Here is a 55,098-nt window from a genome sequence, read left to right on the forward strand (position 1 = left end):
AAGGCCAAGACCCACCGGTCATCCCCCAGCCCACACCCGTCCAACTCCATCTCCTGGACCTGCTGGACATCGACCCGCGACAACTCCGCTGACGATCACTCATGTGCGGAAAACGGGGCTAGCCGCAATGCCGGGTAGTTAGGCCTGTGGGTTGGTTGTCCAGGGGTTTGGTGGATGTTGGAGACGTGAGGACGGAGATCCAGTAGAACGGGTGATCTTCTACCATCGTCCGTCTGACCTACTGGATCTCCGTTGGGTGTTGAGTCTGCCAGGTCTGTTGTGGCCTGTGCCATTGGTTCGGTTCACCGTTGCGCGGCCGGGGTGTTCGCGCCGGGGCATCTGGGGGAGCTGACCCAGATCGTGCCGTTCGAGATGGTTGATGAGGTGCTGGCCGGGACGCGCTCGGTGCAGCGGCGGGTGAGGCGGTTGCCGTCGCGGGTGGTGGTGTATCTGCTGCTGGCGGCGGGGTTGTTCGAGGGGCAGGGGTTCGGGCAGGTGTGGGCGCGGCTGGTGTCGGGACTGGACGGGCCGGGGTGGGTGCCGTCGTCGTCGGTGCTGGCCCAGGCCCGCCGCCGGGTGGGGGTCGCGCCGCTGCGGGCGTTGTTCGCCCTGCTGGCCGGTCCGCCCGCGGGGGCGGTGCGCTGGCGGGGTCTGCTGGTGTGCGCGATGGACGGCACCACGATGAGCGTCCCCGACACCCCGGCCAATCTGGCGGCCTACGGTCATCAGACCGGCAGTCATGGCGGGTCGGGCTATCCCCTGGTCCGGATGGTCGCGGTGGTGGCCTGCGGCACCCGCACCCTGATGGGGGCGGCGTTCGGGCCCTTCAGGACGGGTGAGACGACCTACGCGCCCGAGTTGTTGGGCTGCCTGAGGGCGGGGATGCTGCTGCTGGCCGACCGCAACTTCGCCGTCAAGGCCCTGGTGACGGCGATCGCCGGTCCGCAGGGCACCGGCGCGGACCTGCTGATCCGCTGCAAGAGCACCCGGCCGCTGCCCCGTCTTGAGAACCTGGCTGACCGGTCGTGGCGTTCGGTGCTGGGCGGGGTGCCGATCCGGGTGATCGACGCCCAGATCACTGCCGCCCTGTCCGGCGGCGGGCACCGCACCGGCCACTACCGGCTGATCACCACCCTGCTCGATCCCCGCCGCCACCCCGCTGCGGAGATCGTGAAGCTCTACCACCGGCGGTGGGAGATCGAGACGGCCTACCTGGAGTTGAAGTCCACCACGCTGGGCGGCCGTGTCCTGCGTTCTCGCACCCCGCAGGGCGTCGACCAGGAGATCTATGCCCTGCTGACCGTCTACCAGGCGCTGCGGCTGGCGATGGCCGACGCCACCACCAGCGGCGGCCTCCCCGCCGACCGGGCCGGCTTCACCATCGCCCTGCTCGCCGCCCGCGACCAGGTCGTCCACGCCGCCGGCATCATCGCCGGCACCACCATCGACCTGGTCGGACGAATCGGCCGAGCGGTCCTGGACAGCCCGCTGCCCGAACGCCGTGACCGCAGCCGCCCCCGCATCGTCAAACGAGCGATCTCCAAACACCGGGCCAAAGGCCAGGTCGACCGCACCAACCACCAGGCGACCCTCACCATCGACGTCCTCACCGAACCCGAGTTGACAACCGCCCAAGCCCCTTAACTTCCTGGCATTGCGGCTAGCCGTTCTGTCCCGTGAGGCCGGGGACGCGGCCGGCGGGTGGCCGGCCGCCGCCCGCAGCCCGGCCGCCGTGCGGGGCGGGCGGGCGCAGGAGGAGGGCGCCGACCGCCAGCAGGGCGAGCACCACGACCCCGTCCAGCCAGTAGTGGTTGGCGGTCCCGACCACGACCGCGATCGTCACGGCCGGGTGCAGGACCCACAGCCAGCGCCACCGCGTCCGGGACGTGGCGACGAGGCCGAGCGCGATGACGGCCGCCCAGCCGATGTGCAGGGACGGCATGGCCGCGTACTGGTTGGCGATCGTGTCGGTCTGCGGCGGCCCGTACACGGCCGGGCCGAACAGCGCCGCGGTGTCGATGAGCCCGGTCGCGGGCAGCATCCGCGGCGGCGCCAGCGGGACGAGCAGATGCAGCACGAGTGCGGCGCCGGTCAGCGCGACCATGACCCGGCGGACCCACCGGTAGTGGGCGGGCCGCCGCAGGTAGATCCAGAGCAGGAAGGCGACCGCCGCCGGGAAGTGCACGTACGCGTAGTAGCAGTTGGCCGCGCCCACCAGCAGGTCGCTGTGCAGCAGCCCCTGCTGGACGCCCGTCTCGCTCGGCAGGTCGAGGAGCCGTTCCAGGCGCCACACGCGGTGGGCGTTGTCGAACGCCTCCGCGACCCGCCCGCCGGCCAGCAGCCGGCCGAGCTTGTAGACAGTGAACAGCGCGATGATCAGCAGCAGCTCGCGGACGGCCCGGGGCCGCCCGCCGTGCCGCCCGCCGCCGGCGGCGTCCCGCCGTCCCGGCCGGTGCGGGAGCCGGCGCGGGCGGGCCCGCGCGCCGTCCGGCCGGGACGGTCGGTCGAGAAGGCTCACATGCTGTCCTTCGGTCTGGGGCCGGGCGGGGTCCGGTCCGGTCGGGGGACGGTCCGGGCCGTCAGGTCCGGGCGGGGGCGGGTTCCCGCCGGGCGGCGGTGCCCTCGGCGTCGCCGAGCAGATGCCGAAGCCTCTCACCTTCCACGTCCACGTTGGGAACGGCGCGCGCCGGCGGGCCCGGCGGCCACCACGCGGCGCGGCCGGACAGGGCCGTGACCGCGGGGACGATCGTCATCCGGACCGCGAGGCGCCGAAGGCGGCCTCGGCCGCCGGCGCGACCCCGTCCAGGCTAGACCGAACTTGCCCAAGCAGCAAAATTTCAGGGGCTGCCAATTCGCGTGATGTGCATCTCACCGCCCCGCCGGGCGGGGGCGCTCCTAGAAGACGGGGAGTCCCGCGTAGTTCTCCGCCAGGGACGTCTTGGCCGCCTCCGACGAGGCCACGTAGTCCAGGTGGGAGCGCTGGAGCCGCCGCTCGAACTCGGTCGCGGCCGGGTCGACGTGCAGCAGCGCCGTCATCCAGTACGAGAAGTGCTCCGCCCGCCACACCCTCCGCAGGCACATGTCGGAGTACCCGTCGAGCAGCGTCCGCGACCCCGAGGCGTACCGCTCGGTCAGCGCCCGCGCCAGGACGATCACGTCCGACACCGCCAGGTTGAGGCCCTTCGCGCCGGTCGGCGGGACGATGTGCCCCGCGTCCCCGGCGAGGAACAGCCGGTCGTGCCGCAGCGGCTCGGCCACGAAGCTGCGCATCGGCGTGATGGACCTGTCGGTGATCGGACCCTCGTGCAGCTTCCAGCCGTCGTCGGTGGCGAACCGCGCCGCCAGCTCGTCCCAGATCCGGGCGTCGGACCACGCGGCGAGGTCCTCGTCCGGCGAGACCTGCAGGTACAGCCGGCTGACGTGCGGCGAGCGCAGGCTGTGCAGCGCGAAACCGCGGTCGTGGTGGGCGTAGATCAGCTCCTCGGTGGACGGCGGGACGTCGGCGAGGATGCCGAGCCACGCGAACGGGTACTCGCGCGAGAACGTCCGCAGGCCGGGCACCGCCGGGCGGCTCACCCCGTGGAACCCGTCGCAGCCCGCGATGTAGTCGCAGTCGAGGGTGCGCGTCCCGGCGCCGTCGCGGAAGGTGACGCTCGGCGCGGACGCGTCCAGGCCCACTACCTCGGTCTCGAAGCGGACGTCGCCGCCGTCGGCCAGCCGCTTGGCGACCAGGTCCTTGACGATCTCGGTCTGCGCGTAGACCGTGACCGTCCGGCCCGTCAGGTCGGTCAGCGGCACACGGTGCCCCGCCCCGCCGAAGCGCAGCTCCAGCCCGTGGTGGACCAGGCCCTCCCGGTCGAGGCGCTCGCCGGCGCCGCTCTCGCGCAGCACGTCGGTCGTGCCCTGCTCCAGCATCCCGGCCCGCTGCCGGTGCTCCACATAGTCGCGGTCCCGGCTCTCCAGGACCACCGAGTCGATCCCCTGCACGTGCAGCAGATGCGACAGCAGCAGTCCCGCGGGGCCCCCGCCGATGATCGCGACCTGGGTACGCATCGAGCCTCCTCCACATCGGTTACGCGGCGATGCTGGCGCGCATCGCCGCAGGTTCAGGCACCGGCCTTCCGCTCACCGGAAAAGAGGTCGGGATCGCCGCGCCAGTGCGCCGCCACGTCCCGGGACAGGGCCCGCACCGCCGTCGTGAGCGGCGGCAGCAGCCGCCGCAGGTCGGCGGCGCGGGTGCCCGCCACCAGCGACATGGCCGCGACCACGGCGCCCTCGCCGTCCCGCACCGGGGCGCCGACGGACGCGGCGCCGAGCGTCATCTCGTCCCGGGTGAGCGCGTAGCCGGAGCGGCGGACCTGCTCCAGGTTGCGGCGCAGCCTGGCCGGGTCGGTGATGGACCGCGCCGCGTGCCGGGCCAGGTCGCCGGACAGGACCTTCTCCCGCACCTCCGGCGGCGCGTACGCCAGCAGCACCTTGCCCACGCCGGTGGTGTGCAGCGGCAGCATCGCGCCGACCTGCGTCACGACCGGCACCGACCGGGTGCCGCGCAGCCGCTCGACGATCAGCACGCGGTCCTCGCGGAGGACGCCGAGCTGGACGTTGTCGTGGGTGGCCTCGTACAGGTCCTCCATGTGCGGGAGGGCCAGCTCGCGCAGCCCGGTCACGGCGGGGGCCTGGCTGCCGATGCGCCACAGCCGGGTGCCGATGCGGTACGTCCCGTCCGGGACCCGCTCCAGGAACCCGCCGCCGACCAGCTCGCCGACGAGCCGGTGGCCGGTCGCCAGGGGCAGCCCGGAGCGGCGGCAGATCTCGCTGAGGTTCAGGCGGACGCCGCCCTGCGCGAAGGCGTTCAGGATGGCCATCACCTTGCCCGCCACGCTCACCGGCCGCGCGCGTTCCGCCATCTCACTCCACCCCGGTCACTCCGGCCGGTCGCTCCAGCTCGCCGAGTACCCGCTGGGCGACGGCGAAGGCCGAGTTCGCGGCGGGCACTCCACAATAGATCGCCGTCTGCAGGAGCACCTCTTTTATCTCCTCGTGCGTCAGCCCGTTGCGGACGGCGGCGCGCACGTGCATCGCCAGCTCGTCCAGGTGCCCGCCGGCGACCATGGCGGTGAGCGTGATGCAGCTGCGGGTCCTGCGGTCCAGGCCGGGCCGGCTCCAGATCTCGCCCCAGGCGTACCGGGTGATCATGTCCTGGAAGTCGGCGGTGAAGTCGTCCTTGCGGGCCTCGGCGCGGTCGACGTGCGCGTCGCCGAGCACCTCGCGGCGCGTCCGCATGCCCTGCGCGTGCCGCTCCGCATCGCTCATGGGCCCCTTCACGGGCCCGCTGTCCGTGGGCCGGTCGGCCGGGCGTTCCCCGCTCATCGGTCGTGTCCCCTCCAGGTGCGGTCGAGGTGCGCGGTGATCTCCCGGGTGACCGCGTCCGGGCGCTCGGCGTTCGCCAGGTGCCCGGCGCCCTCGACGACGGCCAGCCGGGCGTCCGGGATGCCGGCGGCGAGCCGGTCGGCGTGCCCGCGCGGCGGCGTCGGGACGTCCCGCTCCCCGGCGATGACCAGGGTCGGCGCGGAGATCCCGCCGAGCCGTGCGGTGGCGTCGAACCCGGCCAGGGCGTCGCAGCAGGCCGCGTAGCCCTCGGGGTCGGTGGCGCGGAGCATCGCCACGTACGCCTCCGCGTCCTCGAACGCGGGGGTGAACCAGCGGCCGGCCGCCGAGCCGGCCACCGGGCCGACGCCCTCGCGGCGGACGAGCGCGGCCCGGTCCCGCCAGGCCGCGGGGTCGCCGAAGCGCGGGGACGTGCAGACGAGGACCAGGCTGGCGACGCGGTGCGGGGCCGCCAGCGCGAGCGCGGTGCCGACCGCGCCGCCGAGCGACACGCCGGCGTAGGCGGCGCGTTCGACGCCGAGGCCGTCCAGCAGGTCGGTGATGCCGCCGGCGAGCTCCTCGACGGTGAGCGGGCCGTCCGGCGCGGGGGCGCCGCCGTGGCCGGGCAGGTCGTAGCGCAGGACGCGCCAGGAGCGGGCCAGCGCGGGCAGCTGCGGCAGCCACAGGTCCATGGACGTGCCGAGGGACGGGCCGAGGACGACGACCGGCGCGTCCTCGGGGCCGTCCAGCCGGTGCCGCGGCTTCCAGGGGCGGTGCGGCGCGGTCATCCGCGGCTCCTCCGGTAGGCGTCGAGGGCCTGGCCGACGAGGGCGGCGGCGGCGCCGGGCCCGGGGTCGCCGCCGAGCACGTCCAGCAGGCCGTCGAGGTCGGCGCGCATCCGCCCGGTGGACACCTCCAGGCCGTCCAGCAGGTCGGCGGCCGTCTCGGCGGCGCCGCCGGTGAGGCGCAGGCATTCGCGGAGCGGCTGCCACTCGGCGTGCCACTCCCCCGCCGGGCGCTCGTGCGGCGCGGCCTGCGCGGCGAGGATCACCTGGACCTGGGCCGGGACCTGCAGCGCGGCGGAGCGGATCAGGGTGGACAGCGCCGGGTTGCGCTTGTGCGGCATCGACGACGAGCCGCCGCGGCCGGCGCCCGCCGCCTCGGCGACCTCGCCGACCTCGCTCTGCGACAGCAGCCACACGTCGGTGGCGATCTTGCCGAGGGCGCCGGCGGTCACCGCCAGCGCCGCCGCCAGCCCGGCGACGGGCGTGCGGCGGGTGTGCCACGGCAGGACGGGCCGCGCCAGCCCGGTCTCCTCGGCGTAGGCGGCGACGAGGTCGAGGGCGCGGTCGCCGAAGGCGTCGAGGGTCCCGGCGGGGCCGCCGAGCTGGACGGGCAGCGGCACGGAGGCGAGCCCCTCGCGGGCCTCCAGGCAGCCCATCAGCCAGTTCGCGGCCTTCGCGCCGAACGTCGTCGGCAGCGCCTGCCGGCCGAGCGTACGCGCCGCCATCGGGGTGTCGCGGTACCGCGCCGCGAGCCCGGCCAGCGCGTCCAGCGCCCGGTCGAGGCAGGCGAGCACGGCGCGCCTGGTCCGGGCGGCGACGAGCATGGCGCCGGTGTCGGCGATGTCCTGGCTGGTGGCGCCCCTGTGGACGTGCGGTCCGGCCGCGCCGGCGAGCTCGCGCAGGTCGGCGACCAGCGGCACCACCGGGTTGCCGGACCCGCGGGCCCGGCGGGCGATCGCGGCGACGTCGAACCGGTCCACGTCGGCGGCGGCCGTGATCGCCTCGGCCGCCTCCGCCGGGATGATCCCCAGGCGGGCCTGCGCGCGGGCGAGCGCCGCCTCGGCGTCCAGCATCGCGGCCAGGTAGGCGAGGTCGCTCGTGGCGGCCTCGGCCCGCGTGCCCGCCCGGACGGGCGACAGCAGCCCCGCGTCCGGTGGCGGCCCGTGCTCGTCAGAAGGCAAGGAAGACCGTCTCTCCTTCCCCTTGCAGCCTGATGTCGAAACGGTACCGGCGCTCGCCCTCGCGGTCGGCGATCAGGGTCGCGCGGCGCTCGTCCGGGACGATGCCGAGCAGCGGGTCGGCGGCGTGCGCGGCCTCGTCCTCGGGGAAGTACAACCGGGTGCAGACGGGCTTGAGCAGGCCGCGCGCGAAGACCAGGACGGCGATGTAGGGGGCGCCGTCGCCGGCCGCGCCGGGCTTGACGGTGCTGAACCGGTAGCCGCCGTCGGCGTCGGTGCCGCACCGGCCGAACCCCGAGAAGTCGTGCCCGGCCCGGACCCGGGCGCCGGGGCGGCGCGCGATCTCGCCGTCGGCGTCGGGCTGCCAGATCTCCAGCAGGGCGTCCGGCACCGGCTCGCCCGCGCCGTCCAGGACCCGGCCGCGCACCTGGATCGCGTCCGGCCGCCAGGGCGGCACGACCTCGGGGCCGTCCGGGTAGGGCAGCGCGAAGCCGAAGAACGGGCCGACCGTCTGGGACGGCGTGGCGGATGCGGGGGTGCCCATCAGGTCTCCATCGGGGTGTCGCCGAGGACGATGTCCCAGGTGAAGCCGAGCGCCCACTCCGGCGTGGTGAGGTCCATGTCGAACCGGGAGATCAGCTTCTCGCGGTCCCGCTCGTCCGGGATCGACTGGAAGATCGGGTCGAAGGCGAACAGCGGGTCGTCGGGGAAGTACATCTGCGTGACGAGCCGCTGCGTGAACGCGGTGCCGAACACCGAGAAGTGGATGTGCGCGGGCCGCCAGGCGTTGTGGTGGTTGCCCCACGGGTAGGCGCCGGGCTTGATCGTGACGAACCGGTAGCGGCCGTCGCCGTCGGTGAGGCAGCGCCCGGCGCCGGTGAAGTTGGGGTCGAGCGGCGCCGGGTGGATGTCGCCGAGGTGGTCGTACCGGCCGGCCGCGTTGGCCTGCCAGATCTCCACCAGCGCGCCGCGCACCGGGCGGCCGGCGCCGTCGAGGACCCGGCCGGTCACGGTGATCCGCTGGCCGAGCGGCTCCCCGGAGTGCTGGACGGTGAGGTCCTCGTCCAGCCGGCCGAGCTCCTGGTGGCCGAAGACGGGCGAGGTCAGCTCGACGCTGTCCGGGCCGAGCTTCGGCATGATCAGGTCCTGCGACGGGGCGCGGAGCACGGTGCTCTTGTAGCCCGGGTACAGGTACGGGGGATGCGTCATGCCCTCTTTCCCTCCTTCGTGCGGCGCCCGCGCCCCGATGGGCCGTACCTCTCCCATTCCCACGTGGCGGGCACCGTCCCACCACCCTGGCAGCCCATGCCGGGAGCACTGGAGGCGGGTTTCCGTCCAGTGGAAGAGCGGGCGGCCGGTCAGAGGTGTTCGGCCAGCCCGAACAGGGGGAACAGGGTCGTGTCGAAGAACGCCGAGACATGCGCGACGCCGTCGCCGGTGACGCTCAGCACCTGCAACTGGTACGCGCTGTGCACGCCCTCCTCGTCGCGCTTGTAGAGCCCGAACGCGGGCTGCGCGTTGGCGGCCGCCGGGACCATCCGGATGTCGCCCGGACCGGGTGCGCACTGGGCGGCGATGAGCCGCATGACGACGTCGGCGCCGACGAACCATTCGGGGAACGGCGGCATCTCCCAGACGACGTCCTTCTTGAACAGCTCGATGAGGCCGGCGATGTCGGCGTCCTCGAACGCCTTGGCGTACCGCTCCAGCAGCTCGCGCTGGGCGGGGTCGGTGGGCTCGACGAGCTCGTCCCGGAGCGGCGCGTCCTGCTCCAGCTGGGCCCGCGCCCGCTGCAGCGCGCTGTTGACCGCCGCCGTCGAGGTGTCGAGCAGCTCCGCGACCTCGGCGGCCCGCCACTTCAGGACGTCCCGCAGGATCAGCACCACCCGCTGCTTGGCGGGCAGGTGCTGCAGCGCCGCGATGAACGCCAGCCGGGTGCTCTCCCGGGCCGCGACGATCGTGGCGGGGTCGGCGGCGTCGGCGCCGGCGACGGTGTCGGGGGCCGGCTCCAGCCACGGCACCTCCGGGGAGGCCACCACGGGCCGCTCCGGCTCGTCGCCGGGCGCGCCCAGCCCCGACGGCATCGGCCGCCGGCCGCGCTGGTCGATCGCGGTGAGGCACACGTTGGTGGCGATCCGGTACAGCCACGTCCGCAGCGACGAGCGCCCCTCGAAGTCGCCGTACGAGCGCCACGCCCGCAGGAAGGTCTCCTGCACCAGGTCCTCGGCGTCGTGGATGGAACCGAGCATCCGGTAGCAGTGCGCCAGCAGCTCCCGCCGGTACGGATCGGCGAGCTCCTGGAAGTCGCGGTCTGATTCGATGGTGCTGTTCGCCATGGTGGTGGTCACCTCTGCTCGGCGGCATCGCCCCGTCGGCATGGCCGGCGGGCCCCGTCGCCCCCGACCGTAGGAGACCCCACCGACAGAACGCGTGCACTCCGGATCCTACGCGGCGCCGCTACCCCCCGTCCGCCCCGTCCTCCCCGTTCCCGCCGGTCCCGCCGCCCTGCCGGTGAGGTTCGATCATGGTGATGCCGGGGCCGGGCGGTCCGGTGAGGGCGGCCGGGGCGTCGTCGAGGGTCAGGACGCGGCCGACGAGCACGTCGGGGCGCAGGGCGCCGGCCCGGACCAGCTCCATCATCGGGCCGTAGGCGTGCGCGGCCATCCCGTGGCTGCCGGCGATCTCCAGTTCCCACGCGATGACCCGGTCCATCGGAAGGTCGGCGCGTCCCGCGCCGGGCGGGAGGAGGCCGACCTGGACGTGCCGGCCGCGGCGGCGCAGCGACTCGATCGAGGCGCGGGCGGTCGCCGGGCTGCCGAGGGCGTCCAGGGAGACGTGGGCCCCGCCGCCGGAGGCGTCGCGGACGGCCTCGGCGACGTCGTCGTGTGCTGACGCGTCGACGACCGCGGACGCGCCGCAGCGGCGGGCCAGTTCCAGGGCCTGCGGCGAGACGTCGACCGCGACGACGCGGGCGCCGGCCGCCGCGGCGATCATCACGGCGGACAGGCCGACGCCGCCGCAGCCGTGCACGGCGACCCACCGGCCGGCGGTGGCGCCGCCCTGCGCGGTGACGGCGCGGAAGGCGGTGGCGAACCGGCAGCCGAGCCCGGCGGCGGTCGTATAGGACATCTCGTCCGGAAGGCCGACCAGGTTGACGTCGGCGTTCTCGACCGCGACGTAGTGGGCGAACGAGCCCCAGTGCGTGAAGCCCGGCTGGGTCTGGGACTCGCACACCTGCTGGTCGCCGGCGGCGCAGGACGGGCAGCGGCCGCAGGCGCAGACGAACGGGACGGTCACCCGGTCGCCGGGGCGGTGGCGGGCGACGCCGGCGCCCGTCTCCTCGACCGTGCCGGCCAGCTCGTGGCCGGGGACGTGCGGGAAGGCCCGGATGTCGGGGTCGTGGCCCTGCCAGCCGTGCCAGTCGCTGCGGCAGACGCCGGTCGCCTCGACCCTGATCACCGCGCCGCCCCCGGGGACCCGCGGGTCCGGCAGGTCGCGGACGGACGGCGGCGCCGCGAAGGCGTCGTAGGCGACGGCCCGCACTAGAACTCGAAGCCGCCGGGCCGGCCGTTGCGGTCGGCGATCAGGCCCGCGAGGGTGGCGATGGCGATCTCCGCCGGGGACTTGGAGCCGATGTTCAGTCCGATCGGGCGGTGCACCCGGGCGATGTCGCCGGCGGGGACGCCGAGTTCGGTGAGCGCCGGGATGTGCGGGGCGGGGTGCCGGGGGTTGCCCATGACGCCGACCCACCGCACGGGCTGCGTCAGCACGTCGCGCAGCACCGGCCCGAGTTCGGGGCGGTGGTGGTCGGTGACGACGACGTCGGCGGTGCCGTCGAGGGGCGGCAGGTCGGTGGCGCCCTCACGGTCCTTGTCGGGGTCGACGAGGAACGTCCGGTAGCCGAGGTCGGCGCCGTAGCGCAGCAGGTGGTCGGCGACCGCGCCCCCGAACACCGCCACCAGGGTCCGCTCCGGCGCGGCGGGCGGAGCGTCGCCGTGCGCGACGGCGCAGGACGGGTCGGTCTCGTGCGGTGTGCCCATACCCGCAGTCTGCCGCGCCCGGCGGCGGCGGGTCCAGCGGCCACGCCTTTCATGGGAAACCGGTGTTTCCGTAATGTGGAACTCCCGCTGCCGGGAGGGTATGCCTAAACTGCTGGCACCCGGCCCACTGCCGACACCCGGCGCACAGGAGGGACTGTGATCGCGAGACCGGAGGGCGGCCCCCGCGTGGTGGTGGGGGTGGACGACTCCGCGGGCGCCCGCTGCGCCCTCTCCTGGGCGATCGGCGCGGCGCGGCTGCGCCGGCTGCCGCTGCTCGTCGCGCACGCGGCGCCGCTGCCGCCGCACGTGTCGGCGGCCGGGCAGCTCGGCTGCGGCATCACCGAGGCCCTGCGCGGCTCCGGCGCCGAGCTGATCGCGCGGCTGCTCGCCGAGGTGTCCGGCGGTCCGCCCGACGGGGTGGAGATGACCGCGCTCGCGCTGGTCGGCGAGCCCGGCGCCACGCTGGTGCGGCTGGCGGGCGACGACGACATCCTGGTGGTCGGGCACGGGACGCGCGGCCCGTTCTCCCGGCTGCTGCGGCCGTCGGTGCGGCTGCACTGCGCCCGGCGGGCCCGCGCGACGCTGGTGTGCGTCCGGCAGCCCTCGTTCGAGACGCTGCTTGCGGGCCTGACCGAGCGGGACGACTCGCCCGAGCACGTCCCCGGTTCACGCTTCCGCAGGCTGGGGCGGCGGCTGCGGCTCCCGCTCTGACCGTCCGCCTAGGCTGGCCGCATGCGCAAGTACGTCATCATCGGTGCCATCGGCAGCGGCAAGGGCACGCAGTCCGGACTGCTCGCGCGGGACCTGGACATCGTCCACATCAGCGTCGGGGACATCTTCCGCTGGCACGTCAAGAACCACACGAAGCTGGGCGCGCAGGTGCGGCGGATCATGGCGGCCGGTGAGCTGGTCGGCGACGACCTGGCGGAGAACGTCGTCCGGGAGCGCCTCGACCAGCACGACTGGAACTACGGTTTCATCGTCGACGGGTTCCCGCGCAGCCGGCGGCAGACCGAGTTCTTCCTGGAGAGCTACGACATCGACGGCGTGATCCATCTCGACCTGCCGGACGCGGAGGTCCGCCGCCGGGTGCTGGGCCGGCGGCTCTGCTCGCGGTGCGGCATGGACTACAACCTCATCGCGGACCGCCCCACGGAGGAGGGCCGCTGCGACGTGTGCGGCGGCGAGCTGGTGACCCGGGAGGACGACACGGAGGAGGCGCTCGCCGAGCGGCTGCGCGACTACCACGAGAAGACCGACCCGATCCTGGAGCTGTTCGCCCGCAAGGAGTACGTGGTCACCGTGGACGCGCGGCCGGGCATCGACGAGGTGCAGCGCACGCTGCGCGAGAGGCTCCGGCTGCCGATGCCGCGATGACGTCGCCGGTGGTGGAGCTGTCCGACGACCGGGCGGCGCGGCGGGGACTGCGGCTGTTCCTGAAGCGGGACGACCTGATCCACCCGGAGATCCCCGGCAACAAGTGGCGCAAGCTCAAGCACAACCTCGGGCCGGCCCGCGCGCACGGGACGGTCCTGACGTTCGGCGGCGCCTACTCCAACCACATCCGCGCCGCGGCCGCGGCCGGGCGGATCTTCGGTTTCGCGACGATCGGGGTGATCCGGGGCGAGGAGCATCTCCCGCTGAACGACTCCCTGGCGTACGCCGAGCGGATGGGCATGCGCCTCACCTACCTGGACCGCGCCTCCTACCGGCGCAAGCACGACCCGGACGTCGTGGACGCCCTGCGCGAGCGGTTCGGCGACTTCTACCTGCTGCCGGAGGGCGGCAGCAACGCCCTGGCCGTCGAGGGCTGCGCGGAGCTCGGCGCGGAGGTGCCGGGCTTCGACGTGGTCTGCTGCCCGTGCGGGACGGGCGGGACGCTCGCCGGCCTGGCGGCGGGCCTGGCCCCGCGCCAGCGGGCCCTCGGCTTCTCCGTGCTGAAGGGCGGCTTCCTGAGCGGCGAGGTCGAGCGGCTCCAGCGCGAGACCTACGGCGGACGCAGGGGGAACTGGCGCGTCGAGGACGGCTTCCACTTCGGCGGCTACGCCCGGAGGACCCCGGAGCTGGACGCGTTCACCGACGATTTCGCCGAGCGGCACGGGATCGTCCTCGACCGGGTCTACACGGCGAAGATGATGTTCGGCGTCCTCGCGCTGGCCGGGCGCGGCGCGTTCCCGGAGGGCGCGCGGATCCTGGCCGTCGTCACCGGCTGACCGGACGGCCCCGCGGCGCGGGCGGGGCCGTCCGGCCGCGCGTCACGCCGGGGGCAGGTCGACCAGGGCCGCCAGGGCGGCGCGGTGGTGGCCGGGCGTGCCGAGCGCGATGGAGTCGGCCTTGGCGCGCTTCAGGTAGAGGTGCGCCGGGTGCTCCCAGGTGAACCCGATGCCGCCGTGCATCTGCACGCACTCCTCGGCGGCCTTGAGCGCGACCGCCGAGCAGTGCGCCTGCGCGACGGCGACCGCGATCGGCGTGTCGCCGTCGCCGGCGGCCGCGCAGGACGCCGCGTGGCGGGCGACCGCGCGGGCCTGGGTGACCGACGTCCACAGGTCGGCGAGCCGGTGCTTGAGGCCCTGGTAGGAGCCGACCGGGCGGCCGAACTGGTAGCGCGTCTTCACGTAGGCGACGGTGTCGTCCAGGCAGCGTTCGGCGAGCCCGAGCTGCTCGGACGCCAGCATCGCCGCGCCGGTCAGCAGGGCGGCCCGGACGGCGCCGTCCCCCTCGGCGACGCGCCGGGCGGGCGCGCCGGACAAGGCGATGTCGGCGAGCCGGCGGGTCATGTCGAGCGAGGTCACGGGGGTGCGGCGGGCCTCGGCGGCGTCCACCGCGTAGAGGCCCCCGGCGGCCGGGACGAGGAGGACGTCGGCGGCCATGCCGTCGGCGACGCTGGCGACCTCGCCGCTGAGCGTCCCGTCCGCGGCCCGCACGGCGGCGGTCGCCCCGTCCGCCCCGGCGCTGAACGGCCCGGTGCTGAAGGGGACGGCCAGGACGGCGATCCCGTCCCCCGCGGCCAGCCGGGCGAGCAGGTCGCGCTCCCCGGCGGCCAGCAGCGCGGCCGTCGCGATCACCGCGCTGGTCAGGAAGGGGACGGGCGCGGCGGACCGGCCCAGCTCCTCCATGACCACGGCGGTCTCCCGCCAGGTGGCGCCGGCGCCGCCGAGGTCCTCGGGGACGGGCAGCCCCGCGCAGCCCAGCTGGACGGCGACGGCGCGCCACAGCTCCGCGTCGTAGGGCTCGTCCTTCTCGGTCCCGGCGAGGACGGACGTCCAGGGCGCCTTGTCGTCGAGCAGCTCGCGGACGCCGGCGCGCAGGTCGGTCTCGATCTCGGAGTAGAGCAGGTCACTCACTTGGGCAGGTCCTTCCACGCCACGTCCTTGTCGACGCGGATCTCACCGGGCAGGCCGAGGACGCGCTCGGCGATGATGTTGCGCAGGATCTCCGAGGTGCCGCCCTCGATGGAGTTGCCCTTGGCGCGCAGGTAGCGGTAGCCGGGCGAGCGGCGGGTGAAGTCGACCTCGGCGGGGCGGCGCATCGTCCAGTCGTCGTAGCGCAGGCCGTCCTCGCCGAGCAGTTCCAGCTCCAGGCCGGAGACCTCCTGGTTGAGCTTGGCGAAGGCGAGCTTGGCGCCCGACCCCTCGGGGCCGGGCTGCCCGGCGGTGAGCTGCTGGCGCAGCCGCGCCCCGGTCAGCCGGGCGGCCTCGGTCTCCACCCACGCCCGCAGGACGGCGTCGTGCAGGCCGGGGGTGCGCAGCTCGGGCCGGTCGCGCCACAGCGCGGCGACGACGCCGATCATGCCGCTCTCGCGCGGCGCGGCGCTGCCGCCGATCGCGACCCGCTCGTTCATGAGCGTCGTGGTGGAGACCTGCCAGCCCTGCCCGACCTCGCCGAGCCGGTGCTCGTCGGGGATCCGCACGTCGGTGAGGAACACCTCGTTGAACTCGGCCTCGCCGGTGATCTGCCGCAGCGGCCGGACCTCGACGCCGGGCGCGGTCATGTCGCACACGAAGTAGGTCATTCCGCGGTGCTTGGGGACGTCCGGGTCGGTGCGGGTGACGAGGATCGCCCAGCGCGCCTCGTGCGCCATGGACGTCCAGACCTTCTGGCCGTTGACCGTCCAGGCGTCGCCGTCGCGGACGGCGCGGGTGGCGAGCGCGGCGAGGTCGGAGCCGGCGCCGGGCTCGCTGAACAGCTGGCACCACACCTCCTCGCCGGTCCACAGCGGGCGCAGGAAGCGGCGCTTCTGCTCCTCGGTGCCGAACGCGAGGATCGTCGGCGCGGCCATGCCGAGGCCGATGCCGTTGCGCTCGGGGTGGTTGGTCGGCGCGCCGGCCTCGGCGAACGCCCGGTCGACGGCGGGCTGCAGGTGCCGGGGGGCGCCGAGCCCGCCGAGCCCCTCGGGGTAGTGGACCCAGGCGAGGCCGGCGTCGAACCGGGCGCGCAGGAAGTCCAGCGGCTCCAGGGCCGAGGGGTCGTGTGCGGCGAGGAACTCGCCGACCCGCCTGCTCAGCTCGTCGGCGTCGGGCGGTGCTGTGCTCACAGGGCGAACCTCCGCGCGGGGCGGCGGGTGGCGGCCGCGCCACCCGCGAACGGACATACCAACCGGTCGGTATGATCCGTCCAGCCTAGGAACCGCCGGGACGGCGAGTCAACCGGACGCGCCCCGGCCCGCCCCCCGGCTCACTCCCCGCGCCCCCGGCTCACTCCCCGCGCAGCGCCCGGGCCAGGCCGGGGTGGTCGTGGTAGTCGCGCGTCTCCACGATCAGGCCGTCCCGGACCCGCAGGACCTGGAGGTTGGCGACGCGGAACGTGCGCCCGGTCGCGGTGACGCGGCCGTCGTAGTCGAACTCGGCGACGATCACCTCCGGATCGGCCGTGTCGTGCACCACCGCGTTCCAGGCCCGGAGTTCGAGCGGCCCGGCCGCGGGAGCCGTCACGCCATCGCCTCGTCGAACGCGCGGTGGTGGGCGTAGTCGCGGGACTCCACGATGTGCCCGTTGCGGACGCGCATGACGAAGACGTTGGGCACGACGAACTCGCGCCCGGTCTCGGTGTTGCGCCCCTCGTACTCGAACTCCGCGATGATCACCTCCGGGTCGGCGGTCTGGTGGACGACGACGTTGCGCGCCTTGATCTCCATGGGCAGGGTCTCCAGCCGCGCGAAGTGCGCGCGGAGCGCCTCGCGGCCCTCCAGGCGGGAGGCGGGGTGGGCGAACGGGTGCACGACCACCGCGTCCTGCGCGTACAGCCGCGGCAGCTCCTCGGGCCGCAGCGCGGTGATCCCCTCGATCAGCCGCTGGAAGACGGCCCGGGGGCTGGCGAACTCGGACATCTCTCTCCCCTACAATCGGAGTTCGTGCTCCGCATGAGAAAATACGGAGCAAAGACTCCACTTGTCAACGGAAGGCCGCGATGACATCACCCGCGTCCGGCAGGCCGCTGCGCGCCGATGCCCTGCGCAACCGCGCCAAGGTCCTCGCCGCGGCCGAGGAGGTCTTCGCCGTCCAGGGCACCTCCGCCTCCACCGAGGAGGTCGCGCGCAAGGCGGGCGTCGGCATCGGCACGGTGTTCCGGCACTTCCCGACCAAGGAGTCGCTGCTGGAGGCCGTCCTGGTCGCGCTGCTGGAGCGGCTGGCCGGCGAGGCGGAGGAGCTGCGCTCGGCCGCCGACCCGGGCGAGGCGTTCTTCGGGTTCTTCTCCCGGGTGGTCTCCCGGGCGGCGACCAAGCAGGCCGTCACCGAGGCGCTGGCCGAGGCCGGCGTCGACGCGCGCGCGGCCACGGGACGCGCCGGTCCCGGCCTCAGGGCCGCTCTCGGCGCCCTCCTCGAACGGGCGCAGGAGGCGGGGGCCGTCCGCGCGGACGTCGGAGCGGCCGAGGTCATGGCGCTGCTGGCCGGCATGTCCTACGCGGCCGGACGCGCCGGAGCCCGCGAGGACGTCCTGCGCATCGCCTTCGACGGCCTGCGCCCATGCCCGGACCGGGCCGCCGCGCGCGGATAGTGCGCCCGGTCCCCCCGCCGGGCCCGTAGCGCCCGCCGGCTACGGCATCGCGGGCTCGGCAGGGAGATCGTCGCCGCGGGACCCGGCCAGGTGGGCGCGTTCGGCGGCGAGAGGGCGGCAAGGGGAAACCCGCGACCTTACCCGCCTGTGCGGGGCCCGGCGGCGGTTCGCCTTGCCCGGCCGGGCGGGGGTGTGTGACGTTGTGCGGCATGGTGACTCTGACGGGACGGTCCGCGTTGGTCACGGGAGCCTCGTCCGGCATCGGCGCCGTGGTCGCGGAGGCGCTCGCCGCCGCCGGGGCCCGCGTCGGGCTGGTCGCGCGCCGCAAGGACAGGCTCGAACAGGTCCTCGCCCGGTGCCGCGAGCACTCCCCCGACTCGGCGATGTGGACGGCCGACCTCGCCGACCTCGACGGGATCGGCGAGCTGGCGGCGGCCGTGGAGCGCGCGTTCGGCGGCGTGGACGTGCTGGTCAACAACGCCGGGATGCCGAAGCGCCGCCGCGTGCAGGACCTGACCGCCGAAGAGGCCGACGACGTGATGCGGCTGAACTACGCCTCCCCGGTGCGGCTCACGCTGGCGCTGCTGCCCGGCATGATCGAGCGCGGGTCCGGGCACCTGGTCGCGGTGGGGTCGGTCGCGGCGCGGCTCGGGCCGCCGCACGAGGGCGCCTACGGCGCGTCCAAGGCCGCGCTGACCGCGTTCTGGGAGAGCATGGCGGTCGACCTGGACGGCACGGGCGTGCAGGCCCACGTGATCCAGCCCGCGCTCATCGCCGGCACGGAGCTGTTCACGCTGCCCGGCAACGAGCCGCCGCTGAGCGACGTCTCCGACGCGCTGCCGCCTCAGGAGGTCGCCGGCGCGGTCCTCGCCGTCCTGGAGAGCGGGAAGTTCGAGGAGTACGTGCCGGGCTGGTTCACCGAGATGGCGTCCGGCAAGGCCGCCGACGTCGACGCGTTCGTCGACGGCGTCAAGGAGTGGACCCGCGACCAGCTCGCGCCCCCGACGGCTTGAGCGCGGGCGTTGCCAGCCGCCCGCGCTCGTCAGTAGGGTGTGGATCCCCCAGTGATCCACATCACAGTGAGCCGCGAGGTGCGCACGGCATGCCTCCTCCAGCAGGTCTCGAGGTCCGCGACGTGACGGTCCGGTTCGGCCGGCTGACGGCCGTGGACGGCGCCGGGCTCACCGCGCCTCCCGGCACCGTGACCGGCCTCGTCGGCCCGGACGGCGCGGGCAAGACGACGCTGTGCGACGTGATCGCCGGGCTGCGCCGCCCGGCGGCGGGCACGGTCCGCCTGGACGACGCCGACCTGACCGGCAGGCCCGCGCGGGAGCGGGCGCGGCGCGGCATCGCCCGCACGTCCCCGGCGGCGGCCGGCTCCCGCACCGTCCGGGAGACCGTGCGGGCCGCCGCCGCCCGGCACGCGATGACGCGGGAGTACGAGGGGCGGGCGGCGCGCGACCGGTGGCGGCGCCGCCTCGACGGCCGGCGGGACGCGGGCGCCCGCGCCGACGAGATCCTCGCCCGCGTCGGCATCGAGGAGCACGCGGAACGGCCTGCGCGCGGCGCGCCGCCCGGCATCGCGCTGCTGGCCGGACTGGCGCGGGCCCTCACCGCCGAGCCGGCCGTGCTGCTGCTGGACGAGCCGTGGGCGGGCCTGCCCGTCCGGTACGCGCGCGCCCTGGAGGTGCTGCTGCGCGACCTGGCCGCCGAGGGCCTGGCGGTGCTGGTGGCCGAGCGGGAGCTGGAGCCGGTGCTCGGCGTCTGCGACGTCCTGCACGTCCTGGACGGCGGCCGGGTGATCGCGGCCGGGGCGCCCGCCGAGGTCCGCGCCGATCCCCTGGTCCGGGACGCCTACCTCGGCGTCACCACGTGTCGATCCACGGCCGGGGACGGTCCTCGGCGGGCGGGGCGCCGGCGAGCACCGCGGTGACCCAGCGGCGCGTGTCCGCGGGGTCGATGACGTCGTCCAACTCGAACACCGTCGCCGCGTGCAGGGCCTTGCCGTACTCGTAGGCGGCGGCGACCATCTGCTCGAACAGGGCCCGCGGGTCCTCGGCGGCCTCCAGCTCCTTGCGGAACCCCAGCCGGACGGCGCCCTCCAGCCCCATGCCGCCGATCTCGCCGGTCGGCCAGGCGACGGTCGCGAGCGGCGCCTTGAACCCGCCGCCCGCCATCGCCTGCGCGCCGAGCCCGTAGCCCTTGCGCAGCACGATCGTGACGATCGGGACGCGGAGGTTGGCGCCGATGACGAACAGCCGGCTGAAGTGCCGGACGGTCGCGGTGCGCTCGGCGTCCGGGCCGACCATGAACCCGGGGGTGTCGCACAGGGACACGACGGGCAGCCCGTGGGCGTCGCACAGCTGCAGGAACCGCGCGGCCTTGTCGGCGGCGTCGCGGTCGACGGCGCCGCCGAGGTGCGCCGGGTTGCTGGCGATGAGGCCCATCGGGCGGCCCTCGATCCGCACCAGCGCGGTGATGATTCCGATCCCGAACGCGCGGCGCAGTTCCAGCACCGACCCGGTGTCGGCGAGGTGGGCGACGGCGCGGCGGACGTCGTAGGCCCGCATCCGGTTCTCCGGGACGACGTGCCGCAGGACGCGCTGGTCGTCGCACTCCCACTCGTCCCGCGGGCCCTGGAAGTAGGACAGGTAGCGGCGGGCGGCGCCGACGGCCTCCGCCTCGTCGTCCACGACGATGTCGACGACGCCGTTGGGCTCCTGGTCGCCGATCGGGCCGATCTCCTCGGGGGCGAACACGCCGAGGCCGCCGCCCTCGATCATGGCGGGGCCGCCCATCCCGATGTTGGCGTCGCGGGTGGCGATGATGACGTCGCAGCAGCCGAGCAGGGCCGCGTTCCCCGCGAAGCAGCGCCCCGACGCGATGCCGACGGACGGGACGACGCCGCTGAGCCGGCCCATGGCGTGGAAGGTCGTCACGTCCAGGCCGGAGACGGAGGAGGTGTCGGTGTCGCCGGGCCGTCCCCCGCCGCCCTCGGCGAACAGGACGAGAGGGAGGCGGCGGCGGTGGGCGATGTCGAGCATCCGGTCGGTCTTGCGGTGGTTCTGGTGGCCCTGCGTCCCCGCGAGGACCATGTAGTCGTAGGACATGACGACGGCCTTCGCGCCGTTCACGTCCCCGATGCCGCAGACCATGCCGTCGGCCGGGGTGCGCTCGATGAGGTCCTCCACGGACCGCCGCTGCCGCTGCGCCGCGATGGCGAGGGCGCCGTACTCGACGAACGTGCCGGGGTCGCACAGGTCGCCGATGTTCTCGCGGGCGGTGCGGTGGCCGCGCGCGCGCCGCTTCGCGACGGCCTCGGGACGGGCCGCGTCGAGCCCGATCTCGTGCCGCCGCAGCGTCTCGGCGAGGTCGGCGCGGATCGCGTCGAGGTCGGCCTCGTCCTCCTCGGCCGCGTGGTCGCCGCCGGCGTCGGCGGGCTCGACGAACATCAGCGGCGCGCCCTCGGCGACGGTGTCCCCGGGCGCGGCGGCCAGGGCCCGCACGACGCCCGCCTCGCCCGCCCGGACGACGTGCTCCATCTTCATCGCCTCGAGGATCAGCACCGGCGCGCCGGCCCTCACCAGGTCCCCCTCGGCCGCCTCGACGCTGACGACCGTGCCCTGCATGGGCGCGGGGACGGCGACCGCGCCCGGCGGCGCGTCCGGCACGGCGACGGCCTCCGGCTCGGGCTCGTGCGCGGTCCCGGGGTAGTAGCGCCGGTGCTCGCTCTCCAGCAGTTCGGGCAGGTGGTCGGCGATGAAGGAGGTGTCCGCGCCGCCGGAGGTGAAGTCCGGGTGCCGCAGGACGCCCTGGAGCAGCGGGATGCTGGTGGCCACGCCCGCGATCTCGAACTCGCCGAGCGCGCCGTGCGCCCGGGCGGCGGCGGACGGCAGGTCCTCCGCGCGGGCGACGACCTTGGCGAGCAGCGGGTCGTAGCGCAGGCTGGTGCGGTATCCGGCGTACCCGTAGGTGTCGACGCGGACGCCGGGGCCGGACGGCGGCGCGAAGGCCGTCAGCGTCCCGGCCCTCGGGCGGGGCGCGCCGTCCGCGTCGATCGTCTCGGTGTTGACGCGCACCTGGACGGCGCAGCCCGCCGCGTTCGGCGGCCCGGCGAGGCCCGCGCCCGCGAGGTCCTCCCCCAGCGCGAGCCTGATCTGGGTCTTCACCAGGTCGACGCCCGTGATCTCCTCGGTCACGGTGTGCTCGACCTGGAGCCGGGGGTTGGCCTCCAGGAACCAGGACTCGGCGCCCGCGACGAGGAACTCGAACGTGCCGAGGCCGTCGTAGCGGACGCGGGCGGCCATGCGCAGCGCGGCCTCCAGCAGCGCGTCGCGGACGCCGGCGGGCAGGGCGGGCGCGGGCGCGATCTCGATCAGCTTCTGGTGGCGCCGCTGGACGCTGCAGTCGCGCTCCCACAGGTGGGTGACCGCGCCGGTCCCGTCCCCGGCGACCTGCACCTCGATGTGGCGGGCGCGCGGCACGTACCTCTCGGCGTACAGGTCGCCCCGGCCGAAGGAGGCGAGCGCCTCCGACCGGCACCGCTCGTAGGCGGCGGCCATCTCGTCCGGGCCGGCGACGACGCGCATGCCGCGCCCGCCGCCGCCCGCGACGGCCTTCAGCATCACGGGGCCGTGCTCGCGCGCGAACGCCTCGGCGCCGGCGAGGCTCACCGCGCCGGCCGTCCCGGGCATGACGGGCACGCCCGCCTCGCGCGCCAGTTCCCGCGACCGCGCCTTGTCGCCGAACAGCTCCAGCAGATCGGGGCGCGGGCCGATGAACGTCAGCCCGGCGGCGGCGCAGCGCGCGGCGAAGTCCGCGTTCTCGCTCAGGAAGCCGTAGCCGGGGTGGACGGCGGTGGCGCCGGCGTCCTTCGCGGCGGAGAGCAGCGCGTCCGCGTCCAGGTAGCCGGCGACGCCCTCGCCGGGCAGGTCGCGCACCTCGTCGGCGCGCCGGGTGTGCGCCGAGGCCGCGTCGTCGCGGGTGCGGACGGCGACCGTCCGCAGCCCCAGCTCGGCCGCGGCCCGCACGATCCGCAGCGCGATCTCTCCCCGGTTGGCCACCAGGATCCCGCCCACCCCGGCCCTCCTCGCCCTCGGGTCCGCCGATGGGCCCTCACTCTAGGTCCCGGCCGCCGCGCGCCCGCCGGGAGGTCCCGGCGGGTGCGGGCGATCCGGGACGGCCCCGGGATCCAGAGCCGACGGGACCCTTATTTCACGGCGTGATCTAAGGGGTGAGATGATGGTCGGCCGAGACGCTTGACGAGGGGATCGCGGGGGGCGCGGCCGGACGCCGGCCGAGGGGGAAGGGGGCCCGATGGCGGAACGGCGCCGGCGGACCGTGCGCGACCTGCGCCGCGCCAACCGGTCGGTGCTGCTGCGGCGGCTGTACTTCGACGGCCCGCTCAGCCGCCAGGACCTGGCCCGGGAGACCGGCCTCAGCCCCGCCTCCGTCAGCAACGTCGTCACCGAGCTGATCGAGGCCGGGCTCGTCGTCGAGGCGGGCAGCGTGGAGTCCGACGGGGGCCGCCCGCGGGTGCTGCTGAAGACGGCGGCCGGCTACGGGCACCTCATCGGGGTGGACGTCGGCGAGACGCGGGTCGTGGTCGAGCTGTTCGACCTGGGGCTGACCCAGCTCGCCAAGGCCGACCACCCGCTCGCGGACGGCGGCCGCGACGAGCGCGCGGTCGTCCGGCACGTCCTGGACGGGCTGTCCGCGGTCGTCGAGGGCGCCTCGGTCGACCCGGCGTCCGTCATCGGCGTCGGCGTGGGCGTCCCCGGCATCGTCGAGCACGGCATCGTCGAGCACGGCGCCGACGGGCACGGCGCGACCGGGCGGGGCCCCGGGGCGGTCGTGCACTGCCAGACCATCGGCTGGGACGCCGTCCCGCTGGAGCGGATGCTGCGGGAGGGCACCGCGCTGCCGCTGTTCGTCGACAACGGCGCCGCGGCGCTCGGGCAGGCCGAGATGTGGTTCGGCGCGGGGCGCGGGCACCGCAGCGCCGTCGTCGCCCTCATCGGGTCCGGCGTCGGCGCCGCCGTGGTGATCGACGGCTCGCCGTACCGGGGCGCAGCCGGCGGCGCCGGCGAGTGGGGGCACACCACCTCCCGGGTCGGCGGCGCGCGCTGCCGCTGCGGGTCGCGCGGCTGCCTGGAGTCCTACGTGGGCGCCGCGGCGCTGCTGGAGCGCTACCGGGCGGCGGGCGGACCGGCCGGGACCGGCGAGGAGGCGGCCCTCGCCGGGCTGCTCGCCGACCCGTCCCGGGCGGCGGCGGAGCTGCGCGAGGAGACCGCCGAGTACCTCGGCGCCGGCATCGCCGACCTGGTCAACCTGTTCAGCCCCGAGAAGGTCGTCATCGGCGGCTGGGCGGGGCTGCTGATCGGCGGCCGGATGCTGGACCGGATCGTGGACGCCGCCGCCGCGTACGCGCTGCGGCGGCCGTTCGCGCGGACCTCCGTCGAGCTGTGCCGCCTCGGCCCGGAGGCCGCCGCCGTCGGCGCGGCGACCCTCCCGCTCGCGCACCTCCTCGACGGCGGCGGACCGGCCGCGTGATGGCCGCGCCCCGGATCGCGGGCGATAATGGGGGCCCGACCAGACCCGGAGGAACGACGACACATGGCCACCGCCGGACGTCCCGTGCGCGAGTCCCTGCTCGACGCGGCCGCGGAGCTGCTCGTGGAGCGCGGCTACCGCGCCGTCCGCATGCGCGACGTCGCGGAGGCCGCCGGGGTGAGCCGGCAGACCGTCTACAACGAGTTCGGCGACAAGTGGGGCCTGGCCCAGGCGGTCGTGGTCCGCGACAACGAGCGCTACCTCGACGGCATCGACACGGCGCTGTCCGAGCACGACGACGTGTACTCGGCGGTCGTCGCCGCGGTGACGTACACGCTGGAGACATCCGCGGACGACCAGCTGAAGAAGGCGGTGCTGACCGGCGCGGGCGGCGACGAGATGCTCCCGCTGCTCACCACGCAGGCCGAGCCGGTGCTGTTCACCGCCAGCGCCCGCATCGCCGAGCACGCGCTGCGGCACTGGCCGCACCTGGACCGCGACGCGCTCACCGAGGTCGCCGACGCCGCGGTCCGGCTGACGATGAGCCACCTCATGCTGCCGTCCGGCCCGCCGGAGACGTTCGCGCACTTCGTCGCCCGCCTGGTGACCCGCTACCTCGCCGTCCCCGCGAAGGCCGCCGGCCCGGACGCCCGCCCCCGCGCTGGCCTGTGACCCGCCTCGCGGCTGCTGACGCCGACGGTCAGGGGATGACGGTCTGGATGTGCACGGCCTTCACGGCCGTCATCTCGTCCAGCAGCTCGGGGCCGTAGCCGAAGCCGTGCCCGCTGGCGCGGCGGGGCGTGGCGGCGCCGCCGGGGGCGCCGCCGAACACCGCGTTGATCTTCACGGTGCCCGCGGCGAGGGTGCGCCAGGCCGCCCGCGCGTGCGCCATGTCGCGGGTGAGGACGGTCGCGGCGAGACCGTAGCGGGAGCGGCGCGCGGCGTCCAGGGCCTGGTCGAACGACGCCACGGTGCGGACCGGCGCGACCGGCCCGAACACCTCCTCCGACATGATCGGCATGTGGTCGGCGCAGCCGGCGAGGACGGTCGCCGGGTAGAACGAGCCGGGGCCGCCGGGGATCTCCGCGCCGGTCAGGGCGCGGGCGCCGTCCGCGATCGCCTTCTCGACGTGCTGGTGGACGTGGGTGCGGTGCCGCTCGTCGACGAGCGGCCCGAGTTCGGTCGACATGTCGGCGCCCGGCCCCATCCGCAGGGTGCGGGCACGCTCGGCGAGCGCTTCGAGGAACGCCTCGGACACGGCCTCGTGGACGTAGACGCGTTCGACGGAGGTGCAGATCTGGCCGGCGTTGGCGAAGCACCCGAGGGCGGCCTGCCCGGCGGCCCAGGACGGATCGACGCCGGCGTCCACGACCAGGGGGTCGCAGCCGCCGTTCTCCAGCAGGGTCTTGGCGCCCGTGCGCAGGGCCAGCTCGGCGACGCGGCGCCCGGCGCAGGTCGAGCCGACGTGCGCGACGACGTCCACGTCCGCGTGGCCGGCCAGGGCCTCTCCCGTCTCGCCGTCGCCGGTGACCATGTTCAGGACGCCGTCGGGCAGGCTGCCGGCGAGCAGCTCGGCGAGCATCGCGCCGGTGTGCGGGGTCCGCTCGGACGGCTTGTGCACGACGGTGTTGCCGGTGGCCAGGGCGGCGCCGAGCAGGCCGCAGGCGATGGCGACCGGGTCGTTCCACGGGGTGATCACGGCGACGACGCCGCGCGGCTCGCGGACCGTGAAGTCGGCGGCGTCCCAGCCGCCCTGCAGGCTGCGCCCGCCGTGCAGCGGGCCCAGCTCGGCGTACTGGCGCAGCGTGGCGATCCCGGCCTCGACGCCGGAGAGCGCGTCGCCGGACGGCTTGCCCATCTCGGCGGTCACCAGCGCGGCCAGCTCGTCCATGCGCTCCTCGGCGGCGCGCGCGGCGGCGTGCAGGGCCGCGCCCCGGGCGGCGGGCGCGGTGGCCGCCCAGCCGGGGGCGGCGTCGCAGGCCGCGGCCACGGCCGTGCCGACGTCCGCCGGCGTGGACGCGGCCACCACCCCCAGCGGCTCGCCGGTGGCCGGGTCGGTCACCGCGAAGACGTCCTCCCCGGTACCCTGGCTCCACCGTCCGCCGGCCAGCATCCACCTGTCGCGCGGCCGCATGGCTGCCTCCTCCCGTGTCGTGCTCCGTTCGGTCGCCTACCCGGTGAGGCGGCCTTCAATGACCGCGCCCGGCGACCGGCCACCCCGCGTCAGTGACCACTTACTGAAATCGGCTACCGTGGTGCGGACGCGAGATGAGGGAGGCGCGGTGGACTTCGACCTGCCGGAGAGCGCGGCCGCGGTGCGCGAGGGCGTGCTGGCGATCGCCGGGAAGTACGACCAGGAGTACTGGAGCCGGTGCGACGCGGAGAAGCGGTGGCCGGAGGAGGTCTGGCGGGAGCTGGTGCGGGGCGGCTGGCACGCCCTGGCGATCCCGGAGGAGTACGGCGGCGGGGGCCAGGGGCTGCTGGAGCTGGCGGTCGCCCTGGAGGCGCTGGCCGAGGGCGGCGCGGGCGGCGCCGCGTCGTTCATGTACCTGCTGACGCCGGCGTTCGGCGCGCTCACGATCAACCGGCACGGGACCGCGGAGCAGAAGCGCGAGTTCCTGCCGAAGATCGCCTCCGGGGAGATCGAGACCTGCTTCGCGATCACCGAGCCGGACGCGGGCAGCAACGCCATCAACATCTCCACCCAGGCGCGGCTCGACGGCGACCACTTCGTGGTCAGCGGCCAGAAGATCTGGATCTCCGGCGTGGAGCGGGCCGACTTCCTCGTCCTCGTCACCCGGACGATCCCGGCCTCCGAGGCGCGTCCCCGCACGTCCGGGTTCACCGTCCTGCTGGTGGACGTCAAGCAGGCCGTCGCCGACGGGACGCTCACGTACCGGCCGATCCCCAAGCTCGGCACCAACACCGTCGCGTCCAGCATGGTGTTCCTGGACGACGTGCGCGTGCCGGTCGAGCGCGTCCTCGGCGAGCCCGACCAGGGGTTCCTCGTCATGTGGGACATCCTCAATCCCGAGCGCATCCTCGCGGCGGCCGGCGGCGTCGGCTCGGGCGGGCTCGTGCTGAGGCTCGCCTGCGAGTACGCCAACGACCGGGCGCCGTTCGGCAAGCCGATCGGGGCGAACCAGGCGATCGCGTTCCCGCTCGCCAAGGCCAAGGCGCAGCTGGAGCTGGCGCGGCTGATGACCTACAAGGCCGCCTGGCTGTGGGACCGGGGCCGCCCGTGCGGCTCGGAGGCCAACATCGCCAAGCTCACCGCGGCGGACGCGGCGTGGCAGGCGGCCGACCGCACGTTCCAGACCTACGGCGGCATGGCGTACTCGATGGAGTACCCGATCGCCCGGATGTTCCGCGACGCCCGCATCGCCAAGAACATCCCGGTCGCGGAGGAGCTCGTGCTGGCGCACATCGCGCAGCACGAGCTGGGCCTGCCCAAGTCGTACTAGCCGCCCTCCGGGAGGCGGACGGCCGTGCCCGGATCGTGCGCCGCGCGCAGCTCGCGCTTGAGGACCTTGCCCGAGTGGTTGCGCGGGATCGCCTCGACCACCTCGTACCAGCGGGGCCGCTTGAACGCGCCGAGCCGGGCCCGGCAGTGCGCGTCCAGCTCGGCGGGCGTGGTCTCCCCGCGGGTCACGACCAGGGCCTTGACCGCCTCGCCCCAGCGCCGGTCCGGGACGCCGATCACCGCGGCGTCCCGGACGCCGGGGTGCTCGGCGAGGACCCGCTCCACCTCGGCGCAGTAGACGTTCTCGCCGCCGCTCTTGACCATGTCCTTGGCCCGGTCGACGAAGTAGAGGCGGCCCTCGGCGTCGAGCCGAACGAGGTCGCCGGTGCGCAGAGGGCCGTCCTGGACGGGGTCGGGGACTGCGGCGTATCCGGCCATGACGCTGGCGCCGCGCAGCAGCAGCTCGCCCACCTCGCCCGGTGGGCGAGATCACCGAGCAGCACCGCGCGCCTACCCGAACTCGGGCGCGCGCTTCTCCCGGATCGCGGCGACGCCCTCCCGCACGTCCGGACCGGTGAAACCGAAGAACTCCATGGCCAGGGACGCGTCGAACGTCGGCCCGGCGAGCCGCAGCCAGTTGTTCAGCGCGTGCTTGGTGAGCGACAGCGCCTCGGCGGGACCGGCGGCGAGCCGCCCGGCGATCTCCAGGGCGCGGTCGTGCACCTCCGCGTCGTCCACGCACAGCGAGACCAGGCCGATCCGCTCGGCCTCCTCGCCGGTCAGCACGTCGTTGAGCAGCAGGTAGTACTTGGCCTTCGCCAGCCCGCACAGCAGCGGCCACACGATCGCCGCGTGGTCGCCCGCCGCCACGCCCAGCCGCACATGCCCGTCGATGATCTTCGCGGTGCGGCCGGCGACGGAGATGTCGGCCAGCAGCGCCACCGCGAGGCCCGCCCCGACCGCCGGGCCCTGCACGGCGCTGACCACCGGCTTCGAGCAGTTCAGCACGTTCATCACGATGTCGCGGGCCTCGCGCATGATCCGGCGGCGCGCGGAGTGGTCGGCCATCATCTCCTCGATCATGGCCATGTCGCCGCCGGCGGAGAACGCCGTCCCCTCGCCGCGCACCACGATCGCGCGGACGGCGTCGTCGGCGTCGGCGTCCCGCCAGATCTCCGCCAGCTCCCCGTGCCCGACCGCGTCGACCGCGTTGAGCTTGCCCGGCGTGCTGATGGTGACCCGCAGCACCCCGTCCGCCGCCCAGTCGATCCTCAGCCGCTCGTACGCGTCGTACCGCATATGGCCTCGTCCTCCCACTCGCGATCTTCGAAAGCCGCGCGCAATCGTCGCACAGCGAACGCCATCGCCTCGGCACCGGCGTCGAAGATCTCGGGCAGCAGGAAGAAGGAGTGCACCACGCCGTCGTAGCGGCGCAGCTCGACCGGCACCCCGGCGGCGGCGAGCCGGCGCGCGTACGCCTCGGCCTCGTCGCGCAGGATGTCGTACTCGGCGGTGATCACGGTGGTGGGAGCGGCGCCCGCGAGGTCGGGGGCGCGCAGCGGGGCCAGCCGGAAGTCGGACGGGTCGGCGCCGCCCCGGTACAGGTCCATGAACCGGGCGAGCGTGCCCGCGTCCAGCCCGTATCCGGTCCCGTACTCGCGCCAGCTCGGGGTGTCCATCGCGGTGTCGGTCACCGGGTAGACCAGCAGCTGGTGGGCGAGCGGCAGCCCGCGGTCGCGGGCCAGCAGCGCGACGGCCGCGGCGATGTTGCCGCCGGCGCTGTCGCCCGCCACCGCCACCGCGCCCGGGACGGCGCCGTACCGGTCCGGCTCCCGCGCCGCGGACGCGACGACGGCCCACGCGTCGTCCACGGCCGCGGGGAACGGGTGCTCGGGGGCCAGCCGGTACCCGACGTTGAGGACGACGCATCCGGCGGCGGACGCGAGGTCGCGGCACGCGGCGTCCACGTTGTCGACGCCGCCGAGCACCCAGCCGCCGCCGTGCAGGTAGACGACCGCGGGCAGCGGCCCCCTCTCCGGCGGCGCCGGGCGGTACAGCCGCACCGGCACCGGGCCGCCGGGGCCGCGCACCAGCGTGTCGCGCACCTGCGGGAGCTCCCGCCGCACGACCGGGAACGCCGCGCCGATCCGCTCCCGCATCTCCGCGATGGTGGGCTCGGCCGGGCCGTCCGCGCCGGGCGGCGGGGCCGTCCAGCTGGCGAGCAGCTCCAGGAAGCTCTCGGTCTGCGGGTGGACGGGCATGCGGCGGCCTCCGGACATGTCGCGGGTGTACCGGATCGACTTCCCCCGATCCGCAGCGTCAATCCCGTTCAGCGGCCGGCGGCCTCCGCCACCAGCGCCTCGAACAGGCGCCTGTCGTCGCCCTCCTCGGGGTGCCACTGGACGGCGAGGCCGAAGCGGTGCCCCTGCAGCTCGACGGCCTCGACGACCTGGTCCTCGGCCCAGGCCACGGCCGTCAGGCCCTTGCCGAGCCGGCCGACCGCCTGGTGGTGGTAGGTCGGGACGTCCGCCGAGTCGCCCAGGATCTTGCCGACCAGGCTCGTGGCGCCGATCCGAACGGGATGCGAGCCGACGATGCCGGTCTCCGGCGCGTGCCCCCGGTGGCCCACGGCCTCCGGCAGGTGCTGGATGAGGGCGCCGCCGCGCGCGACGTTCAGCACCTGCATGCCCCGGCAGATCGCCAGGAACGGCAGGTCCGCCGCCACGATCGCGCGGGCCAGCGCCAGCTCGAACCGGTCGCGCTGCGGCTGCGGCGGCCCGGTCTCGGGATGCCGGGCGGCGCCGTACAGGTCGGGGCCGACGTCGCCGCCGCCGGCCAGCACGATGCCGTCGAGCCGCGCGACCAGGGCGTCGACCCCGCGCAGGCTCGCGGCGGGCGGCAGCAGCACCGGGACGCCGCCGGCCCGCTCGACCGAGCGCGCGTACGGCGCGGGCAGGAGCGCGGCCTCGCGCACCCAGACGCCCCACCGCGCGGGCTCCTGGTAGGTCGTGATGCCGATGAGCGGCGGTGCGCCGGCATCGGCGGCGGGGCCGGGAGCCCCGCGGACGGCCTCGGACATATGCGTGTCTCCCCCTCTGCTGAGCACTGGCCACAGGACGGCGTCCGCTTCGGGTGAATCGCCTGGTCCGGCTGCACCTCATGGTGGCTCACCCGCCCCCTCGCGCCGTCCCGCCCCCGGCCTCTCTCCCGGCCAGCTTGCCGTACGTGACGGATCCTCGCAGTCCGAAGCGGCCAGATCGCCGCCGCCGCGGCGGGCGGGGGCGGGGCTTGCGGGGGCTACCGGCGTCCACGGTGGAGAAATCCGGAATCTTCTACCCGGGAGCGGTTTCCTCCCCCGCGCCCGATCCGCTCGGCGGCGGCCACCCCGCCCCATCCGATCGGTACTGATCAGTATGTGTTCTCTTTTCGATGATCGTCCGGTGACGGAGCATCCTCGGCCGATCACTCAGCGCAGGGGACGGCGATCGTCCGCGGCGGCCCGCTTGAGGGCTCCCCGCACCGGACGAGAGAATCTCACAAAGCCGGGCAGCGATCCGCCGCGACCGTCGGTGCCGGGCCCCGCAGGCCCAGGGGAGAGGGCCGGGAGCGAGCTGCGACATGTCACCGGAACCCCGCACCATCAAGGAGTGCTTCGCCCGGCTCGAGGCCGACCCGGCGGGCGCCACGGGCTACTTCTACGCCCGCCTCTTCGCGGCCGAGCCGCAGCTGCGCGCCCTCTTCCCGCCCGCGATGGGCCACCAGCACGACCGCTTCTTCCACGCGCTCCTGCGGATCGTGTGCCACCAGGACAACCCCGGTGAGCTCGCCGGCCACCTCGGCCGGCTCGGCCGCGGCCACCGCAAGTACGGCGTGCGGCCCGAGCACTACGCCGCCGTCGGCGCCGCGCTGACCGCCACGCTGCGCGTCTTCGCCGCCGACGCGTGGTCCGCCGAGACCGAGGACGCCTGGACCGCCGCGTACCGGCACGCCGCCGACACCATGATCGGCGCCGCCGAGCGGGACGCCGCGCAGGCCCCGCCGTGGTGGGCCGCCGAGGTCACCGCGCACGACCGCCGCGCCCCCGACCTCGCGGTCGTCACCCTGCGCCCCGAGCGGCCGCTGCCCTTCAGCGCCGGGCAGCACCTCAGCGTGCAGACCGCCCGCTGGCCCCGGATGTGGCGCCGCTACTCGATCGCGAACGCGCCCCGGCCGGACGGGACGCTGCGCCTGCACGTCCGGGCCCGTCCCGGCGGCTGGGTCAGCGGCGCGCTGGTGCGGTTCACCGCCCCCGGCGACACCATGCTGCTCGGCCCCGCCGAGGGCGCGATGACCCTCGCCCCGGGCCCCGGACCCGACGTCCTCCTCGTCGGCGGCGGCACCGGGCTCGCCCCCATGAAGGCCCTGGCCGAGGCGGCCGCCGGCTCCGGGCGCGGCATCCGCCTCCTGGTCGCGGCCCGCACCGCGGACGGCCTCTACGACCTGCCCGCCCTGCGCCGGCTGGAATCGGCCTGCCCGCGGCTGCGGGTCGTCCCCGTCCTGTCGCGGGCACCGGGCGGCAGCGCGCTGAGGGGCCGCGTGCCCGACCTCCTGCCCCGCCTCCTGGACGACGCCGGCGACCTCACCGCCTACATCGCCGGGCCCGCCCCGCTGGTCCGCGGGACGGTCTCCGCGCTGCAGCGGCTCGGCACGCCGCTGCAGCGGATCCACCACGACCTGCTCGCGGCCGACGACCCGGTCACCAGCCGGCGCGCTCCCGCAGGAACTCCGTCGTCTTCGTGTCCGCCGGGTAGAACGACTCGATCGCCAGTTCCGCGACCGTGATGTCGACGGGCGTCCCGAACGTCGCGATCGTGCTGAAGAAGGACAGCTCCCGGCCGTCCACCCGCATCCGCAGCGGGATGAAGACGTCGTGCTCCGCGGGCGGCGCCATCGCCTCCCCCACGTCCCCGGGGAAGCTCCGCAGCTCCTGGTAGAGCTGGGTGAGCGCGGCGTCGGCGGTCAGCGCGACGTGCCGCCGCACCCGGTCGATCATGTGGGCGCGCCACTCGGCCAGGTTCAGGATGTTCTTCGCCATCCCGTCGGGGTGCATGCTGAGCCGCAGCACGTTCAGCGGGGGCTCCAGCAGCTCCGCCGGGGCGCCCTCCATGAAGAACGCGGCGGCGGCGTTGGCGTCGATGAGGTTCCAGAACCGGTCCACGACCACCGCCGGGTACGGCTCGTGCCCGGCCAGCACCTGCTTCAGCGCCGCCCGGACCGCGTCCATCTTCGGCTCCTCGATCGGCGTCTCGTCGAACACCGGCGCGTACCCGGCCGCCACCAGCAGCAGGTTGCGGTCGCGGAGCGGGACGTCCAGGTGCTCCGCGAGCCGCAGCACCATCTCCCGGCTCGGTGAGGAGCGCCCCGTCTCCACGAAGCTCAGGTGCCTGGTCGACACGTCCGCCTCCGAGGCCAGCTCCAGCTGGCTCAGCCTGCGCCGCTGCCGCCAGGCCCGCAGCTGGTCCCCGATGGGCCGCACATCGCTCAACGCCGTCGTCACCCTCCGGACGCTACCCGCCCGCCGATCACGCCCGCGATTACGTCCCGGGTAATGGACTCCGCGAGGGCCGGCCGCGAGGGTGGGCCGGAGACGCGCACCGAGGAGGCTCCATGACCGCCGGGTTCACCCCCGACCAGCTGACCGACGCCATGCCGTTCGCCCGCGCGCTCGGCGTGCGCATCGACACCGCCGGCCCGGACGAGGTCACCGGCCGGCTGGACTGGGCCGAGGACCGCTGCACCGCCGGCGGCGTCATGCACGGCGGCGCCCTCATGGCCCTCGCCGACACCCTCGGCGCCGCCTGCGCGTTCCTCAACCTGCCGCCGGGCGCGTCCACGACGACCTTGGAGTCCAAGACCAACTTCTTCCGCGGCGTCCGGGAGGGGAGCGTCCGGGGCGTCGCGCGCCCGCTGCACGCCGGCCGCACGTCGATCGTCGTCCAGACCGACCTCTACGACGACGGCGGGCGCCGCGCGGCCCAGGTGACCCAGACCCAGGCGGTCCTGCGCTCGTGATCCGGCCTGCGCTCGTGATCCGGCCCGGCGCCTTTACGTTGTAGATTTCTTAGCGAGGTACTCGCCGAAGAAGGCGAAGATGCGGTCCCAGCCGTCGGCGGCGTTCTCGCGGCCCCTGCCGAGACCGAAAACGATCTTCGCGACCGGGCCGAGCGGGGCCGGCGGGGCGAACTCCGTCAGGAAGCTGTGGCCCGTCGCCGGGTACTCCTTCACGTCGTGCTCGACACCGGCGGCCGTGAGCGCGCGCTCCAGCTTCGCCGCCGCACCGCGCAGCGTCGGGTCCGCCGCGCCGTAGCTGGCGACGATCGGGCACGCGCCGCGCAGCGACTCCGCCGGCCGGCGCGGCAGGATCCCGTAGTTGGACGCGGCCGCCTTGAAGTCGTACTTCGCCGCCGCGACCAGCGCGAACCCGCCGCCCATGCAGAACCCGCAGACGCCCACGTCGCCCGTGCAGTCGCCGCGGTCCGCGAGCCACGCGCGCGTGGCCTCGATGTGGTCGTAGGTCGGGCCGCGCTGGGCGCGCATGTCGCGCATCGCCTTGGTGACGCACCGCACCCACGGGGCCCCGCCGTAGAGGTCCGGCAGGACGGCCAGGTAGCCCTGGGCGGCGAACCGGTCGGCCTGGGCGCGCATGTCCGCGTTCGCGCCCATCGCCTCGAAGACGATGACGACGCCCGGCCAGGGCCCCTCCCCCTCCGGGACGGCGAGGTACCCCGGCAGCTCCCGCGCGCCCGCGGGAATCGTGATGTCAGGCATAGCGTCGGATGATCCCGCAGGCATACACCGTACGTACAGACCCAATCCGCGGTACGGGCGGAATCAGACCTTGCGCCACTCCGGGATCCACGTGCCGTCCTCGACGACGTAGTCGCCGAACAGGTCGGGCGCCTCCCTCCGCATCACCTCGCCGATCTTGCCGAACAGCAGGCGGATCTCCTCCTCGGCGCCCGGCGCGGTGCGGTTCTCCAGGGTGTGGCGCAGGGTGCGGACGTTGGCCGTCCACACCAGGCCGGTGCCGACGCCCTCGGGCGCGAACCGGCGCATGAACGAGGTCTTGTGCTTCTTCTCCTTGAACGGCACGCCCTCGTCGTCGAGGCCGAAGTGGGCCGCCATCCAGCCCTGGAACTCCTCCATCTGCTCCAGCATCGCGGTGGCGCGCTTCATCAGCTCGGCGTCCTCGCGGGCCCACTCGGGGAACCAGAACGGGATGTCCTGGAGCCGGACGAAGCGCAGCGACTCCTGCGAGATGGCCACGCCGGGACGGTGCCGGACGAGCTCGTGGGTCAGCACGCGGCTCACGTTGTGCAGCACGAAGCTGAAGCTGACGTGCTCCAGCACCGAGCCGTGCAGGCTGCGCAGGATGTTCTGCAGGTACTGGCCCGAGTCGGTGCGGATCTTGGTCACGTTGGGGTTGAGCCCCGGCTCCCAGGAGCGGTAGCAGAGCCTGCCCGCGAACTCGGCGAGGTTCTGCGGGTCGTTCAGCTCGTCGTCGAGGTCGCCGCGGTCGAGCCGCTCCAGCCAGCTCTCCCCGCCCACGTCCCGCAGGTACCGGGCGACCTCGTCGTAGTCCAGTTCGGGCCTTGCGACGAGGAACACCTCGGGCTCGACGCTCTTCACTCTCGTATCCCCCTACGGGTCGATTCCGACGCCCCTAGGAAACCACCTGGCCACGACACCCGCGACCTGGGCGCGGCCCCCTTCATGATCTTCAGGACCCGTCCGGGAGCTCGGCGAGTGGTACGAGCGCTCCCTCGCCGGCCACCGCGTCCTCGCCGAGGACCCCGCCAGCCCGTGGCGGCGCATGGCCTGGGGCTGACGCCGCGAGCGCCGGCCGATCGCGGTCAGAGGAGGGCGTCGATGTCGCCGAGGATCGCCTCGCGGCCCGGCCCGTCCAGGCTGGAGGCGTTCACTGCGTTGCGGGCCAGCGCGGCCAGGCCCGCGCGGTCCAGCCCGAACACCTCGGCGGCGACGCGGTACTCGCCGGTCAGGGTCGTGCCGAACATCGGCGGGTCGTCGCTGTTGAGCGTGACGAACAGGCCCTCCTCCAGCATCCGCGGCAGGGGGTGCTCGCGGAGCGAGGCGACCTGGCCGGTGCACACGTTGGACGTCGGGCACACCTCCAGGGGCAGCCGCGTGTCGCGCAGGTGGGCGACGAGGCGCGGGTCGTCCAGGCAGCTGGTGCCGTGCCCGATGCGCTCGGCGCCGAGGCCCTCGATGGCCTCCCAGATCGTCTCCGGCCCGGTCATCTCGCCCGCGTGCGGGAGGCTGCGCAGCCCGGCGGCGCGGGCGGCGGCGAACGCGTCGCGGAACGCGTCCCGGTGCGGCGGCCGCACCTGCTCGATGCCGCCGATCCCGAACCCGACGAGCGCCTCCGGCGGGTGGGAGAGCGCGTGCTCGACGGTGCCCCGGGCGCCCTCGGCACCGAACTCGCCGGGGATGTCGAAGATGTAGGCGACGCGGATGCCGAGCCGGTCGCGGGCCTCGCGCACGGCGTGGTCCAGCGCCTCGGTGATCGCGGGCATGGGCATCCCGGCCCGCTGGTGGGTGAACGGGGTGATGGTCAGCTCGACGTACCGGACGTTCTGCGCGGCCAGGTCGCGGGCGACGCCGAAGACGAGCGTGCCGACGTCCTCGGGCGTCCGGACGAGACCGGACACCGACTCGTACACCTCGGCGAAGTGCGGGAAGTCGCGGAACTCGTAGAAGGCGCGCAGCTCGCGCTCGTCCACGGGAACGGGCCCGCCCGGGTGGCGGCGGGCGAGTTCGAGCACCGTGGGGACGGAGGCGGAGCCGACGAGGTGGACGTGCAGCTCGACCTTCGGGAGGGCGTCGATGAACGCCTGGATCGACATGGTTTCGGTGGACACGCCCGTGAAGCTAACAGCACCCGCCCTCGCGATGACAGGCAAAGACATCGAACCTGCCACAAGAAAGTAAGAATTGCCGGCAGAGACGCCGCCCCTGATAGACAGGGCTTGTGCGCGCGGCTCGGCTGATCTCCATGGTGCTGCTCCTGCAATCGCGGGAGGCGATGACGGCGGGTGAGCTGGCGCGTGAGCTGGAGGTCTCGGAGCGCACGGTGTACCGGGACATGGAGGCGCTGTCGGCGGCCGGGGTCCCGGTCTACGCCGACCAGGGGCGCGGCGGCGGGTACCGGCTCGTCGGCGGGTACCGGACGCGGCTGACCGGGCTCACCCGCGAGGAGGCGGAGGCGCTGTTCCTGTCCGGGCTGCCCGGCCCGGCCGCGGACATGGGGCGCGCCGGAGCGCTGGCCGCGGCCGAGCTGAAGGTCCTCGCGGCGCTGCCCGCCGCGCTGCGGGACGCGCCCGCGCGGGCGAGCCGCCGCTTCCTGCTGGACGCGCCCGGCTGGTTCGGTGAGAGCGGGCCGCCGCCGCCGCTGCGGGACCTGGCCCGCGCGGTGTGGCAGGACGAGACCGTCGAGCTGCGGTACCGCCGCAGGGACGCCGAGGTCACGCGGACGGCGGAGCCGTACGCGCTCGTCCTGAAGAACGGCGTCTGGTACCTGGTCGCGCGCGTCGGGGAGGGCTTCCGCACCTACCGGGTGGACCGGATCGCCGCCGTCCGGCCGGACGGCGGCGTCTTCGACCGGGATGAGGATTTCGACCTCGCCGCGCACTGGCACGAGGGGGCGGCGGACTTCGTGCGCTCGATGCTGCGCGAGGAGGCCACCGTGCGGCTCTCCCCCGCCGGGCTGCGGCTGCTGCGGTACGCGGTCGAGCCGCACGCGGCCCGGCGGGCGGTGCGGGAGGCCGGGGAGCCCGACGAGCGGGGCTGGGTGGTGACCACGCTGCCGGTCGAGTCGGTGGCCGTCGCGGCGTCGGAGCTGATGCGGCTCGGCGCGGAGGCCGAGGTCCTCGCCCCGCCGGAGCTGCGGGCGCGGATGGCGGAGAGCGCCGCGCGGATGGCGGACCTGTACGGCCCGCCGCGCTGAGCGCGCCCGGCGCGTCCGCCGGGGGCACGCCGGCGCCCTAGTCCTGCTTGCGGGCGATCGCCTCGGCGAGCTCCTCCTTGCTCATCTTCGAGCGGCCCTGGACGTCGAGGCCGGCGGCGCGGTCGTAGAGGTCCTTCTTGCTGCTGCGCTCGACGTCCACGCCGCCGAAGCTCTTGCCCTTCCCCTTGCGGGCGTCGGGGTTCTTGGCCCGCGGGTCCGACGGGCCCTTGCGTCCCTTGGGCACCCACCGGTCGCCGCGCTTCTCGAACGTGTGCTTCAGCGCCGAGTACGCGGTGCGGTGAGCGCGCTCGCCCTCGCCGTAGGTCTCGACCGCGGAGTCGTGCGCCTTGGCGAAGGTCCCCTGCGCCTCCGCCGGGGAGCGCTGGATGGTGCCGGGGAGCTCGTCCTTGATCGGCTTGCCGCTCTTGTTCGTCATCGGCATGGCCGTTCCTCCTTTCGCCTCTGGGGAGGCGATAACCGGCCGGCGCCCGCTCAAACCGGCTCCCCGGCGGGGGGTCCTACCGGTAGCCGGCGGTGTCGGCGGGGCGGCCCGCGTCGACGACCTCGTCGAGGTAGCGCCACATGTCGGGGCGGCTCCCGTCGGTGTCGGTGAAGCCGTAGACCTGGGCGAGCCCGCCGCTGGAGAGGGCCCGGCCGTTCCAGCGGGCCCGGTCCGGGTCGGCGGCGAGGGCCGCGACGGCGCGGCCGACGAAGGCGGGCGACTCGGCCATGGCGAAGTGCGGGTCCTTCGCGGCCCCGTCCCGCCAGGTGGCCTCGGTGACGCCGAAGTGCTCCAGCATCGCCTCCGAGCGCAGCCATCCCGGCGTGAGCGCCACCGCGGTCGCGCCGAAGGGTGCGATCTCCTCGGACTGGGCGAGCGCCATCCGGATGACGGCGGTCTTCACGATGTCGTAGAAGTAGCCGCACTCCTTGCGGTACCTGGCGTTGTACTCGGCGGTCCCGTCGGTCATCTCCACGACGAGCCCGCCCGGCTCGCGGATCAGCAGCGGCAGGGCGTGGTGGCTGGTGATGGCGTGGGTGTCGAGGGCCAGCCGGAACATGCGGAGCCCGTCGTCGAGCGACTGCTCCCAGAGCGGCCGCCCGAAGCCGAAGAGGTGGTCCGATCCCCAGATGTCGTTGACGAGGACGTCCAGCCGGCCGCGCTCGCCGTCGATGCGGCGGACGAGCGCGGCGACCTGGCCGGGGTCGAGGTGGTCGACGCGGACGGCGATGCCCTCGCCGCCCGCGGCGGTCACCAGGTCCGCGGTGTCCTCGATCGTCTCGGGACGGCCCATCTCCGATCGCTCGGACCGGGTGGACCGTCCCGTCACGTACACGGTCGCGCCGGCGGCGCCGAGTTCGGCGGCGATGCCGCGGCCCGCGCCGCGAGTGCCGCCCGCCACCAGTGCGGTCTTATCAGTCAGTGCACGGCTCATGGGAACGATGCTGGCACCGAAACCTGACAGCCCGCGTCAGGGTTTCCGTTCCCGCCGCACGGTCGGATGGGTCAGGTGAATATGCTCACGCCGCCGGGGCCGACGAGCAGGCCGACGACGATCAGGACGATGCCCCAGAGCAGGTCGCGCCGGGCGAGGATCACGTAGATTCCGGCGATCACCAGGATCACGGCGATGAGCCACAGGATTGTCATCATGGCACCCGGCGTCCCCCAGCAGAACGCCAAGAAACCGCAATCTCATTACGGATGTCCGAATTATTCATTATGGGCGGGGAAGGGGCGGCCCCCTTCCCCGCCGGGGATAACGGCGGTCACCCGCGTCGCGGAAGCACGGCGCGGTGTGGCCGCGTCCCAGTCTTCCGCCGCGCTCCCCGCCGCGGCATCGGTCTCCAGGACCGGTTCCGCGCGTCCGTCCCTCGTGCTCCGGTACCAGAACCGCTCCGCTTCTGGAACGGTTCAGCCGTGCGAACGGCTCAACCGCAGCGCGTTGGCGACGATCCGGTGCCCGGCGCCGCCCGCCGCGGTGAGGATCGACTCCGGATGGAACTGCACCGCCCAGCGCCGCCGCTCCGGGTCCTCGATCGCCATCACGACGTCCCCGGTCAGCGCCGTCACCTGGAACCCCTTCACCCGGTCCGGCGTGGCGTGCAGCGAGTGGTAGCGGGCGGCCGTGAACTCGTCCGGCAGCCCCTCGAACAGCCCGCCCCCGGTCACCTTCACCCGGCCGGGCTTGCCGTGGGACGGCTCGGGCAGCAGCGCCAGCTCGCCGCCGGCGTGCTCCACCATCGCCTGCAGGCCGAGGCAGACGCCGAACACCGGGAGGCCGCGGGCGTCGAGGGCGTCCAGCAGCGCGCGGGTGTCGAAGTCCTCCGGGCGGCCGGGGCCGGGCGACAGCACGACCAGGTCGGGGGCGTGCTCGTCCAGCATCCGCGCCGGGAAGCCGTGCCGCAGCGTGACCACGGCGGCGCCGTGCTGGCGGAAGTAGTCGGCGAGCGTGTTGACGAACGAGTCCTCGTGGTCGACGAGCAGCACCTTCAGGCCGTCCCCCGGCAGCGCGGGCAGCGGCGCCTCCCGCGTCGCCGCCGTCACGGCGCTCTTCTGGGACGCGGCCAGCGCGCCCAGCAGGGCGCTGGCCTTGAGGTGCGTCTCGCGCTCCTCCTCGTCGGGGTCGGAGTCGTAGAGCAGCGTCGCCCCGGCCCGGACGGTCGCGACCCCGTCGCGGATCTGCGCGGTCCGCAGCGTGAGGCCGGTGTTCATCGAGCCGTCGAAGCCGACGCAGCCGACGGCGCCGCCGTACCAGCGGCGCGGCGAGTCCTCGTGGTCCTCGATGAACTGCATCGCCCACGCCTTCGGCGCTCCGGTGACCGTGACCGCCCACATGTGCGTGAGGAACGCGTCCAGCGCGTCGAAGCCGGGACGCAGCCGGCCCTCGATGTGGTCGACGGTGTGGATCAGCCGGGAGTACAGCTCGATCTGCCGACGGCCGAGGACGCGCACGCTGCCGGGCACGCAGATCCGCGACTTGTCGTTGCGGTCCACGTCGGTGCACATGGTCAGCTCGGACTCGTCCTTCGCCGAGGACAGGATCGTGCGGATCTGCTCGGCGTCCTCCAGCGCGTCGCCGCCGCGCCTGATCGTCCCGGCGATCGGGCACGTCTCGACGCGGTCGCCGGAGACCCGGACGAACATCTCGGGCGACGCGCCGACCAGGTACTCGCCGTCGCCCAGGTTGAACAGGAACTCGTACGGGGCCGGGTTGGTCTCCCGCAGCCGCTCGAAGAAGGCGGCGGGCGAGTCGCACCGCCCGTACATCGCGTGGCCCGGCGTGACCTCGAACAGGTCGCCCCGGACGAACTTCTCCTTGGCGTCCCGCACCATCTGCGCGTACACGCCGGGTACGGGCTGCGCCGGAAGCTCGGCCGCCCGCGCCGGGATCGGCGTCGGCTCCGTGCCGCGCGGCAGCCCGGCGGTGCTCCCCGCGGCGGTCGCGAAGTCGTAGGAGATGCGGTGCGAGGTCTCGCGCTTGCGGTCCACGACGACCATCTCGTCGGCCAGGTGCAGGACGAGGTCGCGCTGCTCGGCCGGCCGCTCCAGCCGCGTCCGCAGCGGCTCGAACTGCAGCGACAGGTCGTAGCCGAACGCCCCGTACAGGCCGAGGTGCGGGTCGTCGCAGCCGAACAGCGCGACGACGGCGCGCAGGGCGGTGAAGACGGTCGGCTGGCGGCTGCGCTCCTCCTCGGCGAAGAACTCCTCCCCCGGCGGGACGAAGACCTCGAACAGGGAGTCCTCGTCCGCCCGGACCTCGCCGGTGCCGCGCAGCACGGCGGCCACGGCGGGCAGCACGACCCGGCCGCGGTCGTTCAGGGCGCGCACCGCCACCGCCCGGCCGCGCGCGACGATCTCCAGGCAGGGGTCGACGTAGGCCATGTGCCAGCGGCTGTAGCGGCCCGGATACTCCATGCCGGAGCTGAGCACGCCGCCGCGCCGCTCGCCCACGGCGGCGACGAGGGTGTTCAGCACATCGGACTTGCGCTCGGAGTCGACCGGGACGGCGGCACGGGTCACCCGTACGCCTCCGGCCGTGACGAACTCGCTGGTCAGCGGCTGCTGTGGGACGGTCTCCACCGCGGTGGCCCCTCTATCGGGCCCCCACCGGACGGCGCACGCGAAAAGACGACCGCCGGTGAGGGCGGTCGCCTGGTCTGAGCATGCACGAACCGGCGCCGCCTCAGCGGCGCCACCACCACCTGAAGGCTGCGGTTCGCATGCGGCGAGGCTACCACGGAGGAAGCCGCCCGCGCGGGGCGAGCCGTGCCGGCCGCCGGGCCGGTGGACCGCATCGCCGTCGACGTCCCGCCGGAGGCGGAGACCGCCGCCCACCGGACCGGCCGGGCACCCCCTGACCGCGCCCTGACGTCCCGTCGGACATGTCCTGACCTGCCCGTCTTCCAGATGGAACGATCCACCCAAGTCGTGCCGTGACCGAGATCACATTGTGATCATCACACGTGTACTCTCGCCCGGCTGCACCACCGGGCACGGCACCCGTCTCGCGATCCGGGCGGGCCGTGCGCGCGACGCACGACGAGGAGGACTCCCCTTGACTCCCGACACTCCCGACATCCCGAACGGGCCGGCTCCGGCGGACCCGCCGCCCGCCGCCCGCTCCGACCGCAGCGCCTGGAACTGGCTGCTGCTCATCCCCGTCGTGGTCCCGCTGCTGACGTTCCTGTTCAACAGCGACGACCCCCGCCTCGCCGGCTTCCCCGCCTTCTACTGGATCCAGCTCGCGTTCATCCCGCTCGGCGTCGGCTGCACGGTCGTCGTCTACCAGCTCACGAAGAAGCGGGGCTGAGCCGTGGCGAGCGACCACATCACCGAGATCGTCATCTTCTCGCTGCTCTTCCTGCTGGTCAGCGGGATGGGCTTCGTCGCCGCCCGGTGGCGGCGGCCCGACACCATGCACAGCCTGGACGAGTGGGGGCTCGGCGGCCGCAGCTTCGGCAGCTGGGTCACCTGGTTCCTGATCGGCGGCGACCTCTACACCGCCTACACCTTCGTCGCCGTCCCGGCGCTGGTGTTCGGCGCGGGCGCCGCGGGCTTCTTCGCCGTCCCGTACACGATCATCGTGTACCCGCTGGTGTTCCTGTTCCTCATCCGGCTCTGGTCGGTGTCGCACGTGCACGGCTTCGTGACCCCGGCCGACTTCGTCCGCGCGCGGTTCGGGTCGCCGACGCTGGCGCTGCTGGTGGCGATCACCGGCATCGTCGCCACGATGCCCTACATCGCGCTGCAGCTCGTCGGCATCGAGGCCGTGCTGAAGGCGATGGGCGTGAACGGCCACTGGCCGCTCATCATCGCGTTCGTGATCCTCGCGGCCTACACCTACCAGTCCGGGCTGCGGGCGCCGGCGCTGATCGCCTTCGTCAAGGACGTGCTGATCTACCTGGTCATCATCGTCGCGGTGCTGTACATCCCGTCCAAGCTCGGCGGCTGGGGCGACATCTTCGACTCGGCGAAGGCCAAGTTCGACGCGACGCCGGCGCCCGGCGACGGCATCACCATCGCCGGCAGCGGCCAGCTGAACTACGCGATGCTCGCGCTCGGCTCGGCGATGGCGCTGTTCCTCTACCCGCACAGCGTCACCGGCGTGCTGGCCAGCAAGAACCGCAACGTGATCAAGCGGAACATGGCGGCGCTGCCCGCCTACAGCTTCGTGCTCGGCCTGATCGCGCTGCTCGGCTACATGGCGATCGCGGCGGGCGTGAAGCCGATCAGCACCGACGGCAAGCCGGACGGCAACACCGCCGTCCCCGTCCTGTTCGACCACATGTTCCCGGACTGGTTCGCGGGCGTCGCGTTCGCCGCCATCGGCATCGGCGCCCTCGTCCCGGCGGCGATCATGTCGATCGCGGCGGCGAACCTGTTCACCCGCAACATCTACAAGGAGTACATCAGGCGGGACGCCACCGAGCGGCAGGAGGCCACGGTCAGCAAGCTGGTCTCGCTGATCGTCAAGGCCGGCGCGGTGGCGTGCATCCTGGCGCTGGACCCGCAGTTCTCCATCGACCTGCAGCTCATCGGCGGCGTCATCATCCTGCAGACGCTCCCGTCGGTGGGGCTCGGCCTGATGACGCGGTGGTTCCACCGCGGCGCCCTCATCGCGGGCTGGGCCGGCGGCATGATCGCCGGCCTGTGGATGGTGTACCAGATCCCGAACCCGGCCAAGGGCAAGGAGCACTTCGGCGGCTCGGCGTACCCGCTGAGCGACCTCGGCTTCGACACGAAGCTGACGATCTACGCCGGGGTGCTGGCGCTCACCGTCAACGTGGTGGTCGCGGTCGTCGGCACGGTCGTCTGCAGGGCGGCCAAGCTGGCCGACGGCGCGGACGCGACCCGCGCCGACGACTACTTCGCCGACCAGGGGGACCCGAAGGTCAAGGAGCTGGACCTCAGCGGCACCACCTGATCCGGTCCGCGAACGGCCCCCGCGGCCCGCGGCGGCGCTCCCCGGGCGTCCGCCGCGGGCCGTTGCCTCGCGCCGGTTCCTCAGCGGACGGGCGGGCCGTCCGGCGTCCCCTGGTCGAAGGCGCCGGACGCGGCGGCCGGGAGCCCGCCGAGGACGAGGTCGACGAGGCCGTCCACGACCGCCTCGCGGGGCACCTCCTCGGCGTGGTCGAGCCACCAGTCGCCGGCGGTCTGCACCATGCCGACGATCGCGTGCCCCCACACGTAGGCGCGGGTGCGGTCCGCCATCTCCCCCTCGGCGATCATCACCTCGGCCAGCTCCCGGCTCACGTCCCGGATCATCGTGCTCATCGCGCTGTGCGTGGCCGTGTCCTCGGCGCTCGCCCGGTGCATCAGGAACCGGTACAGGTTGAGGTTCTTGGAGATCGTCGCCAGGTAGGTGTCGATGGTGGAGCGGGCCCGGTCGCGAACCGGGTCGCCGCGGGAGAACTCGTCCCGGATGCCCTCGATCAGCTTGCGCGTGTGCCGCTCGGCCAGCGCCTGGTAGAGGCCGCTCTTGTCGCCGAAGTGCCGGTAGAGGATCGGCTTGCTGATCCCCGCCTCGGCGGCGATCGCCGCCATGGACGCCTCCGGCCCCTCCCGCTGGATCACCCGGTCGGCGGCCTCCAGCAGGGCACGCCGGCGGCCGGGGTCGCGCCGTGCACCGGGCTTGCCGGCCGCAGTCGTCATGGAGAGCACGCTACCCAGGGTGTTACCCGGTGACAACACCGGCTGGCCTGCACGGAGATCCGCGCAGGCCCGCCGTGTGCGGGGGCGGCCCAGCCGCCCCCACGGCTCCTCCGCACCGCTACCGGGCGAAGGCCTGGAGCTCCGCCGCGCGGACGACGCCCGCCAGCGGGCTCGCGGTGCCGCAGTCGGTCGCGGAGCGCGGGTCCGCGTCCTGCTCACCCGCGTAGGCCGGCGCGCCGGTGCACTGGCTGGAGACCACCTGCAGCCGCAGGTGCGTCGCCGCCGTGTCCCGCACGTCGAACGAGCGCAGGGTGATGTCGGGCGCCGTCGGCCGCGGGCGGTCCGCCGGGAAGGCGTCGTCCGGGCTGGTGTAGACGGCCCGGTACCCGGCGTCCCGCGAGCAGTCGGCGCGGGTGGCGTCGCAGGCCAGCAGCCGGAAGGCGCGCAGCGCCGTGAACCGGTTCTGCGCCGAGTTCGGCCCCTCCGGGTCGCCGGCCGCCGACGGCCGCAGCATCGCGCTCACCTGCACCCGGCCGATCCTGACCGGGCGGTCGCCGGCGAGGTCGACGGTCACCTGGCGCCCCGCGACCGGGGCCTGGACCGACTGCCAGTCGGTCGCCTCGGTCTCGTCCAGCAGCGCCGGACCGGACGCGCCGTCGCCGGCCGCGGTGGCGCCGTTGGCGGCCGCGGCCTCGTTGCGCGCCATCGGCACGGGCAGCGTCCGCCGGGACAAGCCGATCACGGCGGTGAACCGCTTGTGCCCGAAGCCCTCGCCGACGGCGACGAAGGAGTAGCGGCCGGGCGTGATGGCGAAGGCCGCGCCGAGCGGGGTCGCCGGGTCGGTGTCGGCGACGGGGACGGCCCGCGCCTCGTAGTCGCCGACGTAGAGCCGGACCTTGCCGCCCTTGGCGTCCCCGGCCGGCGTGAGCGTCACGTGGGCGTCGGGCGACATCGGGGAGCCGAAGCCCGGCCTCGCGTCGGCGTCGCCGGGGCCGTCGCTCGCCGCGCCCTCCCCCAGCCCGTGCCGGGCGAAGGCCTTCCACATCATGGCGTGGTCCCTGCCGCCGAAGCGGATGGCGTCGGCGGCGAGCAGCGCGTCGCGGTGGTCGACGTAGCTCACCGCCCCGCTCGCCATGAGCAGCAGCGCGTCGTACGACAGCTGCGCCCACCGCCGGCCGCCCGGGCACCGGGCGACGGGCACCCGGCCCTCGGCGCACGCGCGCCGGAGGGAGGCGCCGCCCGCGCCGTACCGCTCGACGAACGCCCGCCGCACGTCGAACTGGGTGGCGGTCCAGATCTCGCCGTCGGCGTGGACCTGCGTGCCGACCAGGTCGTAGCCGAGGTCGCCGTAGTTGAGCGGGCTGCGGCTCATGTCGTAGTTGCGGATCCCGGACCGCGGCTCGCCGGTGACGTAGGCGCCGGTGACGTACGGCGTCCGGCCGGGCGCGCGGAACCCGTACTCGTCGAGGTACTCCATCGCGAACAGGTCGGAGCGCTCATCCATGGGCCGCGTGCCCCGCGGCCCGGAACCGGTTCCCCGGCGGCGCCTCCGGGCCCCGGCGGCGGGTGGCCGCCGTCGGCCACGCCCCGCCTCCCGGCCCGCGCCCGGCCGCCGGAGCGGGCGGCCGGGACGCGGACCGCGGCGGGCGGGAGCGTCAGCGGACGGGCAGGCCCGTGACGGTGCGGCCGATGACGAGGCGCTGGATCTCCGAGGTGCCCTCGAAGATGGTGAAGATCTTGGAGTCGCGGTGCATGCGCTCGACTGGGTACTCGCGGGTGTAGCCGTTGCCGCCGAGGATCTGGATGGCCTCCTCGGTGACGTAGACCGCCATCTCGCTGGCCATCAGCTTGGCCATCGAACCCTCGGCGTTCTCGAAGTCCTTGCCGGTGCGCGCCATCCAGGCGGCGCGCCACACCATGAGGCGGGCGGCGTCCAGGCGGGTCTTCATGTCGGCGAGCTTGAAGGCGACGGCCTGGAAGTCGCCGATCTTGCGGCCGAACTGCTCGCGCTCGCGCGCGTACTCCAGCGCGTAGTCGTAGGCGGCGCGGCCGACGCCGAGCGCCATCGCGCCGACGGACGGGCGGGTCGTCTCGAACGTCTTCAGCGCGGCCTGGCCCTTGGAGCTCTTGCCCTCGCGGGTGCGCGCGATGCGCTCGTCGAACTTCTCCTTGCCGCCGACGATCAGGTGGGACGGAACGCGCACGTTGTCGAGGATCACCTCGGCGGTGTGGGAGGCGCGGATGCCGTGCTTCTTGAACTTCTGCCCCTGCTTCAGGCCCGGGGTGTTCGGCGGGACGATGAAGCTGGCCTGGCCGCGGCTGCCGAGCTCGGGGTGGACCGACGCCACGACCACGTGGACGTCGGCGATGCCGCCGTTGGTCGCCCAGGTCTTGGTGCCGTTCAGCACCCACTCGTCCTTGGCCTCGTCGAACACGGCGCGGGTGCGGATCGAGCCGACGTCGCTGCCCGCGTCGGGCTCGGAGGCGCAGAAGGCGCCGAGCTTGATGTCGTCGGCGCTGCCGAACATCTGCGGCACCCACTCGGCGGTCTGCTCGGGGGTGCCGACTGCGGCGACGGACGCGGCGGCGAGGCCGGTCCCCACGATGGCCAGCGCGATGCCCGCGTCGCCCCAGAACAGCTCCTCGAACGCCACCGGGATGCCGAGGCCGGTCGGCTCCAGCCACTGGGTGGCGAAGAAGTCGAGCGAGTAGATGCCGACCTTGGACGCCTCCTGGATCAGCGGCCAGGGGGTCTCCTCGCGTTCGTCCCACTCCTCGGCAGCCGGGCGGATGACGTCCTTGGCGAACTCGTGCACCCAGTCCCTGACCTCGCGAACGTCCTCACTGGGCTCCAGCGAGAACGGCGCCTGATCCGCGCTCGTCATGATTATTCAACCCTTTCTCCAATATCGCTGTTACCAACGGTAGCACCAATCGGGGTTACCGGGGGTAACACCGTGGGCGCGCTCACAACGGGCACCGGTTCGCGCCGCGGCCGGGGCCGCTACCTGCGGCCGGGCGAGAACGAGCGGGCGGCGGCGTAGCCGGGCACCTCGATCATCGGCGGGCGCTCCCCCACGGCGACGTCGGTCGTCCGGGCGTCATGCCCGTCGGCCGTGCGCCGGAACCTGGTGAGCGCGGTCGACGGCGCCTCCAGCGGCACCATCCGGCCGTGCCGCTCCAGCCGGGACCAGGCGGTCAGCATGATCTGCCCGGACATCGCGCCGAGCGCCTCGGTGGACTGGTGCGCGTGCACCCGCCGGCCGAGGTCCACCTGTGCGATCGCGTCCAGCCCGGCGTCCTGGTAGACGTCCAGCAGCAGGCCGAGCTCCACGCCGTAGCCGGTGACGAACGGCAGCCGCTCCAGCAGCGCGCGCCGGCCCGCGTACTCGCCGCCGAGCGGCTGCATGACGCCGGCGAGCAGCGGCCAGTGCATGTTGATCAGCGGGCGCGCGACCAGCTCGGTCACCCGGCCGCCGCCGCCCTCGACGCGGTGCCCGCCGTCCAGCAGCGGGCGGTCGTAGCAGCCCTTGACATAGCCGACGGACGGGTCGGTCAGCAGCGGGCCGAGCAGCCCGGTGACGTAGGACGAGGCGAACTCGCGCAGGTCGGCGTCCACGAACACGAGCAGGTCGCCGGACGTCGCGTACAGCGACTTCCACAGGGCCTCGCCCTTGCCGGACATGCGGCCGTGCCCGGGCAGGACGGCGTCCTGCGCGACCACCTCGGCGCCCGCGGCGGCGGCGACGGCGGCGGTCCGGTCGGTGGAGCGGGAGTCGACCACGACGATCTCGTCCACGAGCGGGATCCGCTCGACCAGGTCGGTCCGGATGGCCGCGACGATCGCGCCGACCGTGGCCTCCTCGTCCCGCGCGGGCAGCACGACGCTGATCCTGGTGTCGCCCTTGGCGGCGAGCAGGAGCCGCGGCGGCCAGTCCTTCGCCAGGCTCGTCCGGCGGTTCGACCACGACGCGACCTCGGGCAGCACGCGCTCTCCCTCCCCTCTGGGCCGTCCGCACCGGACGTCCCTCATGTACAGGGAACGCCAGATCCTCCCAGATCATTCACCTGTGGGACGGGAGAGCGCGAACCGACCCGAAGAGTTGACGCGGCCGCAACACACCGGTCATTCGGCGGCGTGCCGGTCCAGGAACTCGTAGACGTCGGCGTCGTCCACGCCGGGGAACGCTCCGGGCGGCAGGACGGACAGGACGTGCGAGTGCGCGCGCGCCGACGGCCAGGCCATGCCCTCCCACCGGTCCGACAGCTCCTTCGGGGGGCGCTGGCAGCAGTCGCCGTCCGGGCAGGCCGACTTGACCCGCCGGGTCGTCTCCCGGCCGCGGAACCAGCGCGAGTCCTCGAACCGGACCCCGAGCGTGATCGCGAAGTCGCGCTCGTGGCTCGGGTCGATGTGCGACAGGCACCAGTACGTCCCCTTGGGGGTGTCGGTGTACTGGTAGTAGACGGAGAAGCGGTCCGCGGCGCCGAACACGTGCCGCCCGGCCCACTCGCGGCACATCCGCTGGCCCTCGATGGCGCCGTCCTCGTCCTGGGGGAAGGCCAGGCCGTCGTTGGCGTACGCCTTGTAGATGGTGCCGTTCTCGTCGTTCTTGGTGAAGTGCAGCTGCAGGCCGAGATGGTGGGTCGCCATGTTGGTGAAGCGGTGCGCGGCCATCTCGTAGGAGACGGAGAAGACGTCCGCGAGGTCCTCGACCGACAGCTCGCGCGCCACCTTGGCCTCCTGCAGGAACGGGACGACGCTGCGCTCCGGCATCAGGATCGCCGCCCCGAAGTAGTTGGCCTCGACACGCTGGCGGAGGAAGTCGGCGAAGTCGCGCGGCTGGTCGTGGTCGAGCGCGATGTGCCCGAGGGTCTGCAGCAGGATCGTCCGCGGCGTGTGCATGCCGAGCTGCTCGCGCTCCAGGTAGATCCGCCGGTTGCGCAGGTCGGTGACGGACCGGACGGAGCGCGGCAGGTCCTGGACGTACTGCAGGCTGAACCCGAAGTGGCCGACGAGGGTCATCAGCAGGCCCTGGGACACCGCCCCGCGCCGGTACCCGACGGAGTCGAGGGTCTGGGACGCGACGCGCTCGATGTCGGCGAAGTGGTTCCCGCGCTCGTGCATCTGGCGGCGCAGCTCGGCGTTGGCCTTGCGCGCCTCCTCGGGGCTCGCGGTCGGCTTGGTGCGGCTGCGTTTCAGCTCCCCGTAGAGGGCGAGAATGTGCTCGATGACCTCGTTCGGCATCCGCTTGCCGACCTTGAGGTGCGACAGCCCCAGGGTCCGGTACAGCGGGTCGCGCTGGGCCTCCTCCAGCTGGATCTCCAGCTGGGCGCGGCGGCTCGGCGGCTGGCGGCGCAGCAGTTCTTCCACCGGGCACTCCAGCGCGGCGGCGAGGGCCTGCAGCAGCGACAGCTTGGGCTCGCGGCGCCCGTTCTCCAGCAGGGAGAGCTGGGACGGGGCGCGGCCGACGCGCTCGCCGAGCTCCGACAGCGTCAGGCCCCGGCCGCGGCGCAGGTGCCGGAGGCGCTGCCCGAAGGTGACGAGATCTACGTCACTCGTCAAGTTGAGGGGTTCTTCTTGGCGCAAGGTCGTCACCGCTTCATCATAGCGGAAATTTCGCAGTTCTTTCGTTACTCATGAGTTCATTTAGGGCTTGCGACCGGGGCATAGTCGTTGCAAGCACCCAGGGGACGACACGGAAGGGCTAGACGATGAGCGATAGTCGCCTCAAGGGCGCAGCCGAGGAGCTGCAGCGACAGTGGGAGAGCGACGCCCGCTGGAAGGGCGTCGAGCGGACCTACACGGCCGAGGACGTCGTGAGGATCCGCGGTTCGGTCCAGGAGGAGCACACCCTCGCGCGCCTCGGCGCCGAGCGGCTGTGGAACCTGCTGCACGAGGAGGACTACGTCCACTCCCTCGGCGCGCTGACCGGGCTGCAGGCCGTCCAGCAGGTGAAGGCCGGCCTCAAGGCCATCTACCTGTCCGGCTGGCAGGTCGCGGCGGACGCCAACCTGGCGGGCCAGACCTACCCGGACCAGAGCATCTACCCGGCGAACTCGGTCCCGGCCGTCGTCCGCCGCATCAACAACGCGCTGCTGCGCGCCGACCAGGTCCAGTGGGCCGAGGGTGAGGGCGACACGCACTTCCTCGCCCCGATCGTGGCCGACGCCGAGGCCGGCTTCGGCGGCGTGCTGAACGCCTTCGAGCTGATGAAGGGCATGATCGTCGCGGGCGCCGCGGGCGTGCACTGGGAGGACCAGCTGGCCTCCGAGAAGAAGTGCGGCCACCTCGGCGGCAAGGTCCTCATCCCGACCTCGCAGCACATCAAGACCCTCAACACCGCCCGCCTCGCGGCGGACATCTCCAACGTGCCGTCCCTGATCATCGCGCGGACCGACGCCGAGGCCGCGACCCTGATCACGACGGACGTGGACGAGCGCGACCGCGAGTTCACCACCGGCGAGCGCACCGCCGAGGGCTTCTACCGGGTCCGCAACGGCATCGAGCCCTGCATCGCCCGCGCCAAGGCCTACGCGCCGTACTCCGACCTCATCTGGATGGAGACCGGCACCCCGGACCTGGAGCAGGCCCGCAAGTTCGCCGAGGCCGTCAAGGCCGAGTACCCGGACCAGATGCTGGCCTACAACTGCTCGCCGTCCTTCAACTGGAAGGCGCACCTGGACGACGCGACCATCGCGAAGTTCCAGCGCGAGCTCGGCCACATGGGCTTCAAGTTCCAGTTCATCACCCTGGCCGGCTTCCACGCGCTCAACTACGGCATGTTCGACCTGGCGCACGGCTACGCCCGCGAGGGCATGACCGCCTACGTCGACCTGCAGGAGCGCGAGTTCGCGGCGGCCGAGAAGGGCTTCACCGCGGTCAAGCACCAGCGCGAGGCCGGCACCGGCTACTTCGACATGGTGAGCACGGCGATCGCGCCCGACTCGTCCACCACGGCCCTGAAGGGCTCCACGGAAGAGGGCCAGTTCCACTGATCCGAAGGGGCCGGCCGTGCCGGCCCCACCTTCCCGTCTGATCCCCCTAGGCCCCGAAGGCCCCCGCGTTCCTACACCCGCGGGGGCCTTCCGGTGTCCCGGGGGTCCGTTCCGGCCCGGCCACATGCGGCTACACGCCTCGACAAAGCCCCCCGATCGGCGCATCGTGAGCGCGCTAGTTGATCACTCGCAGAGAGGATCCCTGATGGCGCGTCACCCCCGGTCCGTCCGGTCCCGGGCGATCCCCGGCCGGATGCTCCCGATCGCCGTCGCCGCAGTGAGCGTCGTCGCGTTCGCCCCCGCCGCATCCGCGGACGGCCCCGGTCACGGGCACGGCCACGGGCGCTTCACCCCCGGCGCCCAAGGAGTCGGCGACCCCTACTTCCCGCTGGAGGGCAACGGCGGCTACGACGTCCGGCACTACTCGCTGGACCTGAGCTACGACCCCGACCACGACCAGCTCGACGGCACCGTGACCATCACCGCGCGGGCCACCCAGAACCTGTCGCGGTTCGACCTCGACCTGTCCGGCATGGACGTCGAGCGCGTCTCGGTCGACCGGCAGAGCGCCCGCTACACGCGCAGCGGCCAGGAGCTGATCATCACGCCGCGGCACGGCCTGCCCGAGGGGCGGACCTTCACCACCGTCGTCCGGTACGGCGGCGTCCCGCAGACCATCGTCGGCTCGCCCATCGTGTTCGGCTCCCCGTACGGGTTCCTGCACACCCCGGACGGAGCGTTCGTCGGGGGCGAGCCCAACGGCGCCAGCACCTGGTTCCCGGTGAACGACCACCCGAGCGACAAGGCGACCTACGACTACACCATCACGGTGCCGGAGGGCCTGACGGCCGTCGCCAACGGGCGCCTCACGAACCACCGCTCGGCCACCGCGTCGTTCAGCCGCCGCGACGAGAAGACCCGCGCCGAGGTCTTCAGGTGGCACGAGGACAGCCCGATGGCGAGCTACCTCACCACGATCGACATCGGCGAGTGGGACGTGAGGCAGGGCCGCACCCCCGGCGGCGTCCCCAACTACACGGCCGTCGACCCTGTGCTCCTGGCGAACCAGCCGGACGCGGTGGACTTCTTCTTCGGCACCACCAGCGAGGTCACCGACCTGTGGTCGGAGACGTTCGGCCGCTACCCGTTCGCCAGCACGGGCGCGATCGCCGACGACGCCCAGTTCAACGGCCAGCCGCTCGGGTTCTCGCTGGAGACGCAGAGCAAGCCGGTCTACTCCGCGGTGCGCAGCACCGGGACGATCGTGCACGAGCTGGCGCACCAGTGGTTCGGCGACGCGGTCTCCCCGGCGCAGTGGAAGGACGTCTGGCTGAACGAGAGCTTCGCCACCTGGTCCGCCTGGTACTACACCGAGCTGCACGGCGGCCGGTCCGCCCACGACGCGGCGCGCGCGACGTACGCCGCGCGCCCGTTCCCCGACCGCGAGGGGCGGCCGTTCTGGTCGGTGCTGACGGCCGACCCGCAGCGCGACACGATGTTCAACGACCGCGTCTACAACGGCGGCGGCATGATGCTGCAGTTCCTCCGGGAGAGGATGGGCGACGAGGCGTTCCTCACCCTGCTGCGGACGTGGTACGCCACCCACAAGTACGGCAACGCCCGGACCGGCCAGTTCACCTCGCTCGCGCAGCGGATCGCCGGCCAGGACCTGAGCGCGTTCTTCACCGACTGGCTCTACTCCCCCATCAAGCCCGGCATCCCGCAGGACTGACCGCGGCGACACATCGAACCGGCCCCGGCGCAACCCCGCCGGGGCCGGTTCTGTGGCGTTATACGTGGTGATCAGCCGATCGCCTCCCTAGGCTTTCGGCAAGTGGGCGTCCTTCCATGGGTGTGGTGGTACGGGTTCCGGCGGCACACCGCGTATCCGCTCGGCTCGCTGACCGAGTCCCTGACCAACACCGTGTTCGGGTTCATGCGCGCCTACGTTCTGGTGGCCCTGTGGAACGTCCGGCCGTCCCTCGGCGGGTACGACACCGCCGACGCCGTCACCTTCTGCTTCATCACCCAGGCCCTGATCGGGCCGGTGCAGGTCTTCGGCGGGATGGAGCTCACCGAGCGCATCCGCAACGGCGACGTGGCGATCGACCTGCACCGCCCGGTCGGGCTGCAGGGCTGGTGGCTGGCCGACGACCTCGGACGCGCGGCCGGCTCGCTGCTGCTGCGCGCCGGCCCGCCGCTGCTGGCCGGCGCCCTGGTCTTCCCCTTCCGCGCGCCCGCCCCGGCGAACCTCGCGGCGTTCGCGGTGGCGGGGGTCCTCGCGGTCACGGTGGGCTTCGGGCTGCGGTACCTGGTGGCGCTCGCCATGTTCTGGCTGCACGACGACCGCGGCCTGAACGCCGTCACGCTCGTGATGTCGCTGTTCTTCTCCGGGATGATCCTGCCGCTCGTCGTCTTCCCCGGGCGGCTCGGCGACGTCGCGCGGGCGCTGCCGTGGGCGGCGCAGATCCAGGTGCCGGCGGACGTGTTCCTCGGCCGGCACACCGGCGCCGGGCTCCTCGGCGCGCTGGCCTTCCAGGCGATGTGGGCCGCGCTGCTGCTCGGGGCGGGGGCCCTGCTGACCCGGGCGGCGCGGCGCAGGCTGGTGGTGCACGGTGGCTGACCGCGTACCGGCCGGCCCGGCGCGCATGTACGGCGTGCTCGCGTGGGCGTGGATCCGGGCGGCGGCGCAGTACCCGGTGTCGATGGCGCTGCTGGCCCTGGCGACGGCGCTCGTCACCGGGCTGGACGTCGCCGCGATCCTGCTGCTGTTCGCGCACGCCCCGCGCATCGCCGGGTTCACCGCGCCCGAGGTGCTGTTCCTGTACGGGACCTCCGCGCTGGCGTTCGGGATCTCCGACATCGTGCTCGGCACCACCGAGCGGCTCGGGTACCACGTGCGGCAGGGGACGCTGGACACGATGCTGGTGCGGCCGGTGAGCCCGCTCGTGCAGATCGCGACGGAGGAGTTCTCGCCCCGCCGGTTCGGCAAGCTCGTCCCGGCCGTGCTCGTCCTGGCGTACGCGCTGACCAGGGTGGACGTCGCGTGGACGGCGGGCCGGGCCGCGATGGTCCCGGTCATGGTGGCGGCCGGAACCGCGATCTTCGGCGGGCTCTGGGTGCTGACGGGCGCGGTGCAGTTCGTGCTGGTCGACAGCCACGGGGCGAGCAAGTCGGTGACCTACGGCGGCGGGTTCCTCACCCAGTACCCGATGACCATGTTCGCCCGCGACTTCGTGCGCGGGGTGACGTTCGTCGTGCCGCTGGCGTTCGTCAACTGGCAGCCCGCGCTGTACGTCCTGGACCGTCCCGACCCGCTCGGGCTTCCGGAGGCCGCGCGGTTCGCGTCCCCGGCGGTCGCCGTGCTGGTGTGCGCGGCGGGCGCGCTCGCGTGGCGGACGGGCCTGCGGCACTACCGATCGACAGGGAGCTGATGCCGGTGCCGATGATCGAGGCCGCGGACGTCGTCAAGTCGTTCACCGTCCGGACGCGCTCGGGCGGCCCGCGGCGGACCCGGACGGCCGTCCGCGCGGTGGACGGCGTGTCGTTCACCGTCGAGCCGGG

The 55,098-nt window shown here is 74.0% G+C and carries 55 protein-coding genes (1 of these 55 only partly in view); 20 read left to right on the forward strand and 35 right to left on the reverse strand.

The window, feature by feature from the left end:
* Positions 1 to 321 precede the first annotated feature (321 nt).
* Positions 322 to 1,644 carry an IS4 family transposase gene (locus SM611_RS34870; protein ID WP_371954617.1) on the forward strand — a complete coding sequence of 441 codons (1,323 nt, stop codon included), beginning with the start codon at positions 322 to 324 and terminating at the stop codon, positions 1,642 to 1,644.
* A gap of 16 nt (positions 1,645 to 1,660) precedes the next feature.
* Here SM611_RS34870 and SM611_RS34875 read toward each other — a convergent pair whose 3' ends face one another.
* The 12 genes from SM611_RS34875 to SM611_RS34930 all read right to left on the reverse strand — a co-directional run bounded on the left by SM611_RS34875 (position 1,661) and on the right by SM611_RS34930 (position 11,370).
* A complete protein-coding gene (locus SM611_RS34875) occupies positions 1,661 to 2,518 on the reverse strand; it encodes a phosphatase PAP2 family protein (RefSeq protein WP_371954618.1) in 858 nt (285 codons plus the stop codon).
* A gap of 61 nt (positions 2,519 to 2,579) precedes the next feature.
* Positions 2,580 to 2,753 (reverse strand): hypothetical protein, encoded by a 174-nt coding sequence (locus SM611_RS34880; protein ID WP_371954619.1) that lies wholly within the window; start codon positions 2,751 to 2,753, stop codon positions 2,580 to 2,582.
* A 142-nt stretch (positions 2,754 to 2,895) separates the two neighbouring features.
* Positions 2,896 to 4,053, reverse strand: coding sequence for a 4-hydroxybenzoate 3-monooxygenase (locus tag SM611_RS34885; RefSeq protein WP_371954620.1), 1,158 nt, complete (start codon positions 4,051 to 4,053; stop codon positions 2,896 to 2,898).
* Positions 4,054 to 4,106: 53 nt separating this feature from the next.
* The gene (locus tag SM611_RS34890; RefSeq protein WP_371954621.1) at positions 4,107 to 4,907 is read right to left on the reverse strand and encodes an IclR family transcriptional regulator; all 801 of its coding nucleotides are present in this window, start codon (positions 4,905 to 4,907) and stop codon (positions 4,107 to 4,109) included.
* A 1-nt stretch (position 4,908) separates the two neighbouring features.
* On the reverse strand, positions 4,909 to 5,313 hold the full coding sequence (pcaC, locus tag SM611_RS34895) for a 4-carboxymuconolactone decarboxylase (RefSeq protein WP_371954623.1): 405 nt from the start codon (positions 5,311 to 5,313) through the stop codon (positions 4,909 to 4,911).
* Between the two features lie 53 nt (positions 5,314 to 5,366).
* Positions 5,367 to 6,155 carry a 3-oxoadipate enol-lactonase gene (pcaD, locus tag SM611_RS34900; RefSeq protein ID WP_371954624.1) on the reverse strand — a complete coding sequence of 263 codons (789 nt, stop codon included), beginning with the start codon at positions 6,153 to 6,155 and terminating at the stop codon, positions 5,367 to 5,369.
* Positions 6,152 to 7,333, reverse strand: a complete 1,182-nt coding sequence (gene pcaB / locus SM611_RS34905) for a 3-carboxy-cis,cis-muconate cycloisomerase (RefSeq protein WP_371954625.1) — start codon at positions 7,331 to 7,333, stop codon at positions 6,152 to 6,154. Before pcaB ends, pcaD begins: the two co-directional genes overlap by 4 nt.
* On the reverse strand, positions 7,323 to 7,874 hold the full coding sequence (gene pcaG, locus SM611_RS34910) for a protocatechuate 3,4-dioxygenase subunit alpha (RefSeq protein ID WP_371954626.1): 552 nt from the start codon (positions 7,872 to 7,874) through the stop codon (positions 7,323 to 7,325). Before pcaG ends, pcaB begins: the two co-directional genes overlap by 11 nt.
* Positions 7,874 to 8,539 carry a protocatechuate 3,4-dioxygenase subunit beta gene (gene pcaH / locus SM611_RS34915; protein ID WP_371954627.1) on the reverse strand — a complete coding sequence of 222 codons (666 nt, stop codon included), beginning with the start codon at positions 8,537 to 8,539 and terminating at the stop codon, positions 7,874 to 7,876. The genes pcaG and pcaH overlap by 1 nt, the downstream gene beginning before the upstream one ends.
* 149 nt (positions 8,540 to 8,688) lie before the next feature.
* The gene (locus tag SM611_RS34920; protein ID WP_371954628.1) at positions 8,689 to 9,666 is read right to left on the reverse strand and encodes a sigma-70 family RNA polymerase sigma factor; all 978 of its coding nucleotides are present in this window, start codon (positions 9,664 to 9,666) and stop codon (positions 8,689 to 8,691) included.
* A 121-nt stretch (positions 9,667 to 9,787) separates the two neighbouring features.
* Complete coding sequence (locus SM611_RS34925) at positions 9,788 to 10,873, reverse strand: zinc-dependent alcohol dehydrogenase family protein (RefSeq protein ID WP_371954629.1); 1,086 nt, start codon at positions 10,871 to 10,873, stop codon at positions 9,788 to 9,790.
* Positions 10,873 to 11,370: an XdhC family protein gene (locus tag SM611_RS34930; RefSeq protein WP_371954630.1), complete on the reverse strand. Its 498-nt coding sequence runs from the start codon at positions 11,368 to 11,370 to the stop codon at positions 10,873 to 10,875. The genes SM611_RS34925 and SM611_RS34930 overlap by 1 nt, the downstream gene beginning before the upstream one ends.
* 156 nt (positions 11,371 to 11,526) lie before the next feature.
* Between SM611_RS34930 and SM611_RS34935 the strand changes: the two genes are divergently transcribed.
* Genes SM611_RS34935 through SM611_RS34945 form a run of 3 tightly spaced genes read left to right on the forward strand, consistent with a single transcriptional unit; the run spans position 11,527 to position 13,583 of the window.
* Positions 11,527 to 12,081: a universal stress protein gene (locus SM611_RS34935; RefSeq protein ID WP_371954631.1), complete on the forward strand. Its 555-nt coding sequence runs from the start codon at positions 11,527 to 11,529 to the stop codon at positions 12,079 to 12,081.
* 21 nt (positions 12,082 to 12,102) lie between these two features.
* Entirely contained in the window at positions 12,103 to 12,747 is a 645-nt protein-coding gene (locus SM611_RS34940) for an adenylate kinase family protein (RefSeq protein WP_371954632.1), read from the forward strand.
* The gene (locus SM611_RS34945) at positions 12,744 to 13,583 is read left to right on the forward strand and encodes a 1-aminocyclopropane-1-carboxylate deaminase/D-cysteine desulfhydrase (RefSeq protein WP_371954633.1); all 840 of its coding nucleotides are present in this window, start codon (positions 12,744 to 12,746) and stop codon (positions 13,581 to 13,583) included. The genes SM611_RS34940 and SM611_RS34945 overlap by 4 nt, the downstream gene beginning before the upstream one ends.
* Before the next feature lie 42 nt (positions 13,584 to 13,625).
* Here the strand turns inward: SM611_RS34945 and SM611_RS34950 are convergent, their stop codons facing one another.
* From SM611_RS34950 to SM611_RS34965, 4 genes are all read right to left on the reverse strand, one after another.
* Positions 13,626 to 14,714 (reverse strand): acyl-CoA dehydrogenase family protein, encoded by a 1,089-nt coding sequence (locus SM611_RS34950; protein WP_371954634.1) that lies wholly within the window; start codon positions 14,712 to 14,714, stop codon positions 13,626 to 13,628.
* Positions 14,711 to 15,904, reverse strand: a complete 1,194-nt coding sequence (locus SM611_RS34955) for an acyl-CoA dehydrogenase family protein (RefSeq protein WP_371954635.1) — start codon at positions 15,902 to 15,904, stop codon at positions 14,711 to 14,713. The genes SM611_RS34950 and SM611_RS34955 overlap by 4 nt, the downstream gene beginning before the upstream one ends.
* 160 nt (positions 15,905 to 16,064) lie before the next feature.
* Positions 16,065 to 16,301 carry a nuclear transport factor 2 family protein gene (locus SM611_RS34960; protein ID WP_371954636.1) on the reverse strand — a complete coding sequence of 79 codons (237 nt, stop codon included), beginning with the start codon at positions 16,299 to 16,301 and terminating at the stop codon, positions 16,065 to 16,067.
* Positions 16,298 to 16,696, reverse strand: a complete 399-nt coding sequence (locus SM611_RS34965) for a nuclear transport factor 2 family protein (RefSeq protein ID WP_371954637.1) — start codon at positions 16,694 to 16,696, stop codon at positions 16,298 to 16,300. Before SM611_RS34965 ends, SM611_RS34960 begins: the two co-directional genes overlap by 4 nt.
* A gap of 80 nt (positions 16,697 to 16,776) precedes the next feature.
* Between SM611_RS34965 and SM611_RS34970 the strand changes: the two genes are divergently transcribed.
* The 3 genes from SM611_RS34970 to SM611_RS34980 all read left to right on the forward strand — a co-directional run bounded on the left by SM611_RS34970 (position 16,777) and on the right by SM611_RS34980 (position 19,297).
* On the forward strand, positions 16,777 to 17,364 hold the full coding sequence (locus SM611_RS34970) for a TetR/AcrR family transcriptional regulator (protein ID WP_371954639.1): 588 nt from the start codon (positions 16,777 to 16,779) through the stop codon (positions 17,362 to 17,364).
* A gap of 209 nt (positions 17,365 to 17,573) precedes the next feature.
* Complete coding sequence (locus tag SM611_RS34975) at positions 17,574 to 18,377, forward strand: SDR family NAD(P)-dependent oxidoreductase (protein ID WP_371954641.1); 804 nt, start codon at positions 17,574 to 17,576, stop codon at positions 18,375 to 18,377.
* An 89-nt stretch (positions 18,378 to 18,466) separates the two neighbouring features.
* A complete protein-coding gene (locus SM611_RS34980) occupies positions 18,467 to 19,297 on the forward strand; it encodes an ATP-binding cassette domain-containing protein (protein WP_371954643.1) in 831 nt (276 codons plus the stop codon).
* Here the strand turns inward: SM611_RS34980 and SM611_RS34985 are convergent.
* On the reverse strand, positions 19,230 to 22,442 hold the full coding sequence (locus SM611_RS34985; RefSeq protein WP_371954645.1) for an acetyl-CoA carboxylase family protein: 3,213 nt from the start codon (positions 22,440 to 22,442) through the stop codon (positions 19,230 to 19,232). The two genes, SM611_RS34980 and SM611_RS34985, sit on opposite strands and share 68 nt — an antisense overlap.
* Before the next feature lie 238 nt (positions 22,443 to 22,680).
* Here SM611_RS34985 and SM611_RS34990 point away from each other — a divergent pair, with 238 nt between their 5' ends.
* On the forward strand, positions 22,681 to 23,916 hold the full coding sequence (locus tag SM611_RS34990) for an ROK family transcriptional regulator (RefSeq protein WP_371954647.1): 1,236 nt from the start codon (positions 22,681 to 22,683) through the stop codon (positions 23,914 to 23,916).
* A gap of 63 nt (positions 23,917 to 23,979) precedes the next feature.
* Complete coding sequence (locus tag SM611_RS34995; RefSeq protein WP_371954649.1) at positions 23,980 to 24,588, forward strand: TetR/AcrR family transcriptional regulator; 609 nt, start codon at positions 23,980 to 23,982, stop codon at positions 24,586 to 24,588.
* A 28-nt stretch (positions 24,589 to 24,616) separates the two neighbouring features.
* Here the strand turns inward: SM611_RS34995 and SM611_RS35000 are convergent, their stop codons facing one another.
* A complete protein-coding gene (locus SM611_RS35000) occupies positions 24,617 to 26,050 on the reverse strand; it encodes an aldehyde dehydrogenase family protein (protein ID WP_371954651.1) in 1,434 nt (477 codons plus the stop codon).
* 148 nt (positions 26,051 to 26,198) lie between these two features.
* On the opposite strand from SM611_RS35000, the gene SM611_RS35005 reads away from it, so the two are divergent.
* Positions 26,199 to 27,380: an acyl-CoA dehydrogenase family protein gene (locus tag SM611_RS35005; RefSeq protein ID WP_371954653.1), complete on the forward strand. Its 1,182-nt coding sequence runs from the start codon at positions 26,199 to 26,201 to the stop codon at positions 27,378 to 27,380.
* Here SM611_RS35005 and SM611_RS35010 read toward each other — a convergent pair.
* Genes SM611_RS35010 through SM611_RS35025 form a run of 4 tightly spaced genes read right to left on the reverse strand, consistent with a single transcriptional unit; the run spans position 27,377 to position 30,458 of the window.
* Positions 27,377 to 27,850: a class I adenylate-forming enzyme family protein gene (locus tag SM611_RS35010; RefSeq protein WP_371954655.1), complete on the reverse strand. Its 474-nt coding sequence runs from the start codon at positions 27,848 to 27,850 to the stop codon at positions 27,377 to 27,379. The two genes, SM611_RS35005 and SM611_RS35010, sit on opposite strands and share 4 nt — an antisense overlap.
* A 39-nt stretch (positions 27,851 to 27,889) precedes the next feature.
* Positions 27,890 to 28,678, reverse strand: coding sequence for an enoyl-CoA hydratase/isomerase family protein (locus tag SM611_RS35015; protein WP_371954657.1), 789 nt, complete (start codon positions 28,676 to 28,678; stop codon positions 27,890 to 27,892).
* Entirely contained in the window at positions 28,651 to 29,658 is a 1,008-nt protein-coding gene (locus tag SM611_RS35020; RefSeq protein ID WP_371954659.1) for an alpha/beta hydrolase, read from the reverse strand. The genes SM611_RS35015 and SM611_RS35020 overlap by 28 nt, the downstream gene beginning before the upstream one ends.
* 50 nt (positions 29,659 to 29,708) lie before the next feature.
* Complete coding sequence (locus tag SM611_RS35025; RefSeq protein ID WP_371954661.1) at positions 29,709 to 30,458, reverse strand: gamma-glutamyl-gamma-aminobutyrate hydrolase family protein; 750 nt, start codon at positions 30,456 to 30,458, stop codon at positions 29,709 to 29,711.
* 539 nt (positions 30,459 to 30,997) lie between these two features.
* On the opposite strand from SM611_RS35025, the gene SM611_RS35030 reads away from it, so the two are divergent.
* Positions 30,998 to 32,200: a globin domain-containing protein gene (locus tag SM611_RS35030; RefSeq protein ID WP_371954663.1), complete on the forward strand. Its 1,203-nt coding sequence runs from the start codon at positions 30,998 to 31,000 to the stop codon at positions 32,198 to 32,200.
* On the opposite strand, the gene SM611_RS35035 is transcribed toward SM611_RS35030, so the two are convergent.
* The gene (locus SM611_RS35035; protein ID WP_371954665.1) at positions 32,115 to 32,915 is read right to left on the reverse strand and encodes a helix-turn-helix domain-containing protein; all 801 of its coding nucleotides are present in this window, start codon (positions 32,913 to 32,915) and stop codon (positions 32,115 to 32,117) included. The two genes, SM611_RS35030 and SM611_RS35035, sit on opposite strands and share 86 nt — an antisense overlap.
* Positions 32,916 to 33,025: 110 nt before the next feature.
* On the opposite strand from SM611_RS35035, the gene SM611_RS35040 reads away from it, so the two are divergent.
* Entirely contained in the window at positions 33,026 to 33,430 is a 405-nt protein-coding gene (locus tag SM611_RS35040; protein ID WP_371954666.1) for a PaaI family thioesterase, read from the forward strand.
* A 33-nt stretch (positions 33,431 to 33,463) separates the two neighbouring features.
* Here the strand turns inward: SM611_RS35040 and SM611_RS35045 are convergent, their stop codons facing one another.
* The 3 genes from SM611_RS35045 to add form a co-directional block, all read right to left on the reverse strand.
* Positions 33,464 to 34,186: a dienelactone hydrolase family protein gene (locus tag SM611_RS35045; RefSeq protein WP_371954667.1), complete on the reverse strand. Its 723-nt coding sequence runs from the start codon at positions 34,184 to 34,186 to the stop codon at positions 33,464 to 33,466.
* A 63-nt stretch (positions 34,187 to 34,249) separates the two neighbouring features.
* Positions 34,250 to 35,047 carry an FAD-dependent thymidylate synthase gene (gene thyX, locus SM611_RS35050; RefSeq protein ID WP_371954668.1) on the reverse strand — a complete coding sequence of 266 codons (798 nt, stop codon included), beginning with the start codon at positions 35,045 to 35,047 and terminating at the stop codon, positions 34,250 to 34,252.
* Positions 35,048 to 35,271: 224 nt separating this feature from the next.
* Positions 35,272 to 36,297 carry an adenosine deaminase gene (gene add / locus SM611_RS35055; protein ID WP_371954669.1) on the reverse strand — a complete coding sequence of 342 codons (1,026 nt, stop codon included), beginning with the start codon at positions 36,295 to 36,297 and terminating at the stop codon, positions 35,272 to 35,274.
* A 110-nt stretch (positions 36,298 to 36,407) separates the two neighbouring features.
* Here add and SM611_RS35060 point away from each other — a divergent pair, with 110 nt between their 5' ends.
* Positions 36,408 to 37,382, forward strand: a complete 975-nt coding sequence (locus SM611_RS35060) for a helix-turn-helix transcriptional regulator (protein WP_371954670.1) — start codon at positions 36,408 to 36,410, stop codon at positions 37,380 to 37,382.
* Positions 37,383 to 37,419: 37 nt separating this feature from the next.
* On the opposite strand, the gene SM611_RS35065 is transcribed toward SM611_RS35060, so the two are convergent.
* From SM611_RS35065 to SM611_RS35080, 4 genes are all read right to left on the reverse strand, one after another.
* Positions 37,420 to 37,824: a ChaB family protein gene (locus SM611_RS35065; RefSeq protein WP_371954671.1), complete on the reverse strand. Its 405-nt coding sequence runs from the start codon at positions 37,822 to 37,824 to the stop codon at positions 37,420 to 37,422.
* Positions 37,825 to 37,900: 76 nt separating this feature from the next.
* The gene (locus SM611_RS35070) at positions 37,901 to 38,818 is read right to left on the reverse strand and encodes an SDR family oxidoreductase (RefSeq protein ID WP_371954672.1); all 918 of its coding nucleotides are present in this window, start codon (positions 38,816 to 38,818) and stop codon (positions 37,901 to 37,903) included.
* A gap of 71 nt (positions 38,819 to 38,889) precedes the next feature.
* Positions 38,890 to 39,036, reverse strand: coding sequence for a GPGG-motif small membrane protein (locus SM611_RS35075; RefSeq protein WP_165959128.1), 147 nt, complete (start codon positions 39,034 to 39,036; stop codon positions 38,890 to 38,892).
* Between the two features lie 261 nt (positions 39,037 to 39,297).
* Positions 39,298 to 41,466: an anthranilate synthase component I gene (locus tag SM611_RS35080; RefSeq protein WP_371954674.1), complete on the reverse strand. Its 2,169-nt coding sequence runs from the start codon at positions 41,464 to 41,466 to the stop codon at positions 39,298 to 39,300.
* A 475-nt stretch (positions 41,467 to 41,941) separates the two neighbouring features.
* Here SM611_RS35080 and SM611_RS35085 point away from each other — a divergent pair, with 475 nt between their 5' ends.
* Together SM611_RS35085 and mctP are read left to right on the forward strand one after the other, a co-directional pair.
* Positions 41,942 to 42,196: a DUF3311 domain-containing protein gene (locus tag SM611_RS35085; RefSeq protein WP_371954675.1), complete on the forward strand. Its 255-nt coding sequence runs from the start codon at positions 41,942 to 41,944 to the stop codon at positions 42,194 to 42,196.
* A gap of 3 nt (positions 42,197 to 42,199) precedes the next feature.
* On the forward strand, positions 42,200 to 43,810 hold the full coding sequence (gene mctP / locus SM611_RS35090) for a monocarboxylate uptake permease MctP (RefSeq protein ID WP_371954677.1): 1,611 nt from the start codon (positions 42,200 to 42,202) through the stop codon (positions 43,808 to 43,810).
* A gap of 80 nt (positions 43,811 to 43,890) precedes the next feature.
* On the opposite strand, the gene SM611_RS35095 is transcribed toward mctP, so the two are convergent.
* From SM611_RS35095 to SM611_RS35115, 5 genes are all read right to left on the reverse strand, one after another.
* Positions 43,891 to 44,538 carry a TetR family transcriptional regulator gene (locus tag SM611_RS35095; RefSeq protein ID WP_371954679.1) on the reverse strand — a complete coding sequence of 216 codons (648 nt, stop codon included), beginning with the start codon at positions 44,536 to 44,538 and terminating at the stop codon, positions 43,891 to 43,893.
* 118 nt (positions 44,539 to 44,656) lie between these two features.
* Positions 44,657 to 46,042 carry a M36 family metallopeptidase gene (locus SM611_RS35100; protein ID WP_371954680.1) on the reverse strand — a complete coding sequence of 462 codons (1,386 nt, stop codon included), beginning with the start codon at positions 46,040 to 46,042 and terminating at the stop codon, positions 44,657 to 44,659.
* A 151-nt stretch (positions 46,043 to 46,193) separates the two neighbouring features.
* Positions 46,194 to 47,423, reverse strand: coding sequence for an acyl-CoA dehydrogenase family protein (locus tag SM611_RS35105; protein ID WP_371954681.1), 1,230 nt, complete (start codon positions 47,421 to 47,423; stop codon positions 46,194 to 46,196).
* 119 nt (positions 47,424 to 47,542) lie between these two features.
* Positions 47,543 to 48,526, reverse strand: coding sequence for a glucosyl-3-phosphoglycerate synthase (locus SM611_RS35110; RefSeq protein ID WP_371954683.1), 984 nt, complete (start codon positions 48,524 to 48,526; stop codon positions 47,543 to 47,545).
* A gap of 138 nt (positions 48,527 to 48,664) precedes the next feature.
* Positions 48,665 to 50,101, reverse strand: coding sequence for a helix-turn-helix domain-containing protein (locus SM611_RS35115; protein WP_371954685.1), 1,437 nt, complete (start codon positions 50,099 to 50,101; stop codon positions 48,665 to 48,667).
* Positions 50,102 to 50,250: 149 nt separating this feature from the next.
* On the opposite strand from SM611_RS35115, the gene aceA reads away from it, so the two are divergent.
* The 5 genes from aceA to SM611_RS35140 form a co-directional block, all read left to right on the forward strand.
* Entirely contained in the window at positions 50,251 to 51,534 is a 1,284-nt protein-coding gene (gene aceA, locus SM611_RS35120) for an isocitrate lyase (RefSeq protein WP_371954687.1), read from the forward strand.
* Between the two features lie 205 nt (positions 51,535 to 51,739).
* Positions 51,740 to 53,266: a M1 family metallopeptidase gene (locus SM611_RS35125; protein ID WP_371954689.1), complete on the forward strand. Its 1,527-nt coding sequence runs from the start codon at positions 51,740 to 51,742 to the stop codon at positions 53,264 to 53,266.
* A gap of 102 nt (positions 53,267 to 53,368) precedes the next feature.
* Positions 53,369 to 54,157, forward strand: a complete 789-nt coding sequence (locus tag SM611_RS35130; protein ID WP_371954691.1) for an ABC transporter permease — start codon at positions 53,369 to 53,371, stop codon at positions 54,155 to 54,157.
* A gap of 25 nt (positions 54,158 to 54,182) precedes the next feature.
* On the forward strand, positions 54,183 to 54,968 hold the full coding sequence (locus tag SM611_RS35135) for an ABC transporter permease (protein WP_371954716.1): 786 nt from the start codon (positions 54,183 to 54,185) through the stop codon (positions 54,966 to 54,968).
* Positions 54,968 to 55,098, forward strand: partial view of an ABC transporter ATP-binding protein gene (locus tag SM611_RS35140; RefSeq protein WP_371954693.1) — the beginning only. Its footprint extends 862 nt past the window's final position; 131 of the gene's 993 nt are visible here — the first part of the coding sequence; it begins with the start codon at positions 54,968 to 54,970; the stop codon falls past the right edge of the window. The genes SM611_RS35135 and SM611_RS35140 overlap by 1 nt, the downstream gene beginning before the upstream one ends.

This window comes from Actinomadura monticuli (assembly GCF_041463655.1).
Lineage (GTDB): Bacteria > Actinomycetota > Actinomycetes > Streptosporangiales > Streptosporangiaceae > Spirillospora > Spirillospora monticuli.

What these genes read in the sequence shown, in the direction of transcription:
- SM611_RS35000 (WP_371954651.1), bottom strand. Translation starts at nt 26,050, where the DNA reads ATGCGGCCGCGCGACAGGTGGATGCTGGCCGGCGGACGGTGGAGCCAG.
- SM611_RS35045 (WP_371954667.1), bottom strand. Translation starts at nt 34,186, where the DNA reads ATGCCTGACATCACGATTCCCGCGGGCGCGCGGGAGCTGCCGGGGTAC.
- SM611_RS35020 (WP_371954659.1), bottom strand. Translation starts at nt 29,658, where the DNA reads ATGTCCGGAGGCCGCCGCATGCCCGTCCACCCGCAGACCGAGAGCTTC.
- SM611_RS34975 (WP_371954641.1), top strand. Translation starts at nt 17,574, where the DNA reads ATGGTGACTCTGACGGGACGGTCCGCGTTGGTCACGGGAGCCTCGTCC.
- SM611_RS35105 (WP_371954681.1), bottom strand. Translation starts at nt 47,423, where the DNA reads ATGACGAGCGCGGATCAGGCGCCGTTCTCGCTGGAGCCCAGTGAGGAC.
- SM611_RS34885 (WP_371954620.1), bottom strand. Translation starts at nt 4,053, where the DNA reads ATGCGTACCCAGGTCGCGATCATCGGCGGGGGCCCCGCGGGACTGCTG.
- SM611_RS35065 (WP_371954671.1), bottom strand. Translation starts at nt 37,824, where the DNA reads ATGCCGATGACGAACAAGAGCGGCAAGCCGATCAAGGACGAGCTCCCC.
- SM611_RS34945 (WP_371954633.1), top strand. Translation starts at nt 12,744, where the DNA reads ATGACGTCGCCGGTGGTGGAGCTGTCCGACGACCGGGCGGCGCGGCGG.
- SM611_RS34930 (WP_371954630.1), bottom strand. Translation starts at nt 11,370, where the DNA reads ATGGGCACACCGCACGAGACCGACCCGTCCTGCGCCGTCGCGCACGGC.
- SM611_RS35015 (WP_371954657.1), bottom strand. Translation starts at nt 28,678, where the DNA reads ATGCGGTACGACGCGTACGAGCGGCTGAGGATCGACTGGGCGGCGGAC.
- SM611_RS35075 (WP_165959128.1), bottom strand. Translation starts at nt 39,036, where the DNA reads ATGATGACAATCCTGTGGCTCATCGCCGTGATCCTGGTGATCGCCGGA.
- SM611_RS35030 (WP_371954663.1), top strand. Translation starts at nt 30,998, where the DNA reads ATGTCACCGGAACCCCGCACCATCAAGGAGTGCTTCGCCCGGCTCGAG.
- pcaH (WP_371954627.1), bottom strand. Translation starts at nt 8,539, where the DNA reads ATGACGCATCCCCCGTACCTGTACCCGGGCTACAAGAGCACCGTGCTC.
- SM611_RS34965 (WP_371954637.1), bottom strand. Translation starts at nt 16,696, where the DNA reads ATGTCCGAGTTCGCCAGCCCCCGGGCCGTCTTCCAGCGGCTGATCGAG.
- pcaC (WP_371954623.1), bottom strand. Translation starts at nt 5,313, where the DNA reads ATGAGCGATGCGGAGCGGCACGCGCAGGGCATGCGGACGCGCCGCGAG.
- SM611_RS35070 (WP_371954672.1), bottom strand. Translation starts at nt 38,818, where the DNA reads ATGAGCCGTGCACTGACTGATAAGACCGCACTGGTGGCGGGCGGCACT.
- SM611_RS34920 (WP_371954628.1), bottom strand. Translation starts at nt 9,666, where the DNA reads ATGGCGAACAGCACCATCGAATCAGACCGCGACTTCCAGGAGCTCGCC.
- SM611_RS34890 (WP_371954621.1), bottom strand. Translation starts at nt 4,907, where the DNA reads ATGGCGGAACGCGCGCGGCCGGTGAGCGTGGCGGGCAAGGTGATGGCC.
- SM611_RS34880 (WP_371954619.1), bottom strand. Translation starts at nt 2,753, where the DNA reads ATGACGATCGTCCCCGCGGTCACGGCCCTGTCCGGCCGCGCCGCGTGG.
- SM611_RS35100 (WP_371954680.1), bottom strand. Translation starts at nt 46,042, where the DNA reads ATGGATGAGCGCTCCGACCTGTTCGCGATGGAGTACCTCGACGAGTAC.
- SM611_RS35040 (WP_371954666.1), top strand. Translation starts at nt 33,026, where the DNA reads ATGACCGCCGGGTTCACCCCCGACCAGCTGACCGACGCCATGCCGTTC.
- aceA (WP_371954687.1), top strand. Translation starts at nt 50,251, where the DNA reads ATGAGCGATAGTCGCCTCAAGGGCGCAGCCGAGGAGCTGCAGCGACAG.
- SM611_RS34980 (WP_371954643.1), top strand. Translation starts at nt 18,467, where the DNA reads ATGCCTCCTCCAGCAGGTCTCGAGGTCCGCGACGTGACGGTCCGGTTC.
- SM611_RS34940 (WP_371954632.1), top strand. Translation starts at nt 12,103, where the DNA reads ATGCGCAAGTACGTCATCATCGGTGCCATCGGCAGCGGCAAGGGCACG.
- pcaG (WP_371954626.1), bottom strand. Translation starts at nt 7,874, where the DNA reads ATGGGCACCCCCGCATCCGCCACGCCGTCCCAGACGGTCGGCCCGTTC.
- SM611_RS34970 (WP_371954639.1), top strand. Translation starts at nt 16,777, where the DNA reads ATGACATCACCCGCGTCCGGCAGGCCGCTGCGCGCCGATGCCCTGCGC.
- pcaD (WP_371954624.1), bottom strand. Translation starts at nt 6,155, where the DNA reads ATGACCGCGCCGCACCGCCCCTGGAAGCCGCGGCACCGGCTGGACGGC.
- SM611_RS35095 (WP_371954679.1), bottom strand. Translation starts at nt 44,538, where the DNA reads ATGACGACTGCGGCCGGCAAGCCCGGTGCACGGCGCGACCCCGGCCGC.
- SM611_RS35125 (WP_371954689.1), top strand. Translation starts at nt 51,740, where the DNA reads ATGGCGCGTCACCCCCGGTCCGTCCGGTCCCGGGCGATCCCCGGCCGG.
- SM611_RS35135 (WP_371954716.1), top strand. Translation starts at nt 54,183, where the DNA reads ATGTACGGCGTGCTCGCGTGGGCGTGGATCCGGGCGGCGGCGCAGTAC.
- SM611_RS34990 (WP_371954647.1), top strand. Translation starts at nt 22,681, where the DNA reads ATGGCGGAACGGCGCCGGCGGACCGTGCGCGACCTGCGCCGCGCCAAC.
- SM611_RS34995 (WP_371954649.1), top strand. Translation starts at nt 23,980, where the DNA reads ATGGCCACCGCCGGACGTCCCGTGCGCGAGTCCCTGCTCGACGCGGCC.
- SM611_RS35025 (WP_371954661.1), bottom strand. Translation starts at nt 30,458, where the DNA reads ATGTCCGAGGCCGTCCGCGGGGCTCCCGGCCCCGCCGCCGATGCCGGC.